Here is a 57,671-nt window from a genome sequence, read left to right as displayed (position 1 = left end):
AACAACGCCGCCTCGCTGGCGCCCTTCGACGTCGTCGCACCTGAAGGCTGCATTCTCAATGCCAAGCGGCCGGCGCCCGTGGCGGTGCGCCATGTGCTCGGCCATTTCGTGCCCGACCTTGTGCTCGGGGCACTCCACCAGGCGCTGCCCGGCAAGGTCCCGGCCGAGGGCGCAAGTGCGCTGTGGAACCTGCACATGAGCGTGCGCCCGGTCTCCGACGAGATCGGTGGCAAAGGTGCTGAAATCCTGATGTTCAATTCCGGTGGCACCGGCGCCCGCCCGTCGCTCGACGGCCTCAACGCCACGGCCTTTCCGAGCGGCGTCCATACGATGCCGATCGAAGCGACGGAGAATGTCGGCCCGATCATTGTCTGGCGCAAGGAGCTGCGCGAAGGCTCCGGCGGCGCCGGCGAGCAGCGCGGCGGCCTCGGCCAGGTGATCGAAATCGCCGCCGCCGAAGGCTACGCCTTCCGCTTTTCCGCGATGTTCGACCGGCTTGGCCATCTGGCACTGGGCCGCGATGGCGGGGGCGACGGTGCGGCCGGCTCTGTGTCGCTCGACGACGGCACCACGCTCAAGGGCAAGGGCCTGCAGTTCGTGCCGGCGGGTCGTAAGCTCGTCCTTCAGCTCCCCGGCGGCGGGGGCTATGGGGACACGGCCAAGCGCCCGGCGGCGGCGATCGATGCCGATATCGCCAATGGCTACATCTCGCCGGATCAGGCGGCCGCCGACTACGGCAGAAAGAATTAGGACGGGCACGCAATGAGCATCATGAAATTCGAAAGCTTCCGGGCCGGCAGCATCAAATCATCTCCCTCCATGGCCGTGTCATTGGCCGCCAAGGCGATGCGGGCAAAAGGCGAAAGCGTCGTCGATCTTTCGCTCGGCGAGCCGGATTTCGAGACGCCGGGCTTCATCATCGAGGCGGCGATCGCGGCGATGCGCGGCGGCAAGACCCGCTACACCGGTCCGGACGGCACGGAGGAACTGCGTGCGGCGATCGTCGGGAAGTTCAAGCGCGAGAACGGCCTCGACTTTGCGATGGACGAAATCTCCATCGGCAATGGCGCCAAGCAGATCCTGTTCAACGCCTTTCTCGGTACGCTCGAGCCGGGCGACGAGGTGATCGTCCCGGCGCCCTACTGGGTGTCCTATACGGATATCGTCATCCTGCACGGCGGTGTGCCCAAGACCATAGCCTGCGGCGTCGAGGACGATTTCAAGCTGACGCCGGAACGCCTCGAACGGGCGATCACGCCGAGGACGCGCTGGGTTCTGTTCAACTCGCCCTCGAACCCGACCGGCGCGATCTACACGAGCGCCGAACTCGCCGCGCTTGGTGAGGTGCTTGAGCGCCATCCGCACGTGCTCGTCATGTCCGACGAGATCTACGAGCACATCGTTGCCGGCGACGTGCCCTTCACCTCCTTTGCGAACGCCTGCCCTCAATTGCGCGAGCGGACGCTGCTCATCAACGGCGTTTCCAAGGCCTATGCGATGACCGGCTGGCGGCTTGGCTATGCCGCCGGGCCGAAGAGCCTGACCAAGGTCCTGAACAAGATGCAGTCGCAGAGCACGACCTGCCCTGCGTCGATTTCCCAGGCCGCCGCCGTTGCCGCGCTCAACGGCCCGCAAGACTTCGTCGCGCAGGCCGTCGCCGAGTACAGGGCGCGCGGGGAACTGGTGACGCGGGGATTCAGCGCGATCCCCGGCCTCGAGGTTCGCGCGCCGGAGGGGGCTTTCTACCTCTTCCCCAAATGCGCCGGCCATATCGGCAAGACGGCGCCGGACGGAACAGTCATCGAGAACGACACTGCACTGGCTTCCTACCTGCTGACGGCCGGAAAGGTCGCGACCGTTCCCGGCGCCGCTTTCGGCATCGAGCCTTATATCCGTCTGTCTTTCGCGACGTCGCGGGAAAACCTGCTTATAGCCATCGAGCGCATCGGTGAAGCACTCACCAGGCTTCGCTAACGAGGGAAATACCATGTCTGACTATCAAAGAGTGTTGCTTACCGGTGCTGCCGGCGCCCTTGGATCCGAGCTTCGCAAGTCCGGAACCAGGCTTGGAAAAGTCGTCAGGCTCTCCGCCCGGAACCCTTGTGAGAATCTCGCTCCCCACGAAGAGGATTTTCCGCTCGACCTTTCTGATTTCGATGCGGTGTCCGCTGCCGTGAAGGACTGCGATGCCATCGTCCATATGGGCGGCCAGGCGCTCGAAGGGCCGTGGCAGACCATCCTCGATTCCAATATCGTCGGCGGCTACAACATATACGAGGCGGCCCGCCGCCATGGCGTCAAGCGCATCGTCTATGCGAGCTCCGTCCACGCGATCGGCTATTACGAGCGGACTCAGACGATCGACGGCAATGTGCCGACGCGGCCCGACAGCCTGTACGGCGTGTCGAAGACCTTCGTCGAAAATCTGGCGCGTTACTACTTCGACAAGTTCGGAATCGAGACGGTCTGTCTGCGCATCGGCTCGTCGTTCCCCGAGCCCACCGATCGTCGCCACCTGATCACATGGCTCTCCTATCGCGACTGCCGCCAGCTGGTTGAAAAGTCGCTCTCGGCTCCCCGGGTCGGCTTCATGGTCGCCTATGGCATGTCCAACAATTCGGAGGCGTTCTGGGACAACCGCACTGCCGCCGTGCTCGGCTACAAGCCACAGGACAGCGCCGACGACTACCGCGACAAGGTCTTCGCCAAGACCACACAGGGTGACCCGAATGACCCGGCCGTGCGCTTTCAGGGCGGAAGCTTCTGTGCCGCCGGCCATTTCGAAGACGAGAACAAGTAAGGCGCCGCCATGCAGGCTTCCAAAACCTCCTATGATGTCGTCATCGTCGGCGGCGCCGTCGTCGGCAGTTCGACCGCCTACTTCCTGGCGACCAATCCCGATTTCACCGGCTCGGTTCTGGTGATCGAGAAGGACTGGACCTATCAGCGATGCGCAACGGCACTCTCGTCCAGTTCGATCCGGCATCAATTCTCCAACGCCATCAACGTGCAGGTCTCGCAGTTCGGAACCGAGTTCATCCGCGACTTCAAGAAGCATGTCGCCGTCGATGACGATACGCCGGAAATCGGCTTTCACGAGGCGGGCTATCTGTTCCTTGCCGGTGACGAACGCGGCGAGCAGGTATTGCGTCGCAACCACGAAACCCAGACCGCCTGCGGCGCGGAAGTGACGCTTCTCGATGTCGACGCACTCGGCCGACGCTTCCCCTGGCTCAATCTGGACGGATTGACCCTCGGCAGCACCGGCGAGCGCGGCGAAGGCTGGTTCGACAGCGTCGGGCTGATGCAGGGCTTCCGCAAGAAGGCGCGTTCGCTCGGCGTCGAGTATATCGAGGACGAGGTCGTCGCGGTGAACCGGCAGGATGACCGCATCGTCTCCGTGACGACGAGAAGCGGCCAGACGATCGGCTGTGGAACGATGGTCAACACTTCGGGCACCAACGGCAAGAAGGTCGCGCGCCTGGCCGGTCTCGACATCCCGGTCGAGCCGCGCCGCCGTTCGCTCTTCGTGGTGGATTGCCGGACGCCGCTTGAGGGTAAAGTGGGACTTACCATTGATCCGACCGGCGTCTTCTTCCGCCCGGAAGGCAAGTTCTACCTGATGGGCACCTATCCCAAGCACGATCCGGAAGTCGATCCGAACGATTTCGACGTCATGCACGACGAGTTCGACGAGGAGATCTGGCCGATCCTCGCCAATCGCGTGCCCGCCTTCGAGGCGTTGAAGGTCGTGAATAGCTGGGCCGGCCACTACGACTATTGCACGCTCGACCACAACGTCATCCTCGGGCCGCATACCGAGGTTCGCAACTTCCTCTTCGCCAACGGCTTTTCCGGCCATGGCCTGCAGCAGTCGCCGGCGATGGGCCGGGGCCTGAGCGAGCTCGTCACCTATGGCGGCTTCCGCACACTCGATCTTTCGCCCTTCGGCTACGAGCGGGTGGTCGCCAACAGGCCGTTCCTGGAAGACGCGGTCATCTGAAACAACCGGCCCACATTGGGGGATCAAGCTATGACAACCGGCAGCAAAGGCCGCAATGGCGGACAGGTTCTGATCGATGCCTTGCGCATTCACGGCGTCGAGCGCGCCTTCTGCGTTCCAGGTGAAAGCTATCTCGCGGCGCTTGATGCGCTGCATGATGCGAAGGACGATATCGAGCTCATCGTCTGCCGCCAGGAAGGCGGCGCCGCCTATATGGCGGAAGCCTACGGAAAACTGACCGGCAAGCCGGGCATCTGCTTCGTCACCCGCGGGCCCGGCGCCACCAATGCCTCGGTCGGCGTCCACACGGCTTTCCAGGATTCGACGCCGATGATCCTCTTCATCGGCCAGGTCGCACGCGATCAGGTGGAGCGCGAAGCGTTCCAGGAGGTCGATTACCGCCGGATGTTCGGGCAAATGGCGAAATGGGTGGTGCAGATAGACGACGCTGCCCGGATTCCCGAACTGGTGAGCCAGGCCTTCCACCGCGCCGTCAACGGCCGGCCCGGCCCGGTCGTCGTTGCGCTACCGGAAGACATGCTGACCGACTGCGTCGAAGTTATCGATGCGCCCGCCTACAAGGCAGTCGAGATGCACGCGGGACAGGCCCAACTGAATGAACTGCGGACCCGCCTTGAAGGGGCGGAACGGCCGATGGTCATCGTCGGCGGCGCCGGCTGGACGGCCGATGCGGTCGCCGACATCCGCGCCTTCAGCGAGGCGATGCGCTTGCCGGTCGCCGCCTCATTCCGCTGCCAGGACCTGTTCGACAACACGCATTCGAACTATGCCGGCGATCTCGGCCTTGCGGCCGGACCGAAGCTCATCCAGCGCATCAAGGACAGCGATCTCCTGATCGTCATCGGCGCCCGTCTCGGCGAGATGACCACCGGCGGCTACAGCCTCATCGACATACCTGTGCCGACGCAGACCCTCGTCCACGTCCATGCCGGCGCCGAGGAGCTTGGCCGCGTCTATCACGCCGACCTGCCGATCAACGCCAGCGCCGCCGCCTTCGCGCGGCAGGCGGCCGGACTGGCGCCGATCGGCGAGCCGCGATGGGACGAATGGACGCGTGGGGCCAATGCGGACTACCGCGAAAACCTCAACCACCCGGCCGTCCCTGGCCCAGTACAGATGGGTGACATCATGGAATGGTTGCGCGACCATCTCCCTGCCGATGCCATCTTGACCACTGGCGCCGGCAACTATTCCGCCTGGGCGCATCGTTTCTACCAGTACCGGACATTCCGGACCCAGCTTGGTCCGACCAATGGCTCGATGGGCTACGGCGTTCCGGCCGCGATCGCCGCGAAGCTCTCGGCGCCAGAACGCCCGGTGATCGCCTTTGCCGGCGACGGTTGTTTCCTGATGAACGGCCAGGAACTGGCGACCGCCACGCAGTATGACGCCCGGGTCATCATCCTGGTGATTAACAATGGCATGTACGGGACGATCCGCATGCATCAGGAGCGGCACTATCCGGGCCGCGTGTCCGGCACGCAACTGACCAACCCGGATTTTGCCGCGTTGGCGCGCGCCTATGGGCTGCACGGCGAAACCGTCGAGGCGACAGACGAGTTCGCGCCCGCCTTCAAGCGGGCCGAACAATCCGGCAAGCCGGCGCTGATCGAAGTGCGCATCGATCCGGAAGCCCTGACGCCGAAGATGAGCCTGAGCCAGATCCGCGAACAGGCGCTGGCAAAGGGTAGGTAAGCGTCCGTACCGGATCCGAATGATCATTGCGGCGGCCGCACGGTTTCGCGCGAAGCAGCAGCTTCGCTCTACCGCGGGGCGGCACCCCCCTCTGCCCCATCAGCAGAAGCGGAAAACTCACTCCTCCGCCACCGTTGCCGGCTCATCGAGCATGGCGCGGTAGCGGTTGAGGCTTTCTTCCAGATGCTGCGCCAGGGCGTTCTTCGCCCCTTTGACGTCACCCTGGGTGATCGCCGCGAGGATCGCGGCGTGCTCCTTGTTGATCTTCTTCAGATAGGCCTGATAGCCGCCGGCTGACTGGCGGTGCTTCAGCACCAGGTCGAGGCTGATCTCGCCTCTCACGGCCTCGAGAAATCGCGGAAAATGCGGGTTGCGCGTCGCCTTGGCGATCGCCAGATGAAAGTCGAAGTCCGCCTGTGCCTCGACCTCGGCGTCGGTCGTGTCCAGATTTTCCAGCTGGTCGTAAGCCCGCGCGATCTCGGCCAAGGCCTCCGGCGTCCGTCGTGATGCGGCAAGCGCCACCGACTGCAGTTCGACACCCAGCCGCAGCTCGAGGATCTGCATGGCGGAGCGAATATCGTCGATGCGGCTGATCTCGAAATTGAGCGTCTTTGCGTCCTTTTCGGTGACGAAGACGCCGGCGCCCTGGCGGGCGGTCACGCGCCCTCCCACCTTCAGCGAGGTCAGCGCTTCACGGATCACCGTCCGGCTGACGCCGAACTCCTCGCAGAGCTGCGCGCTTGAAGGAAGCTTGTCTCCGGGGCCGTAAAGGCCCGAGTCGATGCGCGAGGCGAGCTGCGCGACGACGATTTCGGCGAGATTGCCTCGTTGTGTGATGACGCTCACGTCTGGGCCTGATTCTTGCGGTTATTTCGGATCACAGCATCACATATCACATATCATGTGAGTTGTGGAAACCGCCGCGGATATCTTCACAGACCAGCGCTTTCAGCAGTTGCAGCGGATGCGGGAGACCCGGCGAGCCCATCAGCTTGACCTGCGAACGACAGGAATAGCCGGTGGCCATCGGGATGCGCCTCGGACCGGCGCCCTCGACCTTTTGCCGCCAGCTCAGCTTGTAGATGGTTTCAGACAGAGCGCGATTCTTGCGTTCGTGGCCGAACGTCCCCGCCATGCCGCAGCAGCCCGCGTCCTCGATCGTCAGCTTGAGGCCGAAGGCCTCGAAGATCGCGCCCCAGGACTTGACGCTGTCTGCCGCATTGGTCCGCTCGGTACAGTGCGGCAGCAGCACATATTGAGTCTCCGGCCTGTGGAGCTTGCGCACCGTGAGTTGGTCGAAGCACTCACCCAGCCATTCCTGCGGAAGCAACACCGTCGGCGTCTTTCCCGCCCCCAATGCGCCCGGGTATTCGCTGCGATAACAGAGCGTCATCGGCGGATCGAGACCGACGAGCGGCACGCCGCTTGCCGCCAGGCGGGAGAGCTGGCGGGCGTTGCGCTCGGCCGCCCGCTCGAAGGCGCCGAGATAGCCGTGGACGTGCAGGGCCTTGCCGTTGGGCTTCAACGGCGCGACGAAAGGCTTGAAGCCCAGGGCCAGAAGCAGATCGATGACGTCAAGGAGAAGCGCTGGCTCGAAGTACGAGGTGAAGCTGTCCTGGACGAGAACCAGGCTTCTTTCCTTCTCGGATGGGGAAAGCGCAGCCAGTTCCGCCGGCCGCGCGAGGGCGACACCGCGCCGGCGCAGCTCCGTCGGCAGGGACTGGCTTGAAAGGAGCGGCAGCGCCGTCAACCCCAGCTTCCCCATCAGCGCCTGGGCGGGCCGGCTGCCGGCGACCAGATTGTAGAGCCAGCCGACTTTCGCGATGACAGGCAGCAGGTGCTCGATGGAGGCGATCAGCGGATCCTTCAACGGCCGCAGATAACGGCCGTAATAAAGTTCGAGGAATTTCGAACGAAAGGCCGGAACATTGACCTTCACCGGACACTGGCCGGCGCAGGCCTTGCAGGCGAGACAGGTGTCCATCGCCTCGCGGACCTGATGGGAGAAGTCGCCGCCCTTCGTCCTGCCAAGGCTGGCGATCAGACGCGGAAGAAGCCCGCGCCAGGCGGGACGCTTGCGCAGCACCTCGGCCTCCGCCTTCAAATCGACGCCCCGCTCGGCCAGAAGCCGCAACCACTCGCGGATGAGCGAGGCCCGCCCCTTGGGCGAGAAGCGCCGGTCGCCGGTCCCCTTGAACGACGGGCACATGGCGGAATCGGTGTTGAAATCGAAGCATGCGCCATTGCCGTTGCAGTAGGCGGCGTTGTCGAAGGCCTGGCGAGTATCGGGATCGATCCGGCGGTCGAAGGCACCGCGCAAGGGCAGCTCGTCGATCCGCGTCAGCGCACCGTGACCGGGGGTGGCAATCTTTCCCGGATTGAGCTGGTTGTGCGGATCGAAGGCGGCCTTCAGCCGCTGCAGCTCTGGATAGAGCGGGCCGAAGAAATCCGGAGCATATTCCGAGCGGGCCCCCTTGCCATGCTCGCCCCAGAAGACGCCGCCATATTTCAGCGTCAACTTCGCGACCGCGTCGCTCACCCGGCGCACCAGCGGCTCCTGGCGCTCGTCGGTCAGGTCGAGGGCCGGCCGGACGTGGAGAACGCCGGCGTCGACATGGCCGAACATGCCGTAGTCGAGCCCCTCCGCATCGAGGAGCGCCCGGAACTCGGCGATATAGTCGGCAAGATGCTCCGGCGGCACGGCGGTGTCCTCGACAAAGGCGACGGGTCGGCGTGGCCCCTCGACATTACCGAGCAGCCCGACGGCACGCTTGCGCATCGCCCAGATCGCCTCGACATCGTGCTTGTTTCCCGCCACCGTAAATCCACGCCGCCCAGGCCTGCCGTCACCCGCCAGCGCCGATGTGACCTGATCGAGCTTCGCACACAACTCTTCCTCGTCATCCGCCAGGACTTCGACGATATTGATCCCTGCGACATCCCCGGCCCGATCGTGCGCGAAGAATTGCCCTACCTCCTCCCAGACGATGTCGCTTCGCGCCAGCGACAGGACCTTGGCGTCGATCGTTTCGACCGAGGCGACCTTCAACTCCGTCAGAAATCGGGCATCCCTGAGCGCCGCGTCGAAATCGTCGTAACGGATATTGATGAGCGCCGCGAAGCGCGGAATGGGCAAGAGATTAAGCTCCGCCTCGGCGATCATCGCCAGCGTCCCCTCGGCGCCGCAAAGCACGGAGTTCAGGTTGAGGCCACCATCCTCGGTGCGGAGATGGGCGAGATCGTAGCCGGTCAGGAAGCGGTTGAGCTTCGGGTAGGTCGCACCGATCAGATCCCGATTTTCCCGCTCGATCGCGTCAGCCAGCCGATGGACGTCGCCGACCCGGTCCGGCCGCTCGAGAACGGCCCGGAGCGCCTCGGGCGCAAGCGGTCGCGACAGCCATTCGGTGCCGTCCATGAGGACGGCGTTCAGTGCAAGAACGTGGTTGCTCGTCTTGCCGTAGATGCAGGAACCCTGGCCGCAGGCATCCGTGTTGATCATGCCGCCGATCGTGGCGCGGTTCGAGGTGGAGAGCTCCGGCGCGAAGAACAGGCCATGGGATTTCAACGCCTTGTTCAGCTGATCCTTGACGACACCGGCTTCGACGACCGCCGTTCGTCTGACCGGATCGATCGCGACAATCCGGTTCATATGGCGGGACATGTCGATGACGATGCCGTCGGTCAGGGACTGGCCGTTGGTGCCGGTTCCCCCTCCCCGCACGGCGAAGCAGACACCGCGAAACCGCGGCTCGGAGGCAAGGCTTGCGATCAGGACGAGGTCCGCCCGTTGCCGGGGAAACAGCACGGCCTGAGGACGAAGCTGATAGATCGAGTTATCGGTCGCAAAGACGGTGGTCGATCCGGCACTCACTTCTATATCGCCAGCAAACCTCGCGAGCCGTAGGGCGTCGAAATAATCCGTGTATAGGCGCCCCATCTTGGGTTCTACGGCCAACGCCGGTATCATCGCTTTTCCTCGAATGCGCGCTACTTACAACTTGGCATATGAGTGATATCATACTAGCTTGGCGATCAACAGTTCAAATTGCGAGGACGTACCAATGAAAGGACAAACAGCGGTCATCGTGGGCGGCGCTTCGGGTCTCGGCCTCACGACCGCGAAACTGATGGTCGAACGAGGTGCCGCGAAGATCGGCCTGATCGACAAGAACGAGGAGAGTCTCGCTGAAGCCACCAGAATCCTGGAAAGTCTCGGCGCCGAAGTCGCGACCGCCAGCGGCGATATTTCCGTGAGGGAGAGCGCCCACGCCGCCTTCGAGGAGCTCGCCGAGCGCCTGGGGCGCATCCATGCGCTCGTCAACAGCGCGGCGATCTATCCGCGCAAGCCAATTCTCGAGATCACCGACGCGGAATGGGATCTCGAAAATGCCATCAACGTCAAGGGCACCTATCACATGATGGTGGCCGCCGTGCTGCATATGCGGCGCTTCGTCAATGCGCCGGAAGTGACGGGCCGGATCGTCAACGTGACGTCGGTCGATGCCTTCAAGGCACATCCCCAGAATGCCCATTACGCGGCCACGAAAGCGGCCGTCGTCAGCCTGACCAAATCGTTTGCTCAGGAATGCGCGAAGGATCAGATCCTCGTCAATTCCGTGGCGCCGGCCGGCTTTGCGACCGATCGCGCCAAGGAACTCGGCTTCCTGCCGGAACTCGCCAAGGCGAGCGCGCTCGGCCGGGCCGCCGAGCCGGTCGAAATGGCCGAATGGATCCTCATGATGGCGAGCAGCCGCAACACCTATGCGACCGGCGAGAACGTCGTCATCAGCGGAGGGTACATCTATGTCTGACGCCTACAGGACGGCGCTCGTCACCGGCGTCACCAGCGGCATCGGCCGTGCCACTGTGCTGAAGCTCTGCGCCATGGGACTGACGGTGCTCGCCGTCGGGCGAAACGAGGAGGCGCTTGCCGCGCTTTCAAGGGAGTGCGGCGCGCTGCCGATAAAGGCCGATGTCCGCGACACGCGGGCGATCGCCGAGCAGATCGGCGATCGCGAGATCGACATTCTCGTCAACAATGCCGGCATTCTGTCGACCCGGGCGAGCTTCCAGGAGATCGATCCGGACGAGATCGACGCGATGATCGATATCAACCTGAAGGCACCGATGCACCTGACGCGCCTCCTGCTGCCGGGCATGGTGGCGCGCAAGCGAGGCCACCTGATCTATCTCGGTTCGAGCGGCGGCCAGGCCCCCTTCCCGTCGATGGGCGCCTACGGCCCCTCCAAGGCCGGGCTCAGCCTGTTCTGCGACAATCTCAGATGCGATCTTCTCGGCACCTCCGTCCGCGTCAGCGAAATCGTCCCCGGCCGCGTCCAGACGGACCTCTACAGGACGGCGCTCGGCCCCGACCAGGCCCGCGCGGCCCTCTATGACGGCTACCGGCCGATCCAGCCGGAGCATATCGCAAGCCTCATCGGAACCGTCATCGACCTGCCGGCCTTCGTCGACGTCGCTCGCATCGAGGTCTTCCCGACCGACCAGGCAACCGGCGGCGGATCGATGGTGACGTTTCAGGCCTGATGCAGGTTTTGAGCGATGTGTGACGAGACGCTACTCCTGGTCGATTGGCCCAGCAACGGTGAACGGATCCGAGCACTTCAGCGATAACGCGAACGGGCGCAGGCGAGGCGTCGGGCGCCACCCTTCTCGTCCATCGTGTTGCGGTACTCGATGCCGGCTAGTCTCAAAGCCGGCATAGCGGCGATCTCCATAAGCTTCGATGAAGGTGGGACATCGAAGCGGCGCTCAACATTGCGGGCCTTCCTGTTTGACGCGACCCGTTTCTCGAAGCAGTTCCCATATCTCAACCGTTCCAGCGCGGCCCTTTACCTTCACCGGACCGATCAGGCGGAAGACAAACAGGTCCTGAACTCGGTGATGGATTGCGGCACTTGTAAGGAGCGCGGTGCCAAATTCCTTGTTCAGTCCCTCCAGCCTCGAGGCGACATTGATCGTGTCGCCCATGGCCGTGTACTGTTGGCGCGCAATCGCACCGAAACTTCCGACAACCGCTTGGCCGCTGTGCAGGCCGAAGCGGGTAACCAGCTCGGGGCGGCCGTTGCTGCGGTTCTTCTCGTTCAGGCCGTCGACGGCAGCTTTCATGGCCAGCGCGCAGCAACAGCCATGCTCGACGTGATCCGCGTCAGGAATGGGTGCGTTCCACATGACGAAGACCGAGTCGCCAAGGTATTGGACGACGGTGCCGCCATGGCGCTCGGCGATCTGGTTCAAAAGTTCGAAGTAGGCCGACAGGATGTCGACGACGTCTTCGGGCGGGTGCTGTTCGGAAATCGTGGTGAAGTCGCGGATGTCGGTGAACAGGACGGTGACGTCCTGCCTTGCGGCCTTCGTGGAAGTGTCGGCCGGATCGACGATCCGGCGCACCACCTCTCGGGGAACATAGAGGGCAAACTGGGCGATGGCGTGCCGTGAGGCCGCCAAAGCGCCCGCCAACGTGTTGATCTCGCTGATCCAGGAGTGAGATGCAGTCTTTCCTGCAAAATCGAGGTCGCCGATCCGGCGCGCTTCACCCGCCAAGTGGTATAGGGACCGGCTGATCAGGCGGGAGAGAAGAAATGAAACGCCGAGCCCGGCGATCACGAAAGCTCCGGCGATCGTGAGGTTGCGCATAAGCTGTCTGTTGGCCTGGCTCACCAGATCCTGGAGGGGCACGACGATTGCGGCCGAACTGCCCTTGAACAGGCCCGAGAACGTGACCGGGGCGATCTGGACCAGGTAGGTCTCGCCGTCGAGATCGAAACGGGCTATTTCCCCGCTTGCATGGGTGGAATCATGGCGCAGGCGAACCACCGTTCCGACGGATTGGTCCAGACTGTTGTCGGCAACCGCATCAGCGCCACGACGCCCTAACCAGGTGCCCAGTATCCTGCCCATCATGGCCGGGTCGGAATGCGCCACAAGCCTGTCGCGCTCGTCGAGGATATAGCTGCGGGCGCGCGGCGATAGCTGCTGCGCATCGAGCAGGCGGCTGACGGTTTCGAGGTGGATGTTGATGCCGACCACCACTTGGTTGTCATCCTTCATGGGAACCGCCACGGTGAGGGTTGGGACCTTCAGTGTCCCCGTGACGTAAGGCCCTACCGATATCGGTTCCCCATGTCCGGCTACCGATCGGTACCATGGCCGTTGACGCGGATCGAATGTCGCATACTCGAACTTGCGCTCCCCGAGCGGGTCGGCTTTCGCATCGAGGAACGTCATGGTTGAGATGACATCGGCCGTCTCACGCTGCGCGATCGTCCTGGTGGCAAAGGCCGTTCCGTCCGGCGCGGAGAGGGCCGCCCGGACATGTGGATTTGCCGCATTGATCACCTGAAGGTACGAACCGTCCGGATAGCCGGCGTAGATGCTCGTCGCATTCGGGACGTTTCGAAGGACCTCGAGGAAGAATGCCCGCTTTTCTTCGAGGTCTTGTGGCGGACGGGACGTCAGTTGCGGAAGCGTCGAAGCGACCGCGACCGCCTCATATCCCCCGTGGAGGGTGTTCTTGTAGCCTTCGACCAGGTGCAGGCTCATCTGCCGCATCTGCTTTTCGCCCGCAAGGACGGCTGCTTCGCGTCCCTGGCTGAATGCCATCCAGATGAGCGGTATCGAGATGCATAGCAGCAGCGTCGCGACAAGCACGCTGAGATGCAATCTTAGGGGCTTCGACCAGTGCATGTGAAATCCAGCGGTGCCATTGCATGTTTCCTTAATCGTAGCCGACTTAAGGATAAAAACATGCAGCAATTCAAAGCGCTACAGCGTCCATTGCGCGTCTGAACAGACGCGTGGCGCGTAGGCGTGCCCGGCCAATGGGCGCAGCTTACGCTATTCGGATCAGCGCACCAGCCTTGGTTCAGAATGAGTTGAACTTAGCGCGGGGCACCATTCGGCGGGCGAGAGCGTCTGCTCCTTCATACCAGTCTCTTCACGACCAGATCCTTGCTGCGGTCCACTGAGAGCAGAGGCTGACCCTATCCTCAGGTGTAGCTCGCCCGCCAATACGCTTCAACATAGAGTCCGCGACGTGGCTCGTGACCGACACGTCTCGATCACGCAAAACAGGAGCGCATCATGTCGCAGGCAGAAACAAGACCCCGTACGATGGGTCAGCAGGAGACAAACATGAGCTTGGACACCTCACATCCCGGTAGACCGGGGCCCGAAGAGCTGGTTCCGTCGCGTTATGCGGTGCGGGTCGGCGAGATTGACGTGCTGGTGGTCAGCGATGGGGTGCTACCGCTCCCGACCGCGATGTTGGGGCACAACGTCGAGCCGGCAGCCCGGGCGGCCTGGCTGAAAGACATGTTCCTGCCGCCGGACGCTTTCGACTGGGCGCTGAACGTGGTCGTGGCGCGTAGCGGCGGGCAGACCATACTCATCGACGCCGGACTAGGATTGGACCCGGAATTGAACTTGCCGCGGGCCGGGCAGTTGGTCAAGCGACTGGAGGCCGCCGGCATCGATCTGGCATCCGTGACCGACGTGGTGCTTACCCACATGCACATGGATCACATTGGCGGGCTGCTCGTCGACGGGGTGAAGGACCGACTGCGTCCGGACCTGCGGATCCACGTGGCGGCTGCCGAGGTCAAATTCTGGGAGGCGCCCGATTTCTCCCACGTCTCCATGCCGCCGGGGTTCCCGGACGCGCTTCGGGCGGCCGCCAAGCGGTTCACGAAAGAATACCAGAGCCAGATGCGGCTGTTCGATGAGGAGTACGAGGTGGCGCCGGGAGTGGTCGTCTGTCGCACCGGCGGCCACACCCCGGGGCACAGCGTGGTCCGCATGGCGTCCGGCGGCGACCGGCTGATGTTCGCCGGCGACGCCGTGTTCGCGGTCGGGTTCGAACATCCCGACTGGCACAACGGTTTCGAACACGACCCCGAGGAGGCGGCCCGCGTTCGGGTCCGTCTTTTGCGCGAGCTGGCGGAGACCGGCGGACAGCTCGTGGCCACTCACCTGCCGTTCCCGTCCGTCGGCCGGGTGGCAGTCGACGGCGACGACTTTCGTTGGGTAGCGGCCTTCTGGGACTACTGACCGCTTATTGGGTCAGGCCGAATTATCCTAGAAAAGGACCATCACGCCATGATCGTCTGTTCGTGCAATGTGTTGAGCGATCACGATGTCCGCTCCGCCGTCGAGGCAGAGGCGCTGCGCTCGACCAGCCAGGTCTATGGATGTCTCGGCTGCAGCGCCCAGTGCGGCCGCTGCGCGCGAACCATCCGCCGCATCGTGGACGAGGCGCTCGGCAGCGCGCGGCATCCTGCAACGGCCGCGTGCGGTCCTCGCCACCCTGACTCGGCCGCCGCCGAGCGGCGTTCTGGGATTACTGACCGCTTGTCGGGGTTAGGGCCGAACTAGAATAAGATCTCGCCCATGGCGAGCTTTCTCAGCGCAACGGCGACATTCGCGACGAGCGCCTCCTTTTTTCGGGCCGCGATCCGGATAGCGGGTCCTGTTATCGCCGTTGCGCATGAAGACGTATCCCCGCGTCCGGTGAGGGTCCGGATATTGCCAGATCCAGTCGGCTGGCTTCGGATCGGCGTCGGGGCCGACATCGGCCAGTCAGATCGCCCCGGGCGGCGGATCGCTCCATCCACGCGCATGCTGGCCGAAAACGCCTTGCCACCCGTCAAAGCCGCCGCCGAGATCGGAGAGATCGGGAACCGGTCGTCGCGCACGCGGGCCTAATACTTGTGACGGGACGCCATGCGCCATGCACTGATGATGGGCGATTTGCTGTCATAGGCGAACGCGAGAGAGAAAGCCCCATGGCTCGAAGGAATGAAATCGAGCTCTTGAACCGGGAGACGTCACCGTCAGATGCGCTCGATGCGGACCGGATACTCGCCGCGCACCAGGAGCGGGTCGAAGCCGTCTTCGAAGCGGCCGAGCCGGATCAACCGGTCCCAGCGGTAGTCGGCGTAGAACAGCGCCAGGTTGCCCCATGGCTTGAAGTAGCAGAGGTCGCCGGGGCTCTCGTTCGCGAACGGACCGCTGGCTTCCTCCGTGAGTTTGCGCGGCAGATGGACGATCTTCTCGTTCTTGCCGTAGTCCTCAATCTTGAGATCCAGAGGCAGCATCGACGCCAGATCGCGCGCCGTTGGATTGTCGTAGAGCGATGCCGTCTGGGTCAGACCGTTGAAGGCTATCCTGATCCTGACGTCGGTCGGTTCCTGACTGGCCGGATCGCGTCCTTCCTGCCCCTTTGCCGCATGGGGCACTGCCGCGGCCGCCAAGGCTCCGAGAACCGTGCGACGCGTGAGATACGGAGAACTCTTCGCCATGCCTGATCTCCTCAGACCGATTGTGCGGTCGGTCGGAACAGGATTTCATTGATGTCGACATCGTCGGGCTCGTTCACCGCGAATGCGACGGTGCGGGCGAAGGTGTCAGCTCCGACCGCGATCTTGCTGACGACGTCCCTTGTGCCGGCCTGGATATCTTTCTCGCTGATGTGCTCGATAAGTTCGGTGCTGACGGCGCCGGGCGAAATGATCGTCGTACGAATATTGTAAGGCTTCACTTCCTTGCGCAGCCCCTCGGACAGGGCGCAGACGGCGAACTTGGTGGCGCAGTAGACGGTGGCGCCTGGATCGACCACATGGCCGTAGACGGAGGAGACGTTGATGATGTGCCCGGATTTCTGGGCCTTCATGTACGGCAATGCCGCAGCGATGCCATACAGCACGCCCTTGATGTTGACGTCGATCATGCGATCCCACTCGTCGATCTTCAGTCGTTCGAGTGGGGCAAGGGGCATCAGGCCGGCGTTGTTCAGCATCACGTCGATGCGGCCAAACTCCTGCACGGCGGTATCGACCAGGTTCTTGACCTGGCTCCGATCGGTGACGTCGGTTGGAACAGCCCGAGCCTTGTACCCTTTGGCCCTCAGCTCCGCGGCCAATGCCTCGATACGGTCGCTCCGCCGCGCGCCGAGGACGACCGAGGCGCCCCGCGCGGCGAGATGACCGGCCGTGGCCTCGCCAAGTCCGCTGCTTGCGCCAGTGATGACTACGACCTTGCTTTCGATTCCTTGAGGCATGACGATCTCCTATGTGAACCTCGAGGCTTAGGTGCGGGGGCTCGCGGCCGCGGAAAGCAGGGCCGATCCAGCCAGCAGGACGGCGGCGAGGAGGAAGGCGCTCCACCATCCAGCGATATCGAACAGCGCTCCGCCCGCGGAGGCGCCGCCGGCGATAGCCAACTGGATCAGTGCTACCTGCAATCCGCCGGCTGCTTCGAGATCGTCGGGAATGACCCTGGTCATCCAGGTATTCCAGGCCACCGGTATCGGCGCCGTGAAGAATCCCCACAGCACCAACAGAGCGGCAGTGACTGCCACGAAGGGGCCAACGGCGATCAGCAGAAGGGCGAGGATCGCCAGCACGGTCGGCAGTCCGACGAGCAGGGCGGCGAGATGTCGCCGGAGGACAAATCCGACGACGGACGTTCCAGCCAGGCCGCCGAGGCCCAGTCCAAGAAGCATGATCGAAAGCAGGTTCAACTCGACGTGCGTGACGCTTTCGAGAAACGGACGCAGGTAGATCGACAGCGAGTTCTGGCCAATGAAGGCGAGACTGGTCGCCGCCATTCCGATCGCGAATGTGCGGTTGCGCAGAAGCCCGAAGATACTGCGCACGGATACGGCTGCGGTTGCCGGCATCTTCGGTAGGGCGGCCAGTTGCCAAACCAGTGCGGCAAGGCCCACCGCCACCGTTAAAAGGAACGTGCCCCGCCATCCGATCAGCCCGCCGAGGAAACTGCCGAGCGGCGCAGCAAGGACGAGCGCGAAGGCGGTGCCGCCTTGAAGCAGGGCGATGGCCTTGGGCAGGTCGGGTCCCGATGCCAGGCGCGCCAGGATGGCGGTCGAGAGCGACCAGAAGCCGCCGATCGAGATGCCGACCAGTGCTCGTCCGACCAGAAAGACGACGAAGCTGGGCGCGAGGGCAACGGCCAGACTCGAGGCGACCAGCACCGCCGTATAGAGCAGGACGACCGTTTTCCGGTCGAGCCTGGTCAGGAGGGCATTGCCGAACAGGCTGGTGATGACGGCGAAGAACCCGGAAACGGTAATCGCCTGTCCGGCCTGACCTTCAGAGATGGCCAGGTCGTGGGCAATCGGAGTGAGGAGACTCACCGGCATGAACTCCAAGCCGACGAGGAGAAAGGTCAGCAGCGAGAGGCAGGCAACGGCAACCCATGGTGTCGTCGGCCTTTCTGCAGAAAGGGTCTCGCCCAGTGTCAGTCCGATGGCCATTCCGTGCTCTCCTGTCCGTTGCCAGACTAGATAGCTGGGTTGGTATTGGCCGACTAGCAGCTATAATCTGCATGTCTAGGTGAAGGAGATTCAACAATGCGACGTGACGAGTTCACTGAGATGCGAGCGTTCCTCGAGGTCGCACGGGAGCGGAGTTTTACGCGGGCGGCCGGCAAGCTGGGCGTCACCCGCTCCGCCCTCAGTCACACGATCAGAGCGCTTGAGGAACGGCTTGGCGTCCGTCTCCTCGCTCGGACAACGCGTGACGTCGCACCCACGGCGGCCGGCGATCGCCTCGTGGAGAGCATCGAACCTCATTTTGAAAGCATCGCCGCCGAAATCAGTGCGATCAGCGCCCTGCGCGACAAGCCCTCGGGCCATGTCCGTATCGTGTGTCCCGATGACGCCATCCAGTTGGTCTTTCGCCCCAGGCTGCCGGCGTTCCTGCGAGACTACCCAGAGATCAACGTGGAACTCATTGTCGACAATGGCTTAACGAATATCGTCGAACGCCAGTTCGACGCCGGCGTCCGGCTCGGTGAGGCGATTGCGCGCGACATGGTGGCGGTTCGCATCGGACCCGACGTCACCTATGCAGTGGTCGGATCACCTGATTATTTTGCGCGCTGTTCCGTGCCGAGAAACCCGCATGACCTGACCGACCATAATTGCGTCAACCTGCGGCTTCCGACGTCAGGCACGCTCTATGCTTGGGAGTTCGAGAAGAACGCACGCGAATTCAGCGTCCGGGTGGACGGCCAACTGACTTTAGATAGCATCAGACCAGCGATCGACGCGGCCCTCGACAGCGTAGGTTTGGCCTATGCGCCAAGGGACCTCATCCGATCGTACGTTGAGGGCGGTCGACTCCAGGAGGTCCTCCAGGATTGGTGCCCGACCTTTCAGGGCTATCATCTCTACTACACCAGCCGCCGCCAACTCTCACCGGCCTTTGGCGCCTTTGTCGGGGCTTTCCGATACCGATCTCGATAGACCATCCATCACACATCCGTCGAATTGGCCAACTGCAATGCGCGGTCCCAGGGCCGGACTTCCAACGCGCGGCATCCACCCGCCGTGCAGTCGCGACCTCGCGCCCATCCCATCCAAAAACAGTCTTGACGGCGCGGCGATTACAGTGACTATTGGCGTCATTCACCAGGGGGGTCCCGGCAAGGGGCTGAGATACTGCTAGAGCGCGCAGTGACCCGTTGAACCTGATCCAGTTCATACTGGCGTAGGGACGGTGCAGACGCTTGATGCCAGGATTCCATTTTCCCGCGATCCTCGGCGATGCGTCTTTTCATCCTTCCGGCTTCAGAACTGGGTCTCCAACGCGAAAACTTTGGAGCCTCAAGATGAATGTTTTCAAGCCTCTCGCCGCCGCGCCTTCGGTCACGCAAGGGCCATTGCCGGCCTCCCGCAAGATCTACAAGCCGGGCGAGATCCATGCCGACATCCGCGTGCCGATGCGCGAGATCGCGCTGCATCCGACCTCCGGCGAGCCGCCGGTCACCGTCTATGACGCCTCCGGACCCTACACGCTCGATGATGCCGATATCCGCATCGACGCCGGCCTGCCGCGGCTGCGCCGCGACTGGATCCTCAAGCGCGGTGATGTCGAGAGCTACGACGGCCGTGCGGTCAAGGCGGAGGACAACGGCTTTGCGACCGGCGAGCGGCTGACGCCGGAATTTCCGGTTCGCCACCAGCCGCTGAAGGCCAAGCCTGGACAGGCCGTCACCCAGCTCGCCTATGCGCGCGCCGGCATCATCACGCCGGAAATGGAGTTCATCGCCATCCGCGAGAACCTCGGCCGCAAGGCTGCAAAGGAAGCGCTCGCCCGCGACGGCGAGAGCTTCGGCGCAGCGGTTCCCGATTTCGTCACGCCGGAATTCGTCCGCCAGGAGGTCGCTAGCGGCCGGGCGATCATCCCGGCCAACATCAACCATCCGGAAACCGAGCCGATGATCATCGGACGGAATTTCCTGGTGAAGATCAACGCCAATATCGGCAACTCCGCCGTCACCTCGTCGATGGCAGAGGAAGTCGAGAAGATGGTCTGGGCGACGCGCTGGGGCGCCGACACCGTCATGGACCTCTCGACCGGCCGCAACATCCACAACATCCGCGAATGGATCATCCGCAATTCGCCGGTGCCGATCGGCACCGTCCCGCTCTACCAGGCGCTGGAGAAGGTCGGTGGTATTGCCGAGGATCTCAACTGGGAGGTCTTCCGCGACACGCTGATCGAGCAGGCCGAGCAGGGTGTCGACTATTTCACCATCCATGCGGGCGTGCGGTTGCACTACATCCCGCTGACGGTCAATCGCGTCACCGGCATCGTCTCGCGCGGCGGCTCGATCATGGCCAAGTGGTGTCTGCATCACCATCGCGAAAGCTTCCTCTACGAGCATTTCGAGGAGATCTGCGACATCTGCCGCGCCTATGACGTCTCCTTCTCGCTGGGCGACGGCCTGCGTCCCGGCTCTATCGCCGATGCCAACGACGCGGCGCAATTCGCCGAGCTCGAAACGCTCGGCGAGCTGACCAAGATCGCCTGGGCCAAGGACTGCCAGGTGATGATCGAGGGCCCCGGCCACGTGCCGATGCACAAGATCAAGGAGAACATGGACAAGCAGCTCGCCGTCTGCGGCGAGGCGCCGTTCTACACACTCGGACCGCTAACGACCGACATCGCGCCCGGCTACGACCACATCACCTCCGCCATCGGCGCGGCGATGATCGGCTGGTTCGGCACCGCCATGCTCTGCTACGTCACCCCGAAGGAGCATCTCGGTCTGCCCGACCGCAACGACGTGAAGGTGGGCGTCATCACCTACAAGATCGCTGCGCACGCCGCCGACCTCGCCAAGGGGCATCCGGCCGCCCGCGTCCGCGACGACGCGCTGTCGCGGGCCCGCTTCGAGTTCCGCTGGGAGGACCAGTTCAACCTGTCGCTCGATCCGGAGACGGCCCGTAACTTCCACGACGAGACGCTGCCGAAGGAGGCGCACAAGGTGGCGCACTTCTGCTCGATGTGCGGCCCGAAATTCTGCTCGATGCGGATTTCGCACGACATCCGCGCCGAGGCGCAGAAGGAAGGCCTCGAGGCGATGGCGGCGAAATACCGCGACGGCGGCGACCTCTACATGCCGGTCGCGCAAGCCTCGGAAGCGCAGCCGGGAGAGTGAGATGACGGTTCTGGTCAAGGGTGCCGGCGTCGCCGGCCTTGCCGCCGCCTTCGAGCTCAGCCGCCGCGGGATCGCGGTGGAGGTGGTGGATGCGGCGGAAACCATCGGGGCCGGCGCGTCCAGCTATGCCGGCGGCATGCTCGCGCCCTATTGCGAGCGCGAAGCGGCGGATGAAGCGGTCTTGACGCTCGGGCTTTCTTCCGCCGACTGGTGGGAGGAGGCCGTCCCCGGCGAAGTCATCCGCAGGGGCACATTGGTCCTCGCCGCAGGACGGGACAGTGGTGAACTCGATCGCTTCGCCGCCCGCACCCGCGGTTACGAATGGGTCGGCGGCAATGCGATCGGAGAACTCGAACCGGACCTCGCAGGCCGCTTCGAACGCGCGCTGTTCTTTTCCGAAGAAGCCCATCTCGATCCGCGAAAGGCAATGGCCGGTCTTTACGCGGCGCTCGTCGAGAGAGGCGTCCGCTTCCATCTCGGCAGTGCCGACGCGCCGTCCGAAACATCCTACTCGGCCGTGGTTGAATGCACGGGCGCGGCGGCGATCGCCACCACGCCCGGCCTTCGTGGCGTCCGCGGTGAGATGCTCTTTCTTGAAACCTCGGAGATCAGCCTCTCAAGGCCAGTCCGACTGCTTCATCCACGCCACCCTCTCTATATCGTCCCGCGCGACAGCCATCGCTTCATGATCGGCGCGACCATGATCGAGACCGATGATGACGGACCGATCACCGCCCGCTCGGTGATGGAGTTCCTGAACGCCGCTTACGCCGTACATCCTGCCTTCGGCGAGGCTCGCCTCGTGGAGACAGGCGTGGGCATCCGCCCGGCCTTCGCCGACAACCTGCCACGCGTCCTCGACCACGACGACGGTTTCGCGATCGCCGGCATGCACCGCCACGGCTTTCTGCTTGCCCCCGCCATGGCGCGGCAACTGGCAGAAAGGCTCTGCGGTGCGAAGCATCCGCCGTTCTCCCCCAATCCATCTTTCCGACAGGGAGCCATCCAATGACCTACATCGTCAACGGGGAGGCCCTGGAGAGTGGCGCAACGACGCTGTCCGACCTTCTTCTGGCGCTCGAATACGAGGGCGAGTGGCTGGCAACCGCCCTCAATGGTGAACTGGTGCACCGGCAGGATCGCGGCGCTTGCCGGCTTTCCGAGGGTGACCGCATCGAAATCCTGTCGCCGATGCAGGGAGGCTGATCGTGCCGCAATTCTATGGAACCGAAGTGCGCTCGCGGTTGCTGCTCGGCACCGCCCGATACCGATCGCCGGCCATGCTTGCGGAGGCGGTGCGGCGCTCGGGCACCGATATCGTCACGGTGTCGCTGCGCCGCGAGACGGCCGGCGGTCGCCAGGGCGGCGCCTTCTTCGATCTGATCCGCGAGCTCGGCGTGCGCGTCCTGCCGAACACGGCCGGCTGCCACTCTGTGTCCGAGGCAGTGCTGACCGCGAAGATGGCGCGCGAGGTGTTTGCGACCAACTGGATCAAGCTGGAAGTGATCGGCCATCACGACACGCTGCAGCCGGACGTCTTCGGCCTTGTCGAAGCGGCCCGCATCCTCGCCGGCGAAGGCTTCGAGGTGTTTCCCTATACGACCGACGATCTGGTCGTCGCGGAACGGCTTGTCGCAGCCGGCTGCAAGGTGCTGATGCCCTGGTGTGCGCCGATCGGCAGCGCCATGGGTCCGCAGAACCTGCCGGCGCTGCGTGCCATGCGCGGGGAATTTCCGGACGTACCGCTGATCGTCGACGCCGGCATCGGCCGCCCCTCGCATGCGGCAACGGTCATGGAACTCGGCTATGACGCCGTGCTCCTCAACACCGCGGTCGCCGCCGCCGCCGACCCGGCCGCCATGGCCGAAGCCTTCGCCAAGGCGATCGAGGCCGGCCACATGGCCCATGGCGCCGGCATGCTGGAGCCGCGCGACATGGCCGTTCCCTCCACGCCCATCATCGGAAAGGCGGTCTTCTCGTGAAGCTCGACCCATTCTATCTCATCGTCGACAGCGTCCGTTGGATCGAGCGGCTGGTACCGCTCGGCGTCAAACTGGTGCAGCTCCGGATCAAGGAGCAAAGTGATGAAGAGCTTCGCGGCGAGATCCGCAGGGCCAAGGCGGTTTGTGCGGCCCATCAATGCCAGTTGATCGTCAACGATTATTGGCGGCTGGCGATCGAGGAGGCTTGCGATTTCGTCCATCTCGGTCAGGAGGATCTCGCCGCTGCCGATCGGGCCGCGATCCGGGCCGCCGGGCTGAAACTCGGGGTGAGCACTCATGACGACAATGAGCTCGAAACAGCGCTTGCCGCCGCGCCCGACTACGTGGCGCTCGGGCCGATCTATCCTACGATCCTCAAGAAAATGAAATGGGCACCGCAGGGTCTGGCGCGGCTTTCCACGTGGCGCGAGCGCGTGTCGCCACTGCCGCTCGTCGCCATCGGCGGGCTCAATCCCGAGCGGATCGACGGCGTCTTCGCCCATGGTGCCGCCAGCGCTGCCGTCGTCACCGACATCACGCTCAACGCCGACCCGGAAGCCAGGACCAAGGAATGGATTCGAATGACGGCAGCATGGCGCTAGCTGGAAGTGTCCCATAGTGCGAAGTCAGGCGATTGTCTCCGACGCGCGGACGTGGGTGCGACGGGGCGTGGGCGAAACCTGGAAGCCGTTCGAGCGCCACGTCGACAATCCCGGTCCGTCGACCGGAAGGCGGCCGAACTCCCGATGGCGTCTCTCGGCTAAACCGCAACCGGCGAGCTTTCGGCCTCGCCCCTTCTCCCGACCTCAAAGGGCCGATCTCCCATGAGGCCGGCCATTATTTCTGTCGCGGACACTCAGCGGCCGCGAGGGCTCAGCGGGAATTTCTCAGCATCGTCATTCCACGGATCGAAGATTATTGCGCCGGATGGCCGAGCGTCCTTCACGTTGCGCGTGACAAGATAGAGGTCATGTTCGATCGCCGTCGCTGCGATCATCGTGTCGATCACAGGCGGGGCGTGACCGCTGTCGCGTTTCACTTCCCCTGAAATTCGTCCCCATTGCCGCACGATGACGTCGTCAAGCGAGAGGACCCGCCGGCCAAAACGCTCGGCTAGCGCGTCGCGCGCCGCCATGTAGCGCGGCCGGTCGGCATGGTCCTCCGAAAGGTTGTGAATGCCCTTGTCGTACTCGGCCAGTGTCAGGACGCTGATATAGAAGGCTTCCTCATCCTGATCGGCTCCCCACATCTTTACCGAAGGCGCACCCTTCGGATTGATCAGTGCGCCCACGACGTTGGTGTCGAGCAACCAACCCTTCAAAGTTCGATATCCCGGCCTCGATCCATCTCGCGTTCAAGATCGAGCCCGCCAAGATGCAGACTTTCCATGAATTCGACGAACGGTGCTCGCGGCTTCTCGGGTACGAGCCGATCGAACTCCTCGGCGCTCATAATTACAACCGCATCCCTGCCCCGCACTGTCACGCGCTGCGGCCCGTCCTCGCGCGCGTGCCGCACCACCTCGCTGAAGCGCGCCTTGGCGTCTTCGAGCTTCCACCATCCGCCCGCGTTTTGTCCGCGAGCTTTTTTCAACTTCGTCAGGTCCGCGTTCTTGCCCATCGTCGATCACCTAGTCAGATAGTCAGATATGTAGCACATCTCTCACGGATTTTCCAGATTGCGGCGCCGGCGGGTCAAGAGGAGCACGATGTCAGCCCCGTTCCAAGCGCGGTCCTGGCAGGCGGTCCGCACAACGGCTTGCCGTCCTCCACTTCGTTGGGACCCAATGACCACCCGTCGCACGCGCGCGACAGACGGACGCCGCAACGGGGTCGCAATCGGAATGGCTCTCAAAGGAGGGATCGACCCGGTCAAATCCGGCTATAGGAGTCTGGAATTCCAGAACGCGATCGGCCGGACGGTATCCCGCTCATCTGGTCGCCATGCTGGCGACCAGATCGCTGAACCTCTCGCCCTGGATGCCGACGTGAGAACGTAGCAGCCGGCGGGCCTCCTCCCCGTCCCCGGCGAAGATCGCGTCAACGATGCCGCAATGTTCCAAGAAGGATGTCGAGAGACGATTGCGCACCCGTAGCTGCAGTCGACGATAGGGGCGCAGCCGCCGGTGCAGTTGCGTGCATTGCTCCTCGAGGAACTCGCTACGGCTGGCCGCATAGATGGCCTTATGGAATTCCTCGTTGTCGTAATAATAGGCGTCGCTGTCGCCGGCCTCGGCCGAGTGCTCGCAGCGCTTGTGTGCCGCCGTGATCGCCTGCCGGGACGGCTCGTCAAGGCGGCGGGCGGCGAGTGAACCGGCGAGGCCCTCGAGTTCCGCCATGACCTCGAACATTTCATAGATGCGATGCGGTCCCGGATCGATGACGACGGCGCCGCGCCGCGGTCGAATTTCGATAAGGCCTATCGCATTGAGCTGCATCAGCGCCTCGCGGACCGGCGTTCTCGACACGCCGAAGCGGCTGGCGAGCACCATTTCGTCCAGCCGCTCCCCGGGACCGAACTCGTTGGAAAGGATTGCGTTTTCGATTTCGTCCCGGAGCCACCGGCCAGCATTCTCGGACATCCGCTCTGCCTCTATAATGCAGGATTTCAATTCTTGTATACACGATCATTGACGTCGCACACGTAATGTGCCAGTTTATATACCATACTGCCAGCTCGAAAATGAGAATGCCGGTACGCGTCGATAGACTAGACTGTCGATGCATCCATGCAGCAGGAGGAGAATGGCATGCCCGGAACCTCGTTTTTCAGCGATATGCTGCAGGGCATCACCGAGCGCGGACGCAAGCTTTTGTTTTCCGCTTCGCGCTCCGCGGACTCGGTTGTCGAAGCCGATCTCGAGACGCTTTGCGAGATGCTGCTGTCGAGCCGCGGCGAAGCATCCGGTATGGCTATCGCCGCCGAGATCCTCGGGCGCTGGAGCAAGCTCGATAGCGCCGGGGTTGAGCAGTTCCTGCAGATGCTCTCTGAAAAATTCGGCGCCGATACGGCGAAGCTCGACAAGGCGGTCGACAGGTACCGCGCGGAAAAGAGCCCCGCGGCGATCATCGCACTCCACAGGGCGGCGGAACCACGCCGTCAGGAATTGCTGCGCCGCTTGAACCATGCACCGAGCGGAACGGCCAAGCTGGTCCGGATGCGCCAGCAGCTTCTCGCTTCCAATGATCGATCGGGAGAATATCGCGCTCTCGATGCGGATTTCACCCACCTGTTCGGCTCCTGGTTCAATCGAGGCTTCCTGACGCTCCGTCCCATCGACTGGTCGACGCCGGCGCACATCCTGGAAAAGATCATCAAATACGAGGCGGTGCACGAAATCGCCGGCTGGGAGGAATTGCGCCGACGCCTGGCGCCGGCCGACCGGCGCTGCTTCGCCTTCTTCCACCCGCGGCTCACCGACGAGCCGCTCGTCTTCGTCGAGGTGGCGCTCACCCGATCCGTGCCGGGCGCCATCATGGACGTGCTCGACGAGGGCCGCGAGCAGATCGATCCCGATCAGGCGACGACCGCCGTCTTCTATTCGATCTCCAACTGCCAGGAGGGCCTGCGCGGCATCTCGTTCGGCAATTTCCTGATCAAGCAGGTGGTCGAGGATCTGCGCAGGGACCTGCCCGGTCTCAAGAACTTCGTCACGCTTTCGCCGGTTCCGGGCTTTGCCCGCTGGCTTGCCAGGGCGCGCAGTTCGGACGCCGAGCCGCCGCTGACCGACGACGAGCGCAAGGTTCTGGACCTGCTCGACGATCCCGCATGGGCCGACGACGCGAACGCGGCAAGCAAGATCGAGCCCCTGCTGCTGCCGCTCGCAGCCCACTATTTCCTGATCGAGCGCACGCCGGAGGGTCGCCCGCTCGATCCGGTCGCCCGCTTCCATCTCGGCAATGGCGCCCGCCTGGAAAGGCTGAACTTCCTCGGCGACCGCTCGGCCAAGGCGATGCAGCAGGCGCACGGGCTGATGGTCAACTATCTCTACAAGCTCGAGGACATCGAGGCGAACCACGAGGCCCTGGCGCAGCGCGGCGAGGTTACCGCATCGCCGGCCGTCAAAGGCCTGCTCGGCCGAAACGGCGAAAGCCGCCGCGGCAGCAGGAGCGAAATGTCACGACCGTTCGCACAGGTCATGAACGACAAGATTGGAGGAGGGCGCAAGTGAGCAACCATCTTTTCGACGCCATTCGGGCCGCCGCTGCCGGCGATGCGCCGTTCATCCGCATCAATGGCGGCCGGATCTGGACCTATGATGACGCGCTCGACCTTTCGGGCCGCATCGCCAGCGCGATCGATACGCTCGGCATCCGCCCGGGCGACCGGGTCGCGGTGCAGGTGGAGAAAAGCGCCGAGGCGCTGATCCTTTATCTCGCCTGCCTGCGCAGCGGTGCGGTCTACCTGCCGCTCAACACCGCCTATACGCTCGCGGAACTCGACTATTTCATCGGCGATGCCGAGCCGCGCCTGGTCGTCGTTTCGCCGGGCGCCCGGGAGAGCGTCAGGACGATCGCAGAGCCCTACGGCGCGATCGTCGAAACGCTTGACGCCGACGGCACCGGCTCGCTTCTCGATCTCGCCCGCGAAGAGCCGGCCGGCTTCGTCGATGCGTCGCGCAACGCCGATGACCTGGCGGCGATCCTCTATACCTCGGGAACGACGGGCCGCTCCAAGGGGGCGATGCTCACCCACGGAAACCTGCTCTCGAATGCCACGACCCTGCGCGACTACTGGCGCGTCACCGCCGGCGATCGGCTGATCCATGCCCTGCCGCTCTTCCATACGCACGGGCTGTTCGTCGCCACGAATGTCACGCTGCTGGCCGGCGCCTCGATGTTCCTGCTGCCGAAGTTCAATCCGGACGAGGTCCTGTCGCTGATGCCTGAGGCGACGCTGCTGATGGGCGTTCCAACCTTTTACGTCCGCCTGCTGCAGAGCCCGCGCCTCGACCGGCAGGCGGTCGCCGCCATGCGCCTCTTCATTTCCGGCTCTGCGCCGCTGCTCGCCGAGACGCATGTCGAGTTCGCGAAGCGTACCGGGCACGCCATCCTCGAGCGCTATGGCATGACCGAGACCAACATGAACACCTCGAACCCCTATGACGGCGACAGGATAGCCGGAACGGTCGGCTTCCCGCTGCCCGGCGTGACGGTGCGCGTCACCGATCCCGCCACCGGCGCTACCTTGCCGGCGGAGGAAACCGGGATGATCGAAATCAAGGGGCCGAATGTCTTCAAGGGCTACTGGCGGATGCCGGAAAAGACCGCCGCGGAATTCACTACTGATGGGTTCTTCATCAGCGGCGACCTCGGCAAGATCGACAGGGACGGCTATGTCCACATTGTCGGCCGCGGCAAGGACCTGGTGATTTCGGGCGGTTACAATATCTATCCCAAGGAGGTCGAGGGCGAGATCGATCAGCTCGACGGGGTCGCCGAAAGCGCCGTGATCGGCGTTCCGCATCCCGATTTCGGCGAGGGCGTCACCGCCATCGTCGTGTGCAAGCCCCATGCGGCGCTCGATGAGAGCGCCATTCTTGGCGCGCTCAAGGACCGGCTCGCGCGCTACAAGCAGCCGAAACGCATCATCTTCGCCGACGACTTGCCGCGCAACACGATGGGCAAGGTCCAGAAGAACGTCCTGCGGCAGCAATACGCCGACCTTTATATAAGGACGTAAGCCGCCTCGTGCGCCCTCTGGGAGGAAGGCGCTCGGGATAACTTCAAACTTGAAAAATCGCGAACTGCCGGCGCTGAGGCGCCGGAGGGAGGGGAATCATGGGCATCGAAATCCTATCCATACTGCTGTTGGTCGGCATGTTCGTCATCGCGACCATCCAGCCGATCAACATGGGCGCGCTGGCCTTCGGCTGCACCTTTCTGCTCGGATCGCTGATCATCGGCATGAAGGCCAGCGACATCTTCGCCGGCTTCCCGAGCGACCTGTTCCTGACGCTGGTCGCCGTCACCTATCTCTTCGCCATCGCCCAGATCAATGGCACGATCGACTGGCTCGTCGAATGCGCCGTGCGGCTGGTGCGCGGCCATGTCGCCTGGATCCCCTGGGTGATGTTCCTCGTCGCTGCGGTCATTACCGGCTTCGGTGCGCTCGGGCCGGCGGCCGTCGCCATTCTTGCGCCGGTGGCGCTGAGCTTTGCCGTCCAATACCGCATCCACCCGGCGATGATGGGCCTGATGGTCATCCACGGCGCCCAGGCCGGCGGCTTCTCGCCGATCAGCGTCTATGGCGGCATCACCAACCAGATCGTCGTCAAAGCCGGCCTGCCCTTCGCCCCGACATCGCTGTTCCTCTCCAGCTTCTTCTTCAACCTTGCGATCGCCGTGCTGGTGTTCTTCGTCTTCGGCGGTGCAAAGGTCATGAAACAGAAACCGGCTTCGGCCGGGCCGCTGCCCGAGCTCCACCCCGAGGGCGTATCCGCATCGATCCGGGGTCACGGCGGCACGCCCGCCAAGCCGATCAGGGAACACGCCTACGGTACGGCGGCGGACACCCTACAGACATTGCGCCTCACCCCGGAAATGATCTCCACCCTGGTCGGCCTGACGGCGCTCGGTATCGGTGCCCTGGTCTTCAAGTTCAATGTGGGGCTGGTGGCGATCACCGTTGCCGTTGTGCTTGCGCTCATCTCGCCGAAGACCCAGAAGGCGGCGATCGACAAGGTGAGCTGGTCGACGGTACTGCTGATCACCGGCATCATCACCTATGTCGGCGTCATGGAAAAGGCCGGCACGGTCGACTATGTGGCCAGCGGCATTTCAAGCCTCGGCATGCCGTTGCTGGTGGCGCTGCTCCTGTGCTTCACCGGGGCGATCGTCTCGGCCTTCGCCTCCTCGACGGCGCTGCTCGGCGCCATCATCCCCCTCGCGGTACCGTTCCTGCTGCAGGGCCACATCAGCGCCATCGGCGTCGTGGCCGCCATCGCCATCTCGACGACGATCGTCGACACCAGCCCGTTTTCGACCAACGGCGCCCTCGTCGTCGCCAATGCGCCGGACGACAAGCGCGAGCACGTGCTGCGGCAACTGCTGGTCTACAGCGCGCTGATCGCCATCATCGGGCCGGTGGTCGCCTGGCTGGTCTTCGTCGTGCCTGGCCTGGTCTAACAGCAGGGTCGCCAGCCCGGGAATGCACGCGCTGCCGTTCCGTGACCGAATCCAAACAGGAGGGAATTCATATGCGGAAACGCCTGACCTTTCTATCAGCCATGGTGTCCTTCGCGCTGCTGTCCAGCAGCGCCTGGGCCCGCGTCACCATCTTTGAGATCAAGGCGGTTGGGACTGTCTTTCAAGGCAAGACCTTCGGCCAGGCGGGCGCCTATGAACGGATCGATGCGATCGCAACCTTTGCCGTCGATCCGAAGTCGCCGCGCCTTGCCGGTGTCGTCGATATCGACAAGGCTCCGGTGAACGCGTCGGGGGAAGTCGTCTTCAGCACGGAGGTCTCGATCCTGAGGCCGTCGAATGCGGCGCAGCGCTCGGCGTTTCTTCTCTACGAGGTGCCGAACCGCGGCAGGAACCTGAGCTTCCAACTACTCAACCGCAGCGAGTCTACCAGCGTCCCGTCCACCCCAATGGAGGCCGGCGACGGGTTTCTCATGAACCGCGGTGATACCATCGTCTGGAGCGGCTGGCAGACGGGTCTTGCCGATGAGTTTCTGAACCTCGACCTGCCCGTGCTCGGCGGCGTCACCGGCCCGTCGCGCGAACAGTTCATCTTTGACAAACCGGGCCAAACGAGTACCGCGAAACTGACCTATCCGGCGGCGGACCTCGATCCGTCGAAAGCCAGGCTGACCGTCCGCGCCAGGGAGGCGGACGAGGCGCAACACAGGACCGGGCTGGGCTTCAGATATCTGAGCCCCACGGAAATCGAGATCACCCGGCCTGCGGAGATGGACGCCGGGGCGATCTATGAATTCGTCTACCCGGCCAAGGATGCGGTTCCCGCCGGCCTGGGCTTCGCTGCCACGAGCGACCTGATCTCGTTTCTGCGTGGCAATGCGGGTCACGACGTGGAGAATCCGCTTGACGGTGTGAAGCACGCGATCGGCATCGGCATCTCCCAATCGGGGCGCTTCCTTCGCGACCTGATCTACCAGGGCTTCAACGCCGACGAGCAAGGCAACAAGGTCTTCGACGGGGCGATCCCGCATATCGCCGGCTCGCGCAAGACCTTTACCAACTTCCGCTTCGCCCAGCCGGGACGCTATTCGCGCCAGCACGAGGACCACGACTATCCAGGCGATCAGTTCCCCTTCACCTACACCGAAACCCGAGATCCCATGAGCGGCGAGAGCGGCAGCATTCTTTCGGCCTGCAGCCCGACGGACACGTGCCCGAAGATCATGCATACCGACACGTCGACCGAGTTCTGGCAGGCTGGCGCTTCCCTGGTCACGACGTCACCGGATGGCAAACAGATCGAGATGCCTGACAATGTGCGGCTCTATTTCATCGCTGGGGCGCCGCACTCCAATAGTTGGTCGGCGAAATCCGGCGAGGAAGCGGCCTGCGCCTTTCCGACCAATCCGCTGAGCACCGCGCCGGTCATGCGAGCGGTGTATGTGGCGATGGCGGACTGGGTGTCGCATAACAAGGCTCCACCTCCCAGCCGCTATCCAAGCCTGACAGACGGAACGCTTGTCAGCCTGGACAAGCTGAAACTGCCGAAGATCAATGGCGAGGTGGCGCGGCCGGTCTTCAACGAACTCAGGGTGATGGACTATTCCTCACAGCCGCCGTCGCGCGGCAAGGCCTATCCTGTCTATCTGCCCGCCGTCGATGCGGACGGCAATCCGTTCGGCGGTATCAGGATGGCCTATGTTCAGGCGCCGCTTGGGACCTATGCCGGTTGGAACCTCCGCAAGACGGGCTTCGGAGAAGGCGAGCTCTGCAGCCTTACCGGTACCTTCATCCCCTTCCCCAGAGAACGAAGCAATGCCGATAGTCGAGACCCCTTGAGCGACCGCTATGCCGATAGCGAAGCCTATGTCGCCGCGGTCAAACGTGTCTCGGAAGGACTGATCGCCGATGGCTTCATGCTTCCCGACGATCTCGGCTACGTGCTCGATCGCGCTCGTGAAGACAGTGCATTGCTGCCCTGACCCGCCCGGCCGAGGCCGGTGCTTCCCCTGCGCCCTCGCGGCTGGCGGCACTCGAAGAAAGGCCCCGGAACGCGTGCGTTCCGGGGCCATGTGGTCGCCTGACCGGGAGAAAGGAATCAGGCGGCCTGTACCTTCTTCGAAACCCGGGCCCATTCCGGGATCCAGTCTCGGTGGGCGACGAGCAGGTCGTCGACGAGCGACCAGATCTGGTCGAGGTCGAGCTCGGCCGCCGTGTGCGGATCCATCATCGCCGCGTGATAGAGGTGCTCGCGGTTTTCGGTGACGAGCGCCTGGACCGTCAGTTCCTGGACGTTGATGTTGGTGCGGATCAGCGCGGTGAGCTGCGGCGGCAGTGCGCCGATATAGGTCGGCTGGATGCCGGAGGCATCGACGAGGCACGGCACTTCCGCCGCGCAATTTTCCGGCAGCGAGGTGATGCAGCCATTGTTCCTGAGATTGCCGTAGATCACCGAAGGCTCGCCGGTCCAGACCGAGTTCATGATCGACGAAGCGTATTCGTGGCTTTCTTCCACCTCGATCGTCTCGGCCTCCTTGAAGGCCGCCGCCTGGCCCTTCCAGCGCTCGATCTGCTCGATGCAGCGCTTCGGATATTCGTCGAGCGGAATGCCGAATTTCTCGATCAGGTCGGGACGGCCGTCCTTGATGAAATAGGGCGTGTATTCGGCGAAATGCTCCGAGCTCTCGGTGACGAAATAGCCGAGCCGCGTCAGCATCTCGTAGCGCACCTTGTTCGGGCAGCGCGGGTTCCAGTGGCTGGGCTTCGGGAACCGCCCTTCGCGATAGCCGCGGACCAGGTCCGGGTAGAGGTCGCGATAGCTGCCGTCCTTCTGCCGATGCTCGAACTTCAGGTAGAAGGCCATGTGGTTGATGCCGGCCGCCCGGTAGCGGATTTCGTCCAGCGGAATGTCGAGGTCGCGGGCAAGCTCGAAGGCCGTTCCCTGGACCGAATGGCAGAGGCCGACCTGCTTGATCGTCGGGTATTTCTCGGCGATCGCCCAGGTGTTGATCGCCATGGGGTTGACGTACTGCAGGAGGATCGCTTCCGGGCAGACGGCGAGCATGTCCTCGCAGATCTTCCAGAGATGCGGCACGGTGCGAAGCCCGCGCATGATGCCGCCGACGCCGAGCGTGTCGGCGATCGTCTGGCGCAGACCGTATTTCTTCGGCACCTCGAAATCGGTGACGGTGCAGGGCTCGTAGCCACCGATCTGGAAGGCGACGACGACGAAGTCGGCGCCTTCGAGCGCTTTCAGCTGGTTCGAATAGGTTTCGACCTTGGCCTTGACGCCGAGGGTGCGCACCAGCTTGCCAGCGACGATCTCGCTTTCGGCGAGACGCTCCGGGTTCAGGTCCATCAGCGCGATGGTCGCGGCCGAAAGCGCCGGCCGCTGCAAGACGTCGCCGATGATGTTCTTCATGAAGACGGTCGAGCCGGCGCCGATGAAGGTGATCTTGGGTTGTCTGGTCATGGAATAGCCTCTTTTCTTGGAAGTCACGCGGCCACTTCGAAGGCGGCTCTGACGAGCCGCTCCGTGTAGGCAGTCTTGGGATTGGAAAGAATTTCGTTCACCGGCCCCTCTTCGACGATCTTGCCGTGCTGCATGACCACGACGCGGTGGCAGAGCGCGCGCACGACCTTCAGGTCATGGGAGATGAAGAGGTAGCTGAGGCCCCGCTCGTCCTGCAGCTTGCGCAGGAGCTCGATGATCTGAGCCTGCACCGAGAGATCGAGCGCCGAGGTCGGCTCGTCAAGCAGGATGAATTCCGGCTCAAGTGCGATGGCGCGGGCAATCGCGATGCGCTGGCGCTGGCCGCCGGAAAATTCGTGCGGGAAGCGCGACAGGATATTGGCCGGCATGCCGGCGCTGACCAGCGCATCCTCTACGCGCGCGAGCCTGTCCTTGCGGTTTTCGCCGATGCCGTTGACGATCAGGCCCTCTTCGATGATCTGGCCGATCGACATGCGCGGGTTGAGCGAGGAAAACGGATCCTGGAAGACGATCTGGATCCGCGAGCGCAACGGGCGCATGCCCCAGCGGTCCTTGTTATGGATCGGCTCGCCGTCGTAATAGATCTCGCCGGCATCGGTGTTGATCAACCGGATCAGCGCCTGGCCGAAAGTGGTCTTGCCGGATCCGGACTCGCCGACGAGGCCGAGCGTCTCATGCCGGCGCAGATTGAGGCTCAGGCTGTCGACCGCGACGAGCTCCTTCAGCTCCGGCTTGAAGAAGCCGCCCTTCTTCAGCATGAACGAGACCCGGACGTTGCGGCCGTCGAGCATGATCGGCGCATTGTCCGGCAGCGGCTTCGCCGAGCCTGATGGTTCCGAGGCAAGCAGCCGGCGCGTATAGGCATGCTGCGGGTTGGCAAAGAGCGCCGCCGTCGTGTTGTGTTCCTTCACCTCGCCGAGCTGCATCACATAGACGTAGTCGGAGAATTGCCGCACCACCGTCAGGTCGTGGGTGATCAGGATCACCGCCATGCCGAGCTCCTGCTGCAGCTTGCGGATCAGGTTGAGGATCTGCGCCTGCACGGTGACGTCGAGGGCCGTCGTTGGCTCGTCGGCGATCAACACGTCCGGGTCGTTGGCAAGCGCCATGGCGATCATCACGCGCTGGCGCTGGCCGCCGGAAAGCTGGTGCGGATATTGGTTGAGCCGCGCCTCCGGGTCCGGGATCTGCACATGCTGCAGCAATTCCAGCGCGCGGGCCGCCGCCGCACGGCGGCTCATCCGGCGATGCGCCCGGATCGCCTCGATGATCTGGCTGCCGATCGTATAGACCGGGTTCAGCGAACTCATTGGCTCCTGGAAGATCATCGAGATCCGGTCGCCGCGCAGCGCCCGGCGCTGCGGCGCCGAGAATTTCAGGACGTCGCGGCCGTCATACTCGATGCGCGAATGCGCGGCGATCGTGGCGCGCTTGGAAAGAAGCCCCATGATGGTGCGGGCCGTCACCGACTTGCCCGAGCCGGACTCGCCGACGATCGCCACGGTCTCGCCGCGATAGAGCTGGAACGAAACGTCCTTCACCGCCTCGACCGTGCCGTTCTCTACCTTGAAGTTGACAGCCACCTTGCGGGCGTCGATGACGGGCCGCGTTTCCTTCGTATGGCGGTCGGTCCGCTCTTGCGGTGCCGGGACATTGTTTTCGATCGTTGCCATCGGCGTGCTCCTCAATAGGGGTCGATTGCGTCGCGCAAGCCGTCACCCAGCGCATTGAAGGCGAAGACGGTGACGAGCACGAAGGCGACGGGCGAGAGGATCCACGGATAGGATCCGATGGCCGAGTAGTTTGCCGTATCCTGCAGCATCAACCCCCAGGAAATGAGCGGCGGCTTGACCGCAAAGCCGAGGAAGCCGAGGAAGGATTCGAGCAGCACCACCTGCGGGATAGCCAGCGTGACGGCGACGATCACATGGCTCATCACATTCGGGAAAATGTGCTGGAAGATGATGCGCCGGTCGGTCGCGCCGATTGCGATCGCCGCTCGCACATAGTCGATGCGGGCGAGCGCCAGCGTCTTGCCGCGCACCTCGCGCGACATCTGCGCCCAGCCGAGCGCCGACATCACGATGACCACGAAGGCAAGGAAGACGTTGGTCGGCGCCGTGACCGGGATCAACGAGGCGAGCGCCAGGTAGAGCGGCAATTGCGGGAAGGCCAGCACGAGCTCGACGAAACGCTGCATCCAGGCGTCGAAGCGCCCGCCGAAATAGCCCGACACCATGCCGACCGTCGTGCCGACCACGGTGACGATGGAGACCACCGTCAGCGCGATGATCAGCGAGATGCGCGACCCGTAGAGAATGCGCGACAGCACGTCGCGGCCGAACTTGTCGGTGCCGAGCAGATGCACCGGCGTGCCGTCGACGGCGCCGAAGAAATGGCGCTCGGCCGGGATCAGCCCGAGGAGCCTGTAGGGCGCGCCCTTGACGAAGAAGCCGAGGATCTGCGGGTTTTCGTAGTCGGGACCGATGATCGGCTGGAAGGTGATCGGGTCGAGCTCCTCCGTCTCGCGCACCGGGTAGCTGCGCGGCGAGAAGACGAAGTTGCCGTCCTTGTCGGTGAAGCTGATCGCCTGTGGCGGTGCGAAGGCCACGCCGGTCGCCTTCGGATCGACCGGCGACAGGAAATCGGCAAAGATCGCCATGAGGATCAGGAGGCTGACGAGGATCAGGCCGAGCAGGCCCGTCCAGGAGCGCTTCAGCCGCCGCCAGACGAGCGCGGTATAGCTCTCGTGGTGGTGCTTTTCTTCCGGCTGCATGGCAATCGGCACGGTGCTGTGGGCTTCGATGGTCATGCGTAGGCCCCCCCTCCCATGCGCACCCGCGGATCGAGCGCGGCGAGCAGCATGTCGGCGATGATGTTGCCGACGATCAGCGTTGCCGAGAGCACCAGCATGAAGGTCGCGGTGACATAGACGTCACCCACCCACATGGAACCGACGATCGCCGGCCCCACGGTCGGCAGCGCGAAGATGATCGCCGTCTCGATCTCGCCGGTCAGCATGTAGGGAAGCACGACGCCCTGATACATGATGAGCGGGTGCAGCGCGTTCGGAACCGCATGCCGCATGACGACGGCACCCTCGCTCAGGCCCTTGGCGCGCGCCGTCTCGACATATTGGGCGTTCAGCGTGTCGAGCAGGTTGCCGCGCATGACGCGCATATTGTAGGCGAGCCCGCCGAGGGTGGCGATCGCCACGACCGGCCAGACATGCTTCACCAGGTCGACGAACTTGCCCCACGACCAGGGCGCACCGCCATAGCGGGCGGAATGGAAGCTGTTGATCTCGCTCACATTGAAATGGAAGACGAGAACATAGACGATGATCAGCGCCATCAGGAAGCGCGGCACCGTCATGCCGAGGAAGGAGACGGTCGAAAGCAGGCTGTCCACCCAGGAATATTGCCGGGTCGCGGCAAGAATGCCGAAGCCGATGCCGATGACCGAAGCGAGGATGTGGCAGACCAGCGCCAGCGCAAGCGTGCGCGGCAGGCGCTCGCCGACGACGTCGGCAACCGGCTTGTTGTAATAGAGGCTGTGGCCGAAGTCGCCGCGCGTCACGATGCCGGTCACCCAGTTGACGTATTGGAGCGGCAGCGGCTTATCGAGACCGTGTTCCTTGCTATAGGCCTGCGCCTGGGCGTCGGCTTCCTCGAAGGAGGCGCCGCCCTGGTTGATCAGCTGGGAGCGGATGTAGTCGCTATAGTCGCCGGGCGGCGCCTGGATGATGGCAAAGGTCACCACGCTCAGGACGAACAGCACCGGAATGGCAGAGGCGACGCGGACAAGCAGAAACCTGAACATGTCGTTTCCTTCCATCGGTTTTCCGTTCGGGTGCCGGCAAGCCGCCACCCGCGGAGTGAAGGGCGATCCCCCGGCTCCGATCGTCAGGAGCCGGGGAGACGATCACGTTCAGTTGCTCGGGCCGCTGTCGCCCGGCTTGCCGGGAAGCTGCTCGGCATAGAGTTCGTAGTCGCCCTGCTTGTCCGCCGCGACGAACACCCGCTCGCGGATGATCGTATCTTCCGCCCAGTTGAACATGAAGATCGGCGCGCCCGGAGGAATGTTCGAGAAGCGCTTGTTGATGATCAGCGCCCCCGGATATTCGGTGAGCCCGACCGTATCGACATTCTCCGTCGAGACCTTCTGGAACTGCTTCATCAGATCGGCGCGCGCCTCGTTGTCGTTGCTCGCGATGAACTTGTTGACGATGTCGACGAGTTCCTGCTCGTGCGGCAGGAGATCGACCTTGCCGCTTTCGGGTGCCCGGTGATGCCAGCTGGTGCGCGGGCCAGTGGGGGCGAGCTGCGTCGTATTCTGCACGACGGAAGTCAGCTCCTGGTCGTTGCGGCGGATCAGCCAGTCGAACTTGCCGGCATATTGCGTCGCATCGCGTTTGGTGCCGTCGACCGAGTTCAACACCACCTTGAGGCCGAGCTTTTCCATCTGGCCGACGAGGCCTTCGGCGAGATTGCGGTCGGTGCCGTAGTCGGAATTGACGAGCATCACGATCTGCACGTCGGCGCCGCCGGCGGTACCTTGCGGGAAGTTGACGATACCATTGCCGTCCGTGTCCTTCAGGCCGGCCTTTTCGAGTAGCGCCTTGGCGCCTTCGAGGTCGAAGGGATAGTAGATGGTCGAGTTGCGGTCATAGAAGCTCGTGCCGGAGGAAAGCCCGCCGGGGTAAATCGCCGTGAAGGGGCCCTTCACCAGCGCTTCGCCGAGCTTCTTGCGATCGACCGCCATGGTGACGGCCTGGCGGAAATCCAGGTTGCGGTTGAGTTCGCGAACCGCCTGGGCGCGTTCGTCCGGCTCTCCCCAGCCATTGGCCGAGTAATTCATGCGCAGATTGTAGCCGATGACGCGCGGGCCGAAGGCGAGCCGGGCCGGCGCTTTCTCGTCGGCGGCGCGCTTCAGCGATTCGACGAAGTTTTCAGGCTGCTCGAGGTTGGAGAAATCACCCGATCCGGCGATCGCCTGAACGTCGCGGTCCGCCCAGGTCGACAGCTTGTAGTGGACTTCGTTCAGATAGGGCAGCTGGTTGCCGGCCTCGTCGACCTTCCAATAAAAGGGATTGCGACGCAGCACGATGATGTCGTCCGGCCGGTAGGCGACCGGAACCCAGGCGCCCATCACCGGAATGTTCATGTATTCCGGCGGGAAGCCGTTCTTGTACTGGTCGTAGGTCGTGCCGGCATATTTGGGATGCTTGGTCTTGAGGATATGCGACGGACCGGGGCAGAAGGTGCCATAGGCCATGGCATAGAGATGCTGGCGCGGGAAGGCCTCCTTGAAGGTCCATTCGACCGTGTACTGGTCGACCTTCTTGAGCGTCGTTCCCTCGCCGAAGGTCTCCGGCGTCGCGCCGTTCAGCGGCGAAACGTTCGGATCGACGACGTTGTCGTCCCAGTAGAACATCACGTCGTCGGCATCGAAGGGGTCGCCGTCGGACCATTTCGCGCCCTCGATCAGATGCATGGTGAGCTTGTGGCCGTCCTCGGACCACTCCCAGCTCCTGGCGAGGTTCGGCAGCGGTTCGACGTCGCTGGCCTCGACCTGGTAGAGCGGCGCGGTGCGCGTCAGGCATTCCGACATGCCGATGTCGATGCCGCCCCACCCTTGAGTCTGGCCGGCGCTGTAGTTCCAGCCTTCCGGCCGGCCGCCGATCACATGGCGCATGACGTCGCCATAGACGCCGGCGCCGTCCGGCATGTTGCCGGTCTTGAAGACCATCGGCTCCTTCGGCAGGCGCTCGGCAACGGGCGGCAGCTTGCCGGCCTTGACGAATTTCTCCGTTACCCATTCCGGCTCGTGATATTCAGGCAAGGCCTTGAATTCGAGGATGGAATCGCGCGGCACATAGGTGATCTTGCCCTGCGCGGGCACGGGCGGCTGCTCGGGCACCACGGTTGGTTCGGCCGCAAAGGCCTGCACGGCAAAGGCGGAAATGCCGATCAGCAGGCTGGCCGTCGTTGTCAGTCGATGCGTTTTCATTGCCTCAGGTTCTCCCTCCTAAATTTGCCATCCCGGAACGGGTGGCATTCCTCCTGCCTCACAAGTACCCGCGTCTCCTCACGCGAATGTGCTCGTGCCGTCATTTCGATGCGCGGGCGGTTTGGCCCGCGCGCTTACCCCGTTTGGCCGGGGGACTGCCCCTCATCCGGCCTGCCGGCCACCTTCTCCCCGCAGGCGGGGCGAAGGGACTCGCGGCATCCACTTAGTCCCCTCTCCCCGCCTGCGGGGAGAGGGCTAGGGTGAGGTGCAGTCCCGGGCCCGAGGGGTAGCGGTTATCACCATCAGCCGGAACTACCCGGCGGCGCGCAACTTCGCGGCTTCCTTCTCGGCGCGGATTTCCTCGATGGAGCGTACCTCGCGCCGCGCAGCACCCGTCCATTCGCGGGTCTTCACCGTCGACCGGGAGAGCCTGTCCTTGGCCGCCGCGACGGCATGGGCGTATTGCGGCAGCCATTCAGCCTGGGCGACGACCATCTCGTCGACCATCTGCCAGACCTCCTCCGGCGTGCAGATCGCCCCGACCAGCGGGTCGTGCAGCACCGCGAGCTTCAGAAGATCGATGTCGCCGGTGATCGCCGCATGTACAGACATGCGCTGGACATTGATCGACGAGATGCAGGTGGTGGCACAGGCCTCGGGGATCGTGATGCCGGACACCATGTTAATGCCGAAGCGATCGACGAAGCCAGGGGATTCGATGATTGCGTCCGCCGGCAGGTTGGTGATCACGCCGTTGTTCTTGACGTTGAAGTGGCCGCGATAGACGCGCCCGGTCTCGAGCGCTTCGAGGATGTGGCTCGCATGCTCGTTCGAGCGCTTGATCGTGTCGAGGGGTCTCGCCGCCTCTTCAAGGAAGCGCGGATATTCCGTCTCGAACCAGTTGCGGGTCTCGGTCGAATAGCGCAGATACCCACCGGTCTCGCCATGGATCCAATCCGACATGTCGATCCATTTGGTGATCTCGTCGGGGCGCTTGCGGTACCAGGGCAGATATTCGGAGAGATGGCCGTTGCTCTCCGTCGAATAGACTCCGAAGCGCTTCAACACGTCGATCCTGAGCTTCTCCTGCTTGGAGAAGACCGGATGGGCCTCGAAGGCGGCAACGAGTTCGTCCTTGCCGATCTTGCGGCCGCCCAAGCGAACGTCGATGAACCAGGTCTGGTGGTTGATGCCCGAGCAGACATAGTCGAGCTCGCCATCCCTGGCGCCGAGGATCTCGGCGATCTGCTCGGCGCCGTGCTGGACGCCATGGCAGAGCCCAACCGTGTCGACCTTGCCGTATTCGATCGCCGCCCAGGTGTTCATGGCCATCGGGTTGGCATAGTTCAGGAACTTTGCGCCCGGCTCGGCCACCTCTCGGATGTCCTTGCAGAAGTCGAGGATCACCGGGATGTTGCGCTGGCCATAGAGGATGCCGCCAGCACAGATCGTGTCGCCGACACATTGATCGACGCCGTATTTCAGCGGAATTCGGATATCGTCGGCATAGGCCTCGAGGCCGCCGACCCGAACGCAACTGATGATGTAGCGGGCGCCCTCGAGCGCCTTGCGGCGATCGGTGGTTGCCGTCACGCGCGTCGGTAGCCCGTTCGCCTCGACGATCCGGTCGAGGATCGTCTTGATCATGCCGAGATTGTGCTCGCTCAGATCCGTCAAGGCGAACTCGACGTCGCGGAGCTCCGGCACGGACAGGATATCGGTGAAAAGCTTCTTGGTGAAACCGACGCTGCCGGCGCCGATAATAGCGATCTTGAAGCTGCCCATTTTCGTTCAATCCTCCTCGCAAAGGCGATCCTCGCGCAATAAGGGTAAAATCAATTCATCGAATTGATCTGGCCAGCCGTCGCGGACCGTCCTTACCGAAAACCCTGCTTCGGACGCCGGTTAGCCGTGCGTCTTGCGCGATCTGTGGCCATTATGTGTATAATCCGGAGCGCGACTAGAGCGGGATTGTGCTTTCATGGGTGATTCTGTGCTGCAGCAATTGATCGACCGGGGGCCGGTGATGCGGACCGTTTCGCTGCCGCGGGGAAGGCAGAGCCTGCACACGATGCCGACCAGCACCGGCTACGAGATCAGGACCGATGGCGGCTACGACTGGGACGGGCGAAAGCGGGGCCAGACGCCATTCACTGTACTGCAGCACACGATCGGCGGCGCCGGAAACTTACGCTACGAGCACCGCACCTATCGCCTGCGCGAGGGCGATACGCTGCTGCTTCTCGTCCCGCACAATCACCGCTACTGGCTGGAGGAAGACGGGCGGTGGGAGTTTTTCTGGATCTCGATGAACGGCGAGGAGGCGCTGCGCATCCACCGCGCCATTCTCGCCGTCACCGGCCCGGTCCTGAAGCTGCAGCCGGAGACGGTCGAGCACCTGGCGGACTGCAGCCGCCGCCTCATCACCGGCGGTGAGACGCCCGGCTGCGCCTCGGCGATCGCCTATGAGGCGGCAATGGCGCTCTATGACGACGTCTTCGGCTCGCATCCGGTCATCAGTGAAGAGTATCGGAAGATGCAGCACGTCATCGATCATATCCTGGCGAACCTCGAAAAGCCGCTGCCGGTCGAAGAGCTCGCCCGCGTCTCCGGCTTGAGCCGCGCGCACTTCTCCCGCGTCTTCGCGGCAAGCGAAGGCATGCCGCCCGCCGAATTCGTGCTGCAGAAGCGGTTGCAAAGGGCCGTGAAGCTCTTGACCAAGACCGCGGACCTGCCGGTCAAGGAGGTAGCCATCCTGTCCGGCTTCGACGACCCGAACTATTTCGCCAAGGTCTTCCGCCGCGTCTTCGGCGCGAGCCCGACGGAGTTCCGCACCACCGGCATGTATGCGAGCGTGCCCGCAAAAACCCAGAAGATAAGTGAATCGGTAACCACGCTGGCTGCCGCGTGCGATTGAAATCTGCGCGATAAAAATTTACTAAATAAAAGACGCGAAGCACGCGACTGACTGGGCGGGACGTAAGACAATGGTGACAATCAAGGAAATCGCAGCGGCTGTCGGTGTGTCGTCGGCGACCGTGTCGCGGGTCTTGAACTACGATCCGACCCTGTCGATCTCCACCAGGAAACGCCAGGCGATCATCGAAACGGCCGAGGCGCTGAATTACGCGACGCCGCGCAACCGCGGCCGGGCGGCCGCCCAAGGACTCGGCGCCGGGCAGAAGATTGCGCTCGTCCACTTCCTCGAGCCGGCCCAGGAACTGGCCGATCCCTACTATGTCGGCGTCCGGCTCGGCATCGAAAGCCGCTGTCAGGCGATGAAAAGCGAGATCGTCAAGGTCGTCCCGACCGGCAGCGCTCCGGAAGCGGCGATACTGGAGGGCGCCTCGGGCGTCGTTGCGGTCGGCCACTACTATGGTGAAGCGCTCGAATGGCTGCGCCGCCACAGCCGCCACCTCGTCTTTGCCGATTACGCGCCCGCCGGCGATGCGGACGACAGCGTGTTGAGCGACGTCGCGTTGGCAATGACCCGGCTCCTGGAAGCGGTTCACGCCATGGGCTATCGCCGGATCGGCTTTATCGGCTGGATCGACGCCTTCCACGAACCGGAAAACATCTACTCGGAGCGTCGCTGCCGGACCTTTATCGACTGGATGGTGAAGGCCGGACTCTACGATCCGGAACTGTGTCTCGTCGAGCGGATGACGCCCGACAGCGGCTACGCGCTCACAAAGGCGATGCTGTCGAAGCCCCACCCGCCGAAGGTACTGATCACCTGCAACGACAACATGGCGCTCGGCGCTTACCGGGCTATTCAGGAGATGGGCCTCAGGATCCCCGAGGACATTGCCGTGGCGAGCTTCAACGATATTCCTGTCGCACAATTTCTCGGGCCGCCGCTTTCGACCGTCAAGATTCCGGCCGAGCTGATCGGCGAAACTGCCGTCGACCTGTTGCTCGAGCGCCTTTCCGGGCGCGACGTCGCCAAGAAGGTGGTTCTCGGAACCGAAATGGTCTGGCGGGGAAGCACGCCCCAGCAGGGCGATCGCGAACCAGGCGGATCAATGGCCGGCCGCGAAGAGCTCGGGTCCGTGTAGACGCTACGCATGATCCCTGCCCGTCGCATATCACGGTGGGCGCCACCTCGCGGCGCTTGCCGCCGCCGTATATCCCGACTAGAATATGTGTATATCCAATCTGGAATATACCGGAGAATGCCCCGATGTCCCTCTATATTCGCGATGGCGCAGTCGACGAACTTGCGAAGCAGGTCCAGCAGGCGATCAACGCCCCCAACAAGACGGAGGCGGTGCGTCGTGCGCTGCTCAATGAATTGGCACGCGCCAGACAAGCAATTCCCTTGAAAGACCGAATCAAGCGGCTTCAAAACGAGGTTCGCGCCATGGGGCCGGATGATCCCGACTTTGACATGAAGAAATTTGCCGATGAACAGTGGGGCGGTATCTGATGTTCCTGGATGCTTCAGCCATCGTCGCCATCCTCGGCGACGAGGAGGACGCCGATCTCCTGATTGCCAAGATCGAAAATGCGGCAAAGCCAATCTACTATTCTTCGCTCTGCGTATTTGAGGCTGTCATCAGCCTCGCCCGCAAAAAGCGGGATGGCGCCCTCGGAAACCAAGTGCCGATCCCGCCGCACCTGATCGATTTGGCGCAACAGCATGTCGAGGCTTTTATTGAGACGATCGGCGCGAAAGAGTTGACGATTGACAGCGCAATGCATCGCACCGCGATCGATGCGTGCCGGACCTATGGCGGCGTGGTCGCCCACCCCGCAAGGCTCAATTTCGGAGATTGCTTCTCCTATGCCTGCGCGAAAACCTACCGCCTCCCCTTGCTCTTCAAGGGCGATGATTTCTCCCAGACCGACCTCGAGCCTGCGTAAGCTGGCTCAGAAAATAGCCAAGTAAAAATTTACTGAAAATATTGCGTCCCCTCCGATTTTAGGAAATACTCCGCCCCAGAGACAGAGAGGACTGTCTCGGGGAACGAACCTTGAGGGAGGAATGCATGGATATTTTCGCGCGTGCCCATCTGCCGCGGATCGCCGCTCTGGCGCTTGCGAGCGCGAGCTTTCTGGCGGTGACCGCCGCCGAGGCGAAGGAAATCACCATCTGGTGCTGGGATCCGAACTTCAACGTCGCGATCATGAAGGAAGCGGGCGCCCGCTATACCAAGACGCATCCGGATGTCACCTTCAATGTCGTCGATTTCGCCAAGACCGACGTCGAGCAAAAGCTCCAGACGGGCCTTGCCTCCGGCACCGCCGACGCGCTGCCCGATATTGTCCTGATCGAGGACTACGGCGCGCAGAAATACCTGCAATCCTTCCCGGGCGCCTTTGCGGCCCTATCCGGTACTGTCGATTACTCCGGTTTCGCGCCGTACAAGGTCGAGGTGATGACCGTCGACGGCCAGATCTATGGCATGCCCTTCGATTCCGGCGTCACCGGTCTCTACTATCGCAAGGACTACCTCGAGCAGGCTGGCTTCAAGCCCGAGGACATGCAGAACCTTACCTGGGATCGTTTCATCGAGATCGGCAGCCAAGTCGAGGCGAAGACCGGCAAGAAGATGATGGGCCTCGACCCGAACGATGGCGGCCTCGTCCGCATCATCATGCAGTCGGCCGGCCAATGGTATTTCGACAAGGAAGGCAAGCCGAACATCACCGGCAATCCGGCGCTGAAGGCGGCAGTCGAGACCATGGGCAAGATCATGTCCGCCAATATCTACAAGCCGGCCAACGGCTGGTCCGACTGGGTCGGCACCTTCACCTCCGGCGACGTTGCCACCGTCGTCACCGGTGTGTGGATCACCGGCACCGTCAAGGCGCAGCCGGACCAGGCCGGCAAATGGGGTGTGGCGCCGATCCCGGCGCTGTCGATCGAAGGCGCGACGCATGCCTCGAACCTCGGCGGATCGAGCTGGTACGTGCTTGAAAGCTCGGCTGAAAAAGCCGAAGCGATCGACTTCCTGAACGAGATCTACGGCAAGGACATCGATTTCTACCAGAAGATCCTGCAGGAGCGCGGTGCCGTCGGCTCGCTGCTCGCCGCCCGCGGCGGCGCGGCCTACGAGGCCGCCGATCCGTTCTTCGGCGGCGAGAAAGTCTGGCAGAACTTCTCCGACTGGCTGGTGAAGGTACCGTCGGTCAACTACGGCGTCTTCACCAACGAGGCGGATCTCGCGGTCACCGCGCAATTGCCGGCGTTGACGCAGGGCATGCCGGTCGACGACGCGCTGAAGGCGATCGAGTCCGAAATCAGCGGACATATCCAATAACCGAGCCAACGCGCGGCAGGCCCGACCGCCTGCCGCTCGCGGCCGTGGCGGGTGCGCCACGGCCAGTACCCCCCGTTTTCGATGAGGTTGACGATGGCTCTGGCGCGCCGCGGCGGCATCGGCCGATATTATGACGTCAATGGCTGGCTCTTCGTCGCGCCGGCGCTCGGGCTGATCGCCCTCTTCATGGTCTATCCGATCGTCTGGTCGCTCTGGATGTCCTTCCAGTCCGGCCGTGGCATGATGATGAAGTTCGCCGGCTTTTCAAATATCGTCCGCCTCTGGAACGATCCGGTGTTCATCAAGGCGCTGACCAACACGATGACCTATTTCGTCGTGCAGGTGCCGATCATGATCCTGCTGGCGCTGATCCTGGCGTCGCTCCTGAACAATCCGCGGCTCGTCGGCCGGGCCTTCTTCCGCACCGCGATCTTCCTGCCCTGCGTCACATCGCTCGTCGCCTATTCGGTGCTCTTCAAGGGCATGTTCGCGTTCGGCGGCATCGTCAATTCAACGCTGCAGGCAATCGGCATCATTGCCTCGCCGATCCCGTGGCAGACGCATCCCTTCTGGGCGAAGGCGCTCGTCATCATCGCCATCACCTGGCGCTGGACCGGCTACAACATGATCTTCTATCTGGCGGCACTGCAAAACATCGACAGGTCGATCTACGAAGTAGCGCGGATTGACGGCGTCCCGGCCTGGGCGCGCTTCACCCACATCACCATACCGCTCCTGAAGCCCGTCATCCTGTTCACCACGGTGATCTCGACGATCGGCACGCTGCAGCTCTTCGACGAGGTCTATAACCTCACCGAGGGCAAGGGCGGGCCGTCGAATGCGACGCTGACACTGTCGCTCTATATCTACAACTTGACCTTCCGCTTCATGCCGAACTTCGGCTATGCGGCGACGGTTTCCTACGTGATTGTCGTGCTCGTTGCCCTGCTCGCCTTCCTGCAGTTCTTCCTCGCCCGGGAGCGCGACCGATGAGAAACAACCCGGCAAATATCGCGTCTGCCGTCCTCACCTATGGCTTCGTCGGGCTGATGGCTTTCCTCTCCATCTTCCCCTTCATCTGGATGGCGTTCGGCGCGACCAATTCGTCGATCGACATCATCAAGGGCCGGCTCCTGCCCGGCGAGGCGCTGGCAACGAATATCGCCAACTTCTTCACCTTGGTGAACGTGCCGCTGGTCTTCTGGAATTCGGCCAAGGTCACCATCTTCGCGACAGTGCTTACGCTGGCCGTCTCGTCGCTCGCCGGCTACGGTTTCGAGATCTTCCGATCACGCCACCGCGAGCGCCTTTACCGGGCCATGCTGCTAACGCTGATGATCCCCTTCGCGGCGCTGATGATCCCGCTGTTCATCATGATGGGCAAGATGGACCTCATCAACACGCATATCGCCGTCGTGCTGCCGACGATCGGCTCGGCCTTCATCGTCTTCTATTTCCGCCAGTGCACCAAGGCGTTCCCCTCTGAACTGCGCGACGCTGCGAAGGTCGACGGCCTGAAAGAGTGGCAGATCTTCCTCTACATCTATGTGCCGGTGATGCGCTCGACCTATGCAGCGGCCTTCATCATCGTCTTCATGACCGCCTGGAACAACTATCTCTGGCCGCTGATCGTGCTGCAGTCCAACGAGACGAAGACGATCACGCTGGTCATCTCGTCGCTCGCCTCGGCCTATTACCCCGACTACGGGGTGGTGATGGTCGGCACGATCCTCGCGACGCTGCCCACGCTTACCGTCTTCTTCTTCATGCAACGCCAATTCGTCCAGGGCATGCTGGGCTCAGTTAAATAGGAACGATGATGCGCTCTGTCACTTCATTCAATGATTCATGGGTCTTTTCCGAAGGCTTCAACGCCGCCGATGCCGGCAAGCCGCAAACCGGTGATCCCGTCAGCCTGCCGCACAATGCGGTCGAGCTGCCCTTCAACTATTTCGACGAGACCTCCTACCAGCGCGCCTTCACCTATCAGAAGATCATCACCTGGCATCCCGACTTCGCCGGCCGCGAGGTGTCGATCGTCTTCGACGCGGCGATGGCGGATGCCGTCGTCTACTTGAACGGCGAGGAGATCGTCGCCCACAAGGACGGCTACACCCCGTTCGAGGCCCGCCTGACCGGGCGCCTCAAGGAAGGCGACAACCTGATCACCGTCAAGATCGACGGCAGCGAGAATCCGGAGATCCCGCCCTTTGGCGGCCGGATCGACTACCTCACCTATGCCGGCATCTATCGCGACGTCTGGCTGAAGCTCACCGATCCGGTGTCGATCGCCAATATCAAGATCGAGCCCCGCGACGTGCTGTCCGACACGAAGGCGGTCGCCGTTCGCTGCGACCTCGCCAATCCGCAGGGCATCGCCATCGCCGCCACGGTGACGGCCCTCTTGCGAGACGCCGATGGCGAGGTTCTCGCCGAGGCGGTCGCCGAGACAAGCGGCGAGAGCGTCACCCTCGATATGACCGGCCTCAAGGGCTTGTCGCTCTGGGATATCGACGCTCCGGTGCTCTATCAGGTGGACGTCCAGCTCCGCACCGATCATGGCCGCGACCGGCTTGCATCGCGTTTCGGCTTCCGCACCGCGGAGTTCACCGTAGACGGCTTCCGGCTGAACGGCCGGCCGCTCAAGATCCGCGGCCTCAATCGCCACCAGGCCTTCCCCTATGTCGGCTATGCGATGGGGCGCAGCGCGCAGGAGCGCGATGCGGAACTCTTGAAGCACAAGCTCCATTGCAATCTCGTCCGCACCTCACACTATCCGCAGTCGAAGTGGTTCCTCGACCATTGCGACCGCATCGGCCTGCTCGTCTTCGAGGAAATCCCCGGCTGGCAGCACATCGGCGGCGAGGCCTGGAAGCAGGAGGCGATCCAGAACGTCCGCCGGATGATCGAGCGCGACTGGAACCATCCCTCGATCGTCATCTGGGGCGTCAGGATCAACGAGTCGCAGGATTCGCATGACTTCTACGTCGAGACAAACCGCCTCGCCCGCGAACTCGACCCGACACGGCAGACGGGCGGCGTGCGCTACATCACCGACAGCGAATTCCTCGAGGACGTCTACACGATGAACGACTTCATCCTCGGCAACGAGGAGCTGCCCGGCTCGAACCGCCCGCGCACGGCGCTCCGCCCGCAGCAGGAATGCACCGGGCTTTCCCGCAAGGTGCCTTATCTCATCACCGAATTCGGCGGCCACATGTATCCGACGAAGATCTACGACCAGGAGCAGCGGCAGGCCGAACATGTCCGCCGCCATCTCGAAGTGCTGAACGCAGCGCATGGTGACGCGAGCATTTCCGGCGCGATCGGCTGGTGCATGTTCGACTACAACACCCACAAGGATTTCGGCTCCGGCGACCGGATCTGCTATCACGGCGTCATGGACATGTTCCGCGAGCCGAAGTTCGCCGCTTTTGTCTACGCCAGCCAATGCGAGCCGTCCGAAGAAGTGGTGATGAAGCCGGTCACCTTCTGGGCGCGCGGCGAGCGCAATATCGGCGGTGTGCTGCCCTTGATCGTGCTGACCAATTGCGACGAGATCGAACTGAAATACGGCTCGCTTACGAAGCGCGTCGGTCCGGACCGCGAGACCTTCCCGCACCTGCCGCACGCCCCTGTGGTCATCGACCACCGCCACTTCACCAAGGACGAGCTCGGTGTCTGGGGCATGAAATGGGAAAGTGCCGAATTCACCGGCTTCATCGGCGGCAAGGCGGTCGCCCATCTCCGGATGGTCGCCGATCCCGTGCCGATGACGCTCGAAGTAGAGGCCGACAGCAAGACGCTCAGGACCGAGGAGCGCGACAGTGTCCGCGTCATCGTCCGCGCCCTCGACCAGGTCGGCAACGTCCTTCCCTTCCTCAATGATGCCGTCGATATCGCGGTTGACGGTCCGGCGCGGCTCATCGGGCCAAGCCAGCTCGTCTTCCAAGGCGGCTCGACCGGTTTCTGGCTGGAATCGACGGGTGTCGCCGGCAATATCCGCGTCATCGTCACCTCATCTCGTCTCGGCACTGCCAGGGTCGAGCTCTCCGCCACAGCAGATGGGGTGGCGAGGGCATGAGTGAGCTGCAACTCAACGGCGTCCGCAAGTCCTATGGCGGTTTCGAAGTCATCAAGGGTGTCGATCTCGATATCAAATCCGGCGAGTTCGTCGTCTTCGTCGGGCCGTCCGGCTGCGGCAAGTCGACCCTGCTCCGGATGATCGCCGGGCTCGAGGAAATCACTTTCGGGGACCTGACAATCGACGACGTGCTGATGAACGATGTCGATCCCTCGAAGCGCGGCATCGCCATGGTCTTCCAGTCCTATGCGCTCTACCCGCATATGACCGTCCGGGAGAACATGGGCTTTGCCTTGCGCTTCGCCGGCGTCCCGAAGGCGGAGATCCAAAAGCGCGTAATGGAGGCCGCGAACATCCTCGAACTCGGTCCGCTGCTCGACCGCAAGCCGAAGCAGCTTTCCGGCGGCCAGCGCCAGCGCGTCGCGATCGGCCGGGCGATCGTCCGGCATCCAAAAATCTTCCTCTTCGACGAACCGCTGTCGAACCTCGATGCGGAACTTCGCGTCCACATGCGCATCGAGATCGCCAGGCTGCACAAGCAGCTTGCCGCCACGATTGTCTATGTGACGCACGACCAGGTCGAAGCGATGACGCTTGCCGACAAGATCGTCGTCATGCGCGGCGGCGTGGTCGAGCAGGTCGGCTCGCCGCTCGATCTCTACGACGATCCCGCCAATCTCTTCGTCGCCGGCTTCATCGGCTCGCCGAAGATGAATTTCTTGAAGGGCATGATCGAGACCGGCGAGGGAGGAACCTTTGCGCGCCTGCCGGACTACGCAGACGCGAGAATCCCCATCAGTCTTCGGGAAGCGACCCCGGGAACGCCGGTGACGGTCGGCATTCGTCCCGAACACTTCAAGGAGCACGGCACCGCAAGCCTGGACCTGACGATCGACATGCTGGAGCATCTCGGCGGCGAGACCTTCGCCTACGCCCGCCATGGCAATGGCGAGCTTGTGATCATCGAGACGAAAAACGGCCGTGGCCTCAAATCCAGCGACCATATCACCGCCCGCTTCGATCCGGGCTGCGCCCTGGTATTCGACGAAAGCGGCAAGCGGCTGCGGTAAATGGTTCAAGGCCTTGGGGGGCAAGATGCGGAACGCGTCGCCGCCTCTCGCGTCCCGTTCATCGGAACAGCTGCGAATTCTGCGGTCAATGATTAAATCGCATAATTGATGTGCGGACCATCCAAGGCCAGTATGAGATCCGCAATCTTGATGACGCGTTGAAGCAGCGCTTACGCGTCATCCTGCGCCGCACTGTCGACCGACGAAGGGCGGCCGCGCAATCTCGCTACGGCGATCCGAGCCCGCATTGCGCTGCTCGGAGGAATCGAATTCGACCTGCCCGCTCGCGAACCAATTCGCGGAGCTCCGGCTTCGTCGGTGTGATTATCTCTCGGAACTGCTGCATCCCCGCCCCGGCCCTAGTCAGACGCCGATGGAGGCTTTGCAGCACGGTCATCGCCCGCAGGTAGGCCTCACCTTACGCCGTTTACCTTTGCCAATTCCGCCAGCCGCTCCCTGCAGCTCCCTTCAACAAGGCGATGCAGATGTTCGGTGCGCTCAAGAAGCCAGCCAAGCGCTTCCTCTGTGATTTCGAAGTGCTTGGAATAGCGCGCCTTCACATAAGCCTCGTTGAGGATGTTGTACCACGCGATAGATCGGTGCTGGTCGCGCGGTCAAGCATCGATAAGCCGACGATCTTTATCTTCAGCAAGGCCGCGGAGGAACTTGAGATTGTGGGACGGCGGGCTGTAGTTGGCGAGAGTTAGGAGGACCGTTGAGTATGCGTGCTCGGTAGCCTGATTTAAGCTAAAGGCTGCGAGACGCGCCCATTCCGGCGCGTCGCCTATTTGTCCGGCTTGCCAATGCGCAGTCCGCAGCATCAACCGGGCTTCCGGAAATAGTCTCTCGAAATGCTCCCTTGCCACTCGAAGCGCATCGTCGGGTGAGAGCCGTTTCGGTTCCGCCAGCGGCCGGTCGTCGAGTTCATAGAGAACGATGCCCTCGCGCAGGATGTCGACAAAGAAATACTGCCCGTCCGCCAAAAAGTTGTTCACCTCCCTGGCGCCATGGATGATCAGACCGACGGGAGTCGAGACCCCCTTGTCCCACATCAATCGGTCGGTCGCTTTTTCCCAGTATTCGGGTTCGGCGAGTTTCTTCGAATTGACGATAACAAGAATGTCGTAGTCGGAACGGTAGCCCTTCATCGTGTGCGGCTCGTCGACGAAGGTGCCGCGGGCATAGGAGCCGAACAGAATGATCTTCAGAATCCGGCCGCGCTTCTTGAAGGCGGCCGAGCTCCCCTCGAGCGCATCGGCGAACTCCTCGTGGATGACCTCGACGACGCGGGCAAGCTCACGCTGCTCAAGGCCCAAAAGGCCGGGTGTGAGCGGTGCGTGTTGCACTTCTCCGCCATGGGCATCGTCTTCGCGGTGGTGTTGACGGAGGAACATGCAAGGTCTCGCGGCGTTGACGATTAATGCGATCCCAGGCGGCCACCGAGAACACCGTCATGGGTTGCGGACATCACCTTTCAGGGAGAAGAGTTTGCGAACTCGTTCTGCTTTTGCGGTGATGTGCTATCGCGGTCTCCGTCCGTAGTGTCACAAAGTCTCGTCGCATCAGGCGGCAGTTGGATCTCAAAGTCGGCCATCGCAAGAAACCCGGCGGTCGTTCGGGTGTCGCGGGCGTCCCGCCATCAGGCGGCGCTAGCCGTTCCTCGTCAGGGCCTTGATGTCTCCGCCTGCAAATTATATATTCCGACACATCGGAAGAATTAATATGGAGGCTCACATGCCCGCAGTTGCGGAAATGCTGAAGGCGAGCGAGGCTGCCGTTGTGTCGCGCGTGAGCCTACGCGACGTCAATCGCGTCATCGACGAGCACATTCTCCCCGAAGCCTTCGTCTCGCTCGACAACGGTCGCCATGTCCTGGCCGGGGCCTGCTCGTTCATCGCCTTCTATTTCGAGAGCGCCCGCCGCCTCACCTCGGAAGAACGACTGTTTGCCATCCGGACGGCAGAGGGTCGCCTAACAAAAGCGCGCACGCTCCCGTGGTCCGCCCTGTTGCGCGAGGACTGGACCGTGCATCACGATTTTCTGACGATCGATCTTATGCCCTTTATGAGAGGTGCGAGCGAACGGCTGGCCGATCTTGCCGCAGCGCGAGATATTGTCACATCCTCGCCGGACATCCTTGGAGGTACGCCTGTCGTCCGGGGCACCCGCGTTCCGGTCTATGATGTTGCCACATCCGTAGCGGCCGGCCATTCGACGAAACGCATCCTCGAAACCTGGCCTAGCCTCGACGCAGAGAAAATCAGGCTCGCTTCAATCTATGCTGAAGCCAACCCCTTGCGTGGCCGGCCGCGCGTCTTCCGCGACCTTCCCGAAGGCTCGGTCATCATCACAGATCGTCGCGTCCCCCGTCGCAGGTAGACGGGATGAAGTTTCTGATCGATGAGTGCCTCACTCCTGAACTGGCCAAAATGGCAATGGAAAAAGGTTACGGCGAAACCAGCCATGTCGTCTGGATGAAACTCGGCGGCTGAAGGACTGGGAGCTCAAACCGATCATTCTTGAAGGCGACTGGACGTTCGTCACGAAGAACTCGGTCGATTTCCGGGGGCCAAAGACAAGCCAGGAACGAAGGGGCAATATGCCGACGTCGCCATCCATGCCGGGCTGATCTTCCTTAACGGCCCACCCAGCATGGACCTCGATATGCAGATCGAGCTGTTCGAGCAGGCATTGATCGAACTCAACAATGACGAAGATCTTGTCAATCGGGTGCTGGAAGTTTCCCTCGAAAAACGAGGCGCTGGTGGCGCGGTTCCTGGCATTCGCTTCGGGCTGGCCTTCTGCGAGGCCTCTGGTAAGCGGCTGGTGCGCTTGTCGGGTAATGACGAAGCCGTGATCGCCCTCGCACGCGAAAACGCATTGGCCATTGGCGCTGGCCACACCTTCCTGATCTTCCTGGGCGGCGGATTCTTTCCCGTTAACGTCCTGGCTGCGGTGCGTGCAGTGCCAGAGGTCTCCCGCATTTACTGCGCGACGGCCAACCCGACACAGGTGATCGTCGCGCAAACGGAGCTGGGCCGCGGCGTGCCCGGCGTGGTGGATGGCGCCTCTCCGCTGGGTGTCGAAACCGACGCCGACATTGCCTGGCGGAAAGACCTCTGCGCAATATCGGCTACAAACTGTAGTGGCTTGTCGCTTGGCATTTAGGTCTTCCTCAATAAGGTTCATTCGCTGTTGTAGACGATGCCGCTATGGGCGGGCGCGCGAACGAATGCCACCCGAATCTTGGATCCGGCGACGGGCCACGTGATCTCGCCGGTCGTGGGCGCCCACTATGCATCAAGCCGAGGGGAATGCTTTTCCCAGACCAGGCCGGGAAGGTGTAGGCTTCACCAGATTTCACGGTTAAGCGCAGCCTTGCCGGGGGATCCTTCGGAGCCAGGACGCTTCGAGACTGCTACGAGACATGAGTTGCGCAAGCAGCCGGGGATAGATTGAGAGGATCACCCGAGGGAGGTTTTCCTTCACCGCCACGTCTGGGTGCGTACCGCCAAAAGCGAGGCAGATGAGCATAACCAAGCACAGGCGCGGCGAGCGCGGAAGCCCCTTCGCTCGGAGCTTGACCAATTAACACAGCAGCCACCGAATGCCGGCAACCGGGAGGCCGCAATCGGAGAACTGCGCCCGGCAAACTGCTCCATCTGCCGGCTCACAATCCGGTCGCGCTTAGGGGCGCTCTCGTCGACGGTGTAAATCGACGCCTTTTAGGCCCTCGGAGTCAGCTGGCGATACTACCCAAGCCATGCCGTGAGCCTTGATCTTTCTCGGACCAGGCCATCCTGATTGAAATGGTGAACACAAAAATGCGCCCATGAATCTTCGAACGCCATTTCCATATCACCGGTGACCGCGGTCGTACCGAGCCCGATTTCCGCGTAGGTAAACTCGAAGCTGCCGCTCGGTCGTGCCAGCGCGATGTGGAACGGCTCGCCCGTGAACTCGTTGATTTTCGGGCTGGCGCTGCTCGTTAAGACGCCAGGGATCGCGACCTTCGCGGTTCGCGCGTCCAAGTCCGCCCTGAGATCGATAGGCAGGAACAGCGTCTCGCAAAAGTCCGAGCATGTTGAAGCAAAGACCGCGAAGAGATTGCTAAATGGTCTGCACGCCGCGCCCGAAATGATGATTTCGAGCGCGGACCGTTGACCCTTATCCGCACGCTCGTCGATGATGATCTGACGCCGGCCGTTTCCGTCCTTAATTTCGCCGGGCCACTTGTACAGCGCCGCCCAGTTCAGGCCCACCAGGGACGTGTTCTTGAAGTGGCCTTCAACGATGTTGCCGATGAAGGCCGACTGACAATAGCCCTGGGTGCTCGGCAAATTGAACTGGCAGCCGCAATTCATCGCGCAGCTGCAGTTGTCGTAGGTTTCGCTCTTGAAAAGCCATTGGTCGGCCATTCCCGTGATCCTCCCATTCTTGAGCGCTGATGCTGGCGCAACCATCACGAATGTCGCACAAAGGAGGCAGGGAGCTCTAGTTCAGGAATTGAACTGCCCGGTATACAATCTGAACTAGCCAAGATCCGTCATCTGCCGTAGCGTCAGGTGAACTTGGTGAGGAGGCTCATCATGGCACAAGCGAGCTATGGACAGTTCTGTCCGGTCGCGTTGGCTGCCGAGGTGCTATGCACGCGCTGGACGGTCGTGCTCGTGCGTGAATTGGTGGCTGGCTCGACCCGCTTCAACGATCTGCGTCGCGGCGTGCCGCGCATGTCGCCGGCGCTGCTAGTCAAACGGCTGCGCGACCTCGAGGAGGCCGGCATCGTCCGTCGTGTTGCTTCGCGGACCGAGCCGGGAATTCTTGAGTATCACCTAACGCCCGCCGGACGGGACTTGAAGCCGGTGGTCGAGGCGATTGGCATATGGGGCCAGCGCTGGTTCGAGGCCGATGTCTCCCTGCAACATCTCGATCCGTCGCTGTTGATGTGGGACATGCACCGCAATCTCGACCCCACGACGTTGCCGCCGCGGCGCTGCGTGATTCAATTCCTATACCCCGAGCTGCCTGCCGCTCGCCGGCGGTGGTGGCTTCTCATCGAGCCTGGCGTCGAGGTGGATCTCTGCTCGGTCGATCCCGGCTTCGATATCGACCTGTACGTCACCACCGACCTGCGCACCATGACTGCCATCTGGATGGGGCAGACGACCGTCCGTCAGGCGATGAGCGATGGAAAGCTCGTGCTCACCGGTGATCGTCAGGTCGCCAGCCAGATGTATGCTTGGCTTGGCCTGAGCCCCTTCGCGACGGAAAAGAAGCTGGTTTCCGCATAGCGGGTGGGGCTCATCGCCGTGGCGCGTCAGGGAATGGCGCAACGCCGAGGTAGACGGTGCTTGCAACGAATTTCGGCTTGCCACCCGGCAGAGACTTCGCCCCGATCCAGCTTGCATCCCCCCGCTCCTCAGAGGCAAACTGGCCACATGATGCTGTTCACCGATTTCGGCCTCAGCGCGGTCAACCAGGGGCGTGCGGACAGCGAGCTTGGCCTCGCGGTCGGTAGCACGGTCGAGATCTCCTCTTGAGGAGGCCGGCCGGAATGCCAAAACATAATGACGACATCAGAGCCGGAGCGGCCGAAGCCGCCGAAGCGTTCTGGCAAGCGCAGGAGCCCGCCAACCAATGTCTTGCCGACCAGATCCGCAAAGGTCTGCGCAAGCACCATGTTAGCAAAGACCGGGTGCGTTGACCGGAGCCAGCTCCAGAAGGAGGAACTTATGATCGAGAATATCGCGAAGAAGACCTGCACGCCCTGCCGCGGCGGCATCCCGCCGCTGACCAGGGACGAAGCCGCCGGATATCTTTCGCAGACACCCGGTTGGGGCCTCCTGGACGACGGGCATCTAATCCGCCGCAAGTTCAAGTTCGACGATTTCCAACAGGCGCTGGCCTTCGTCGACGAGGTCGGTCGGCTGGCGGAAGAGGAGGGGCATCACCCCGACATTTGCTTCGGCTGGGGCTATGCGGAGGTCTCGCTGCAGACCCACAAGATCAAGGGCCTGCACGAGAATGATTTCATTTTGGCGGCGAAGATCAACCACCTGCCAAGGGCATCCTGAATTTCAGGCGAGTCCGGCTTGCCAATGTCAGCCTTGTCCGCGATTGCGCCGTTTCGGGAATTCGGTTGCCCCAATCTGTGCGAAGACGCGGATCCGCAAGGGACGGAACGTCATGTCGCTCTCCTCATGGACAAAACAGATTTTTCAAGAGGTCCTCCTCGCCGCATTCGGAGCGAACCGACGGGGGGCGCGTCGACCCTTTCGGCATCGCGCGCAAATCGATCTGGTTTTTGTCTTTTTGAGTTTCAAGAGGGAACTGTTTGCTCTACGGAGGATATAGCTATGAGAACGAACCCATAACATCGTCAAACTTGGCGAAGATGCGTACCGCATCGCCATCGTG

The 57,671-nt window shown here is 62.9% G+C and carries 49 protein-coding genes, 2 pseudogenes and 1 riboswitch (1 of these 52 running past the window's edge); of the genes and pseudogenes, 34 read left to right on the top strand and 17 right to left on the bottom strand.

Features of this window, described 5'->3' with window-relative positions; translation table 11 throughout:
* The 5 genes in view from N181_RS13980 to N181_RS13960 are tightly spaced (at most 30 nt apart) and all read left to right on the top strand, a layout consistent with a single transcriptional unit that may run on beyond the window.
* Nucleotides 1-750 carry the end of a hydantoinase B/oxoprolinase family protein gene (locus tag N181_RS13980; RefSeq protein WP_060563446.1) on the top strand. 903 nt of this gene lie to the left of the window's left edge, so 750 of the gene's 1,653 nt are visible here — the last part of the coding sequence; its start codon lies beyond the left edge, outside the window; it ends in the stop codon at nt 748-750.
* Nucleotides 751-762: 12 nt separating this feature from the next.
* Complete coding sequence (locus tag N181_RS13975; RefSeq protein WP_037433083.1) at nt 763-1,974, top strand: aminotransferase class I/II-fold pyridoxal phosphate-dependent enzyme; 1,212 nt, start codon at nt 763-765, stop codon at nt 1,972-1,974.
* 13 nt (nt 1,975-1,987) lie between these two features.
* Nucleotides 1,988-2,800 (top strand): NAD-dependent epimerase/dehydratase family protein, encoded by an 813-nt coding sequence (locus N181_RS13970; protein ID WP_037433080.1) that lies wholly within the window; start codon nt 1,988-1,990, stop codon nt 2,798-2,800.
* 9 nt (nt 2,801-2,809) lie between these two features.
* Nucleotides 2,810-4,003: an NAD(P)/FAD-dependent oxidoreductase gene (locus N181_RS13965; protein ID WP_037399310.1), complete on the top strand. Its 1,194-nt coding sequence runs from the start codon at nt 2,810-2,812 to the stop codon at nt 4,001-4,003.
* 30 nt (nt 4,004-4,033) lie between these two features.
* Nucleotides 4,034-5,719: a thiamine pyrophosphate-binding protein gene (locus N181_RS13960; RefSeq protein WP_037433077.1), complete on the top strand. Its 1,686-nt coding sequence runs from the start codon at nt 4,034-4,036 to the stop codon at nt 5,717-5,719.
* 117 nt (nt 5,720-5,836) lie between these two features.
* On the opposite strand, the gene N181_RS13955 is transcribed toward N181_RS13960, so the two are convergent.
* Nucleotides 5,837-6,565, bottom strand: a complete 729-nt coding sequence (locus tag N181_RS13955; protein ID WP_037399305.1) for a FadR/GntR family transcriptional regulator — start codon at nt 6,563-6,565, stop codon at nt 5,837-5,839.
* Between the two features lie 46 nt (nt 6,566-6,611).
* A complete protein-coding gene (gene ydiJ, locus N181_RS13950; RefSeq protein WP_037433073.1) occupies nt 6,612-9,686 on the bottom strand; it encodes a D-2-hydroxyglutarate dehydrogenase YdiJ in 3,075 nt (1,024 codons plus the stop codon).
* A gap of 94 nt (nt 9,687-9,780) precedes the next feature.
* Here ydiJ and N181_RS13945 point away from each other — a divergent pair, with 94 nt between their 5' ends.
* Nucleotides 9,781-10,530 (top strand): SDR family NAD(P)-dependent oxidoreductase, encoded by a 750-nt coding sequence (locus N181_RS13945; protein ID WP_037433071.1) that lies wholly within the window; start codon nt 9,781-9,783, stop codon nt 10,528-10,530.
* Nucleotides 10,523-11,263, top strand: coding sequence for an SDR family oxidoreductase (locus tag N181_RS13940; protein ID WP_037433069.1), 741 nt, complete (start codon nt 10,523-10,525; stop codon nt 11,261-11,263). The genes N181_RS13945 and N181_RS13940 overlap by 8 nt, the downstream gene beginning before the upstream one ends.
* A 225-nt stretch (nt 11,264-11,488) precedes the next feature.
* Here N181_RS13940 and N181_RS13935 read toward each other — a convergent pair whose 3' ends face one another.
* Nucleotides 11,489-13,423, bottom strand: a complete 1,935-nt coding sequence (locus N181_RS13935; protein ID WP_037433066.1) for an adenylate/guanylate cyclase domain-containing protein — start codon at nt 13,421-13,423, stop codon at nt 11,489-11,491.
* Nucleotides 13,424-13,819: 396 nt separating this feature from the next.
* Between N181_RS13935 and N181_RS13930 the strand changes: the two genes are divergently transcribed.
* Together N181_RS13930 and N181_RS35530 are read left to right on the top strand one after the other, a co-directional pair.
* Nucleotides 13,820-14,785: an MBL fold metallo-hydrolase gene (locus N181_RS13930; RefSeq protein ID WP_081318995.1), complete on the top strand. Its 966-nt coding sequence runs from the start codon at nt 13,820-13,822 to the stop codon at nt 14,783-14,785.
* Between the two features lie 48 nt (nt 14,786-14,833).
* Entirely contained in the window at nt 14,834-15,109 is a 276-nt protein-coding gene (locus N181_RS35530; RefSeq protein ID WP_080577697.1) for a (2Fe-2S)-binding protein, read from the top strand.
* 458 nt (nt 15,110-15,567) lie between these two features.
* Here the strand turns inward: N181_RS35530 and N181_RS13915 are convergent, their stop codons facing one another.
* Genes N181_RS13915 through N181_RS13905 form a run of 3 tightly spaced genes read right to left on the bottom strand, consistent with a single transcriptional unit; the run spans nt 15,568 to nt 18,008 of the window.
* Complete coding sequence (locus N181_RS13915; protein WP_037433051.1) at nt 15,568-16,035, bottom strand: cyclophilin-like fold protein; 468 nt, start codon at nt 16,033-16,035, stop codon at nt 15,568-15,570.
* An 11-nt stretch (nt 16,036-16,046) separates the two neighbouring features.
* On the bottom strand, nt 16,047-16,793 hold the full coding sequence (locus N181_RS13910; protein WP_037433048.1) for an SDR family oxidoreductase: 747 nt from the start codon (nt 16,791-16,793) through the stop codon (nt 16,047-16,049).
* A 27-nt stretch (nt 16,794-16,820) separates the two neighbouring features.
* Nucleotides 16,821-18,008, bottom strand: coding sequence for an MFS transporter (locus N181_RS13905; protein ID WP_037433045.1), 1,188 nt, complete (start codon nt 18,006-18,008; stop codon nt 16,821-16,823).
* A 96-nt stretch (nt 18,009-18,104) separates the two neighbouring features.
* Between N181_RS13905 and N181_RS13900 the strand changes: the two genes are divergently transcribed.
* From N181_RS13900 to N181_RS13875, 6 genes are all read left to right on the top strand, one after another.
* Complete coding sequence (locus N181_RS13900) at nt 18,105-19,001, top strand: LysR family transcriptional regulator (protein WP_037433042.1); 897 nt, start codon at nt 18,105-18,107, stop codon at nt 18,999-19,001.
* 157 nt (nt 19,002-19,158) lie between these two features.
* A riboswitch (TPP riboswitch) is annotated at nt 19,159-19,270 on the top strand.
* A 96-nt stretch (nt 19,271-19,366) separates the two neighbouring features.
* Nucleotides 19,367-21,202, top strand: coding sequence for a phosphomethylpyrimidine synthase ThiC (gene thiC / locus N181_RS13895; protein WP_037433040.1), 1,836 nt, complete (start codon nt 19,367-19,369; stop codon nt 21,200-21,202).
* A 1-nt stretch (nt 21,203) separates the two neighbouring features.
* Complete coding sequence (gene thiO / locus N181_RS13890) at nt 21,204-22,214, top strand: glycine oxidase ThiO (RefSeq protein WP_037399271.1); 1,011 nt, start codon at nt 21,204-21,206, stop codon at nt 22,212-22,214.
* Nucleotides 22,211-22,408, top strand: a complete 198-nt coding sequence (gene thiS / locus N181_RS13885; RefSeq protein ID WP_037433037.1) for a sulfur carrier protein ThiS — start codon at nt 22,211-22,213, stop codon at nt 22,406-22,408. Before thiO ends, thiS begins: the two co-directional genes overlap by 4 nt.
* 2 nt (nt 22,409-22,410) lie before the next feature.
* Nucleotides 22,411-23,184 (top strand): thiazole synthase, encoded by a 774-nt coding sequence (locus N181_RS13880; protein ID WP_037399265.1) that lies wholly within the window; start codon nt 22,411-22,413, stop codon nt 23,182-23,184.
* The gene (locus tag N181_RS13875) at nt 23,181-23,786 is read left to right on the top strand and encodes a thiamine phosphate synthase (RefSeq protein ID WP_037433033.1); all 606 of its coding nucleotides are present in this window, start codon (nt 23,181-23,183) and stop codon (nt 23,784-23,786) included. Before N181_RS13880 ends, N181_RS13875 begins: the two co-directional genes overlap by 4 nt.
* Before the next feature lie 254 nt (nt 23,787-24,040).
* On the opposite strand, the gene N181_RS13870 is transcribed toward N181_RS13875, so the two are convergent.
* From N181_RS13870 to N181_RS13860, 3 genes are all read right to left on the bottom strand, one after another.
* Nucleotides 24,041-24,505: a type II toxin-antitoxin system VapC family toxin gene (locus N181_RS13870; protein WP_060563442.1), complete on the bottom strand. Its 465-nt coding sequence runs from the start codon at nt 24,503-24,505 to the stop codon at nt 24,041-24,043.
* Nucleotides 24,502-24,804, bottom strand: coding sequence for a type II toxin-antitoxin system Phd/YefM family antitoxin (locus N181_RS13865; protein ID WP_014332579.1), 303 nt, complete (start codon nt 24,802-24,804; stop codon nt 24,502-24,504). Before N181_RS13865 ends, N181_RS13870 begins: the two co-directional genes overlap by 4 nt.
* 310 nt (nt 24,805-25,114) lie before the next feature.
* Nucleotides 25,115-25,765, bottom strand: coding sequence for a GntR family transcriptional regulator (locus tag N181_RS13860; protein ID WP_037400895.1), 651 nt, complete (start codon nt 25,763-25,765; stop codon nt 25,115-25,117).
* 168 nt (nt 25,766-25,933) lie between these two features.
* Between N181_RS13860 and N181_RS13855 the strand changes: the two genes are divergently transcribed.
* From N181_RS13855 to N181_RS13840, 4 genes are all read left to right on the top strand, one after another.
* Nucleotides 25,934-27,355 (top strand): malonyl-CoA decarboxylase, encoded by a 1,422-nt coding sequence (locus N181_RS13855; protein ID WP_037433030.1) that lies wholly within the window; start codon nt 25,934-25,936, stop codon nt 27,353-27,355.
* On the top strand, nt 27,352-28,866 hold the full coding sequence (locus tag N181_RS13850; RefSeq protein WP_037400889.1) for a malonate--CoA ligase: 1,515 nt from the start codon (nt 27,352-27,354) through the stop codon (nt 28,864-28,866). The genes N181_RS13855 and N181_RS13850 overlap by 4 nt, the downstream gene beginning before the upstream one ends.
* A gap of 98 nt (nt 28,867-28,964) precedes the next feature.
* The gene (locus N181_RS13845) at nt 28,965-30,311 is read left to right on the top strand and encodes an SLC13 family permease (protein WP_037433027.1); all 1,347 of its coding nucleotides are present in this window, start codon (nt 28,965-28,967) and stop codon (nt 30,309-30,311) included.
* A 71-nt stretch (nt 30,312-30,382) separates the two neighbouring features.
* Nucleotides 30,383-32,311, top strand: coding sequence for an alpha/beta hydrolase domain-containing protein (locus N181_RS13840; RefSeq protein WP_060563440.1), 1,929 nt, complete (start codon nt 30,383-30,385; stop codon nt 32,309-32,311).
* Between the two features lie 116 nt (nt 32,312-32,427).
* On the opposite strand, the gene melA (N181_RS13835) is transcribed toward N181_RS13840, so the two are convergent.
* The 6 genes from melA (N181_RS13835) to melA (N181_RS13810) form a co-directional block, all read right to left on the bottom strand.
* A complete protein-coding gene (gene melA / locus N181_RS13835) occupies nt 32,428-33,801 on the bottom strand; it encodes an alpha-glucosidase/alpha-galactosidase (protein WP_037433059.1) in 1,374 nt (457 codons plus the stop codon).
* 23 nt (nt 33,802-33,824) lie between these two features.
* Nucleotides 33,825-35,495, bottom strand: a complete 1,671-nt coding sequence (locus N181_RS13830; RefSeq protein WP_037433024.1) for an ABC transporter ATP-binding protein — start codon at nt 35,493-35,495, stop codon at nt 33,825-33,827.
* Nucleotides 35,496-35,506: 11 nt separating this feature from the next.
* Nucleotides 35,507-36,634, bottom strand: a complete 1,128-nt coding sequence (locus tag N181_RS13825; protein ID WP_037400880.1) for an ABC transporter permease — start codon at nt 36,632-36,634, stop codon at nt 35,507-35,509.
* The gene (locus N181_RS13820) at nt 36,631-37,644 is read right to left on the bottom strand and encodes an ABC transporter permease (RefSeq protein WP_037400903.1); all 1,014 of its coding nucleotides are present in this window, start codon (nt 37,642-37,644) and stop codon (nt 36,631-36,633) included. The genes N181_RS13825 and N181_RS13820 overlap by 4 nt, the downstream gene beginning before the upstream one ends.
* Before the next feature lie 108 nt (nt 37,645-37,752).
* Nucleotides 37,753-39,834 carry an ABC transporter substrate-binding protein gene (locus N181_RS13815; protein ID WP_037433022.1) on the bottom strand — a complete coding sequence of 694 codons (2,082 nt, stop codon included), beginning with the start codon at nt 39,832-39,834 and terminating at the stop codon, nt 37,753-37,755.
* 312 nt (nt 39,835-40,146) lie between these two features.
* A complete protein-coding gene (gene melA / locus N181_RS13810; protein WP_037433020.1) occupies nt 40,147-41,619 on the bottom strand; it encodes an alpha-glucosidase/alpha-galactosidase in 1,473 nt (490 codons plus the stop codon).
* 196 nt (nt 41,620-41,815) lie between these two features.
* On the opposite strand from melA (N181_RS13810), the gene N181_RS13805 reads away from it, so the two are divergent.
* The 9 genes from N181_RS13805 to N181_RS13765 all read left to right on the top strand — a co-directional run bounded on the left by N181_RS13805 (nt 41,816) and on the right by N181_RS13765 (nt 51,254).
* Nucleotides 41,816-42,751 (top strand): AraC family transcriptional regulator, encoded by a 936-nt coding sequence (locus tag N181_RS13805; protein ID WP_037433019.1) that lies wholly within the window; start codon nt 41,816-41,818, stop codon nt 42,749-42,751.
* A gap of 70 nt (nt 42,752-42,821) precedes the next feature.
* Nucleotides 42,822-43,892, top strand: a complete 1,071-nt coding sequence (locus tag N181_RS13800) for a LacI family DNA-binding transcriptional regulator (protein ID WP_037433017.1) — start codon at nt 42,822-42,824, stop codon at nt 43,890-43,892.
* 125 nt (nt 43,893-44,017) lie between these two features.
* Nucleotides 44,018-44,263: a type II toxin-antitoxin system VapB family antitoxin gene (locus tag N181_RS13795; RefSeq protein ID WP_037400863.1), complete on the top strand. Its 246-nt coding sequence runs from the start codon at nt 44,018-44,020 to the stop codon at nt 44,261-44,263.
* Nucleotides 44,263-44,700: a type II toxin-antitoxin system VapC family toxin gene (locus N181_RS13790; protein WP_050994660.1), complete on the top strand. Its 438-nt coding sequence runs from the start codon at nt 44,263-44,265 to the stop codon at nt 44,698-44,700. Before N181_RS13795 ends, N181_RS13790 begins: the two co-directional genes overlap by 1 nt.
* A gap of 125 nt (nt 44,701-44,825) precedes the next feature.
* On the top strand, nt 44,826-46,100 hold the full coding sequence (locus tag N181_RS13785) for an ABC transporter substrate-binding protein (RefSeq protein WP_037433015.1): 1,275 nt from the start codon (nt 44,826-44,828) through the stop codon (nt 46,098-46,100).
* Nucleotides 46,101-46,193: 93 nt separating this feature from the next.
* Nucleotides 46,194-47,093: a carbohydrate ABC transporter permease gene (locus N181_RS13780; RefSeq protein ID WP_037433011.1), complete on the top strand. Its 900-nt coding sequence runs from the start codon at nt 46,194-46,196 to the stop codon at nt 47,091-47,093.
* Nucleotides 47,090-47,911 (top strand): carbohydrate ABC transporter permease, encoded by an 822-nt coding sequence (locus tag N181_RS13775; RefSeq protein WP_037433009.1) that lies wholly within the window; start codon nt 47,090-47,092, stop codon nt 47,909-47,911. The genes N181_RS13780 and N181_RS13775 overlap by 4 nt, the downstream gene beginning before the upstream one ends.
* 8 nt (nt 47,912-47,919) lie before the next feature.
* Nucleotides 47,920-50,184: a glycoside hydrolase family 2 protein gene (locus N181_RS13770; protein ID WP_037433007.1), complete on the top strand. Its 2,265-nt coding sequence runs from the start codon at nt 47,920-47,922 to the stop codon at nt 50,182-50,184.
* Complete coding sequence (locus tag N181_RS13765; protein WP_037400841.1) at nt 50,181-51,254, top strand: ABC transporter ATP-binding protein; 1,074 nt, start codon at nt 50,181-50,183, stop codon at nt 51,252-51,254. The genes N181_RS13770 and N181_RS13765 overlap by 4 nt, the downstream gene beginning before the upstream one ends.
* 413 nt (nt 51,255-51,667) lie before the next feature.
* On the opposite strand, the pseudogene N181_RS13760 reads toward N181_RS13765, so the two are convergent.
* Nucleotides 51,668-52,648: pseudogene (locus N181_RS13760) on the bottom strand (nucleotidyltransferase and HEPN domain-containing protein).
* Between the two features lie 328 nt (nt 52,649-52,976).
* On the opposite strand from N181_RS13760, the gene N181_RS13755 reads away from it, so the two are divergent.
* Together N181_RS13755 and N181_RS13745 are read left to right on the top strand one after the other, a co-directional pair.
* On the top strand, nt 52,977-53,633 hold the full coding sequence (locus tag N181_RS13755) for a DUF433 domain-containing protein (protein WP_080577776.1): 657 nt from the start codon (nt 52,977-52,979) through the stop codon (nt 53,631-53,633).
* Nucleotides 53,634-54,020: 387 nt separating this feature from the next.
* Nucleotides 54,021-54,400 (top strand): annotated as a pseudogene (locus N181_RS13745) (adenosine-specific kinase); the annotation flags it as partial.
* A 606-nt stretch (nt 54,401-55,006) separates the two neighbouring features.
* On the opposite strand, the gene N181_RS13740 reads toward N181_RS13745, so the two are convergent.
* Nucleotides 55,007-55,672, bottom strand: a complete 666-nt coding sequence (locus N181_RS13740) for a DUF1326 domain-containing protein (protein WP_037400838.1) — start codon at nt 55,670-55,672, stop codon at nt 55,007-55,009.
* 171 nt (nt 55,673-55,843) lie between these two features.
* On the opposite strand from N181_RS13740, the gene N181_RS13735 reads away from it, so the two are divergent.
* The 4 genes from N181_RS13735 (at nt 55,844) to N181_RS13730 (ending at nt 57,328) form a co-directional block, all read left to right on the top strand.
* Nucleotides 55,844-56,545, top strand: a complete 702-nt coding sequence (locus tag N181_RS13735) for a winged helix-turn-helix transcriptional regulator (RefSeq protein ID WP_037400835.1) — start codon at nt 55,844-55,846, stop codon at nt 56,543-56,545.
* A gap of 147 nt (nt 56,546-56,692) precedes the next feature.
* On the top strand, nt 56,693-56,794 hold the full coding sequence (locus N181_RS34765) for an SAM-dependent chlorinase/fluorinase (protein ID WP_141322364.1): 102 nt from the start codon (nt 56,693-56,695) through the stop codon (nt 56,792-56,794).
* 14 nt (nt 56,795-56,808) lie between these two features.
* On the top strand, nt 56,809-56,958 hold the full coding sequence (locus N181_RS33110) for a hypothetical protein (protein ID WP_153451367.1): 150 nt from the start codon (nt 56,809-56,811) through the stop codon (nt 56,956-56,958).
* Nucleotides 56,959-56,986: 28 nt separating this feature from the next.
* The gene (locus N181_RS13730) at nt 56,987-57,328 is read left to right on the top strand and encodes a 4a-hydroxytetrahydrobiopterin dehydratase (RefSeq protein ID WP_037400832.1); all 342 of its coding nucleotides are present in this window, start codon (nt 56,987-56,989) and stop codon (nt 57,326-57,328) included.
* Nucleotides 57,329-57,671: the final 343 nt, after the last annotated feature.

The organism is Sinorhizobium fredii USDA 205 (assembly GCF_001461695.1).
Lineage (GTDB): Bacteria > Pseudomonadota > Alphaproteobacteria > Rhizobiales > Rhizobiaceae > Sinorhizobium > Sinorhizobium fredii.
This window is presented reverse-complemented; position numbering and strand designations above follow the sequence as displayed.

Coding starts and splice junctions, on each gene's coding strand:
- N181_RS13975 (WP_037433083.1), top strand. CDS start 763: ATGAGCATCATGAAATTCGAAAGCTTCCGGGCCGGCAGCATCAAATCA.
- N181_RS13970 (WP_037433080.1), top strand. CDS start 1,988: ATGTCTGACTATCAAAGAGTGTTGCTTACCGGTGCTGCCGGCGCCCTT.
- N181_RS13965 (WP_037399310.1), top strand. CDS start 2,810: ATGCAGGCTTCCAAAACCTCCTATGATGTCGTCATCGTCGGCGGCGCC.
- N181_RS13960 (WP_037433077.1), top strand. CDS start 4,034: ATGACAACCGGCAGCAAAGGCCGCAATGGCGGACAGGTTCTGATCGAT.
- ydiJ (WP_037433073.1), bottom strand. CDS start 9,686: ATGATACCGGCGTTGGCCGTAGAACCCAAGATGGGGCGCCTATACACG.
- N181_RS13945 (WP_037433071.1), top strand. CDS start 9,781: ATGAAAGGACAAACAGCGGTCATCGTGGGCGGCGCTTCGGGTCTCGGC.
- N181_RS13940 (WP_037433069.1), top strand. CDS start 10,523: ATGTCTGACGCCTACAGGACGGCGCTCGTCACCGGCGTCACCAGCGGC.
- N181_RS13935 (WP_037433066.1), bottom strand. CDS start 13,423: ATGCACTGGTCGAAGCCCCTAAGATTGCATCTCAGCGTGCTTGTCGCG.
- N181_RS13930 (WP_081318995.1), top strand. CDS start 13,820: ATGTCGCAGGCAGAAACAAGACCCCGTACGATGGGTCAGCAGGAGACA.
- N181_RS35530 (WP_080577697.1), top strand. CDS start 14,834: ATGATCGTCTGTTCGTGCAATGTGTTGAGCGATCACGATGTCCGCTCC.
- N181_RS13915 (WP_037433051.1), bottom strand. CDS start 16,035: ATGGCGAAGAGTTCTCCGTATCTCACGCGTCGCACGGTTCTCGGAGCC.
- N181_RS13910 (WP_037433048.1), bottom strand. CDS start 16,793: ATGCCTCAAGGAATCGAAAGCAAGGTCGTAGTCATCACTGGCGCAAGC.
- N181_RS13905 (WP_037433045.1), bottom strand. CDS start 18,008: ATGGCCATCGGACTGACACTGGGCGAGACCCTTTCTGCAGAAAGGCCG.
- N181_RS13900 (WP_037433042.1), top strand. CDS start 18,105: ATGCGACGTGACGAGTTCACTGAGATGCGAGCGTTCCTCGAGGTCGCA.
- thiC (WP_037433040.1), top strand. CDS start 19,367: ATGAATGTTTTCAAGCCTCTCGCCGCCGCGCCTTCGGTCACGCAAGGG.
- thiO (WP_037399271.1), top strand. CDS start 21,204: ATGACGGTTCTGGTCAAGGGTGCCGGCGTCGCCGGCCTTGCCGCCGCC.
- thiS (WP_037433037.1), top strand. CDS start 22,211: ATGACCTACATCGTCAACGGGGAGGCCCTGGAGAGTGGCGCAACGACG.
- N181_RS13865 (WP_014332579.1), bottom strand. CDS start 24,804: ATGGGCAAGAACGCGGACCTGACGAAGTTGAAAAAAGCTCGCGGACAA.
- N181_RS13860 (WP_037400895.1), bottom strand. CDS start 25,765: ATGTCCGAGAATGCTGGCCGGTGGCTCCGGGACGAAATCGAAAACGCA.
- N181_RS13855 (WP_037433030.1), top strand. CDS start 25,934: ATGCCCGGAACCTCGTTTTTCAGCGATATGCTGCAGGGCATCACCGAG.
- N181_RS13845 (WP_037433027.1), top strand. CDS start 28,965: ATGGGCATCGAAATCCTATCCATACTGCTGTTGGTCGGCATGTTCGTC.
- N181_RS13840 (WP_060563440.1), top strand. CDS start 30,383: ATGCGGAAACGCCTGACCTTTCTATCAGCCATGGTGTCCTTCGCGCTG.
- melA (WP_037433059.1), bottom strand. CDS start 33,801: ATGACCAGACAACCCAAGATCACCTTCATCGGCGCCGGCTCGACCGTC.
- N181_RS13830 (WP_037433024.1), bottom strand. CDS start 35,495: ATGGCAACGATCGAAAACAATGTCCCGGCACCGCAAGAGCGGACCGAC.
- N181_RS13825 (WP_037400880.1), bottom strand. CDS start 36,634: ATGACCATCGAAGCCCACAGCACCGTGCCGATTGCCATGCAGCCGGAA.
- N181_RS13820 (WP_037400903.1), bottom strand. CDS start 37,644: ATGTTCAGGTTTCTGCTTGTCCGCGTCGCCTCTGCCATTCCGGTGCTG.
- N181_RS13815 (WP_037433022.1), bottom strand. CDS start 39,834: ATGAAAACGCATCGACTGACAACGACGGCCAGCCTGCTGATCGGCATT.
- melA (WP_037433020.1), bottom strand. CDS start 41,619: ATGGGCAGCTTCAAGATCGCTATTATCGGCGCCGGCAGCGTCGGTTTC.
- N181_RS13805 (WP_037433019.1), top strand. CDS start 41,816: ATGGGTGATTCTGTGCTGCAGCAATTGATCGACCGGGGGCCGGTGATG.
- N181_RS13800 (WP_037433017.1), top strand. CDS start 42,822: ATGGTGACAATCAAGGAAATCGCAGCGGCTGTCGGTGTGTCGTCGGCG.
- N181_RS13795 (WP_037400863.1), top strand. CDS start 44,018: ATGTCCCTCTATATTCGCGATGGCGCAGTCGACGAACTTGCGAAGCAG.
- N181_RS13790 (WP_050994660.1), top strand. CDS start 44,263: ATGTTCCTGGATGCTTCAGCCATCGTCGCCATCCTCGGCGACGAGGAG.
- N181_RS13785 (WP_037433015.1), top strand. CDS start 44,826: ATGGATATTTTCGCGCGTGCCCATCTGCCGCGGATCGCCGCTCTGGCG.
- N181_RS13780 (WP_037433011.1), top strand. CDS start 46,194: ATGGCTCTGGCGCGCCGCGGCGGCATCGGCCGATATTATGACGTCAAT.
- N181_RS13775 (WP_037433009.1), top strand. CDS start 47,090: ATGAGAAACAACCCGGCAAATATCGCGTCTGCCGTCCTCACCTATGGC.
- N181_RS13770 (WP_037433007.1), top strand. CDS start 47,920: ATGCGCTCTGTCACTTCATTCAATGATTCATGGGTCTTTTCCGAAGGC.
- N181_RS13765 (WP_037400841.1), top strand. CDS start 50,181: ATGAGTGAGCTGCAACTCAACGGCGTCCGCAAGTCCTATGGCGGTTTC.
- N181_RS13755 (WP_080577776.1), top strand. CDS start 52,977: ATGGAGGCTCACATGCCCGCAGTTGCGGAAATGCTGAAGGCGAGCGAG.
- N181_RS13740 (WP_037400838.1), bottom strand. CDS start 55,672: ATGGCCGACCAATGGCTTTTCAAGAGCGAAACCTACGACAACTGCAGC.
- N181_RS13735 (WP_037400835.1), top strand. CDS start 55,844: ATGGCACAAGCGAGCTATGGACAGTTCTGTCCGGTCGCGTTGGCTGCC.
- N181_RS34765 (WP_141322364.1), top strand. CDS start 56,693: ATGATGCTGTTCACCGATTTCGGCCTCAGCGCGGTCAACCAGGGGCGT.
- N181_RS33110 (WP_153451367.1), top strand. CDS start 56,809: ATGCCAAAACATAATGACGACATCAGAGCCGGAGCGGCCGAAGCCGCC.
- N181_RS13730 (WP_037400832.1), top strand. CDS start 56,987: ATGATCGAGAATATCGCGAAGAAGACCTGCACGCCCTGCCGCGGCGGC.